This window comes from Streptomyces sp. NBC_00386 (assembly GCF_036063235.1).
Lineage (GTDB): Bacteria > Actinomycetota > Actinomycetes > Streptomycetales > Streptomycetaceae > Streptomyces.
In genome coordinates this window covers 4661210-4717222 of sequence record NZ_CP107950.1, presented here as the reverse complement: position 1 = coordinate 4717222, position 56013 = coordinate 4661210, and the positions used below count along the sequence as shown (strand labels likewise).

Here is a 56013-nt window from a genome sequence, read left to right as displayed (position 1 = left end):
GGGACATCGCCGAGACGACCCGGCGTACCGTGCTGCGCCCGATGCCCCCGGGCTGGGGCGGCCTCGACCACGCGGCCGTCTACCTCGCCGCCGACAGCGAGGCCCGGGTCGGCGGCGACTTCTACGACATCCAGCCCGGCCGGCACGGCACCCGCGTGCTGCTCGGGGACGTCCAGGGCAAGGGACTCGCGGCGGTCGAGGCGGCGGCCGCGCTGCTCAGCACCTTCCGCGAGGCTGCGTACCACGAGCCGGACCTCGCCACGGTCGCCGGCCGGCTGGAGGTCAGGATGCTGCGGCACAACCGCTACCGCGTGGCGCTCGGCCGCAGCGACAGCGACCGGTTCGCGACGGGCGTCCTGGTCGCCTTCCCCGAGGACGCTCCGGTCACCGTGGAGGTCGTCAACTTCGGCCACGAACCGCCGCTCGTGGTCACCGCCGACGGCGTGCGGAGTCTGCCGGCCGGGGACGGACTCCCGCTCGGCATGGGCGAGTTGGCACCCGCACCGCCATCGGTGCTCCGGGTCCCGCTCGCCCCCGGCGAGACCCTGCTCCTGGTCACCGACGGGGTGACCGAGGCCCGCGACACGGCGGGCGACTTCTTCCCGCTCCGTGACACCCTCACGAAGGCGCTGCCACGGGACCCGCGCATCGCCGACCCGCAGCGCCTCGTCCGGTTCGTGCGCGACGGCACCCTGGACCACTGCAGCGGCAGGCTCGCCGACGACACGACGATCTTCGCCGTACGGCGTCGGGCGGGCGGCGGACGGGGGACGTAGCCGCGGTGGCGGACGCGGACTTCGCGGTTCTCGGCCGGGTGGGGGGTTCGTCCCCCTTCACGTCCCCTCTTTGCATGCGCAGCCGTTACGGTGCTGATGTGTCCGATCGATGGGGGAGGCAACCTGTGCCCGGAACCGTGCTGCTCCTCGCGGCTTCGCCGGTGGGCAGGGGGTGTCTGGTGGACGCGGCCTCCGTGCTCCCCGTGCTCGCGGCCGTCGCCCCGCCGGTGCTGTCGGGCACCGAGACGGCCAACGTCGTCGAACTGGCCGACCCGCTGGAGCCGCAGGCCGTCCTGACCCGGCTGCGCGGGGCGGCGACGGCGCCCGGACCGCTGACCATGTTCGTGACGGGACAGCTCCAACTGGACCGCCGCCAGCGGCTTCCGCACCTCGCGCTGGCCCGCACCACCCCGGCGACGGTCCGCTACACGGCCTTCCCCTGGCGCTGGGTCGCCGACGAACTCCGGCTGCGTCCACCGGGTTCGACGACCGTCTTCGTCGACCTGCACGCGGACACGGACACCTGGGAGTTCCTCGCCGGGCGCCCCCTCACGGCGGGCCCGTCGACCGAGCTGTACGGCCGGGTCGCCCCGCCGCCGTCGCGCCGGACGGTGGCACAGCCGGCGTACATGAGAGCCGTCGCCACCCTGCTCCGCAGTGGTCACCGCCCTTCCCCCGCCCAGCTTCACCAGCAGGCCCTGACGAGGATCTCGGGCGAGGAGAACGCCCGGCCGGGAGCGGCGGACCTGGTGCTCGCGCCCGGGCGGGCGTGGGCCGGGCAACCCTGGCCCCCGGCGCCGGAGTTCACGACTGTCACGGCTCCGCCGCACGCGCCCGCGCATCCGCCGCACCCGCCGGTTCCACCATCCGTGCCGTCCGTGCCGTCCGTGCCGTCCGTGCAGCTTCCCGGTCAGGCCGGCCGGCGAGGCGGTTCGGTCTCCCCCGATCCCCACGAGGAGATCACCGCGGCGGTCCGCGACGGACGCCACGACGACGCGTTCGCGCTGGCGGCGCGGTGGGAGCGGGAGGCGCTGCGGACGCACGGGTCCGGGTCCGAGCCGGTGCTGCACTGGATGGAGGTACGGGCCGACCTGGCGATGTTCGCGGGGGACGCCGAGCGCAGCTGCCGTGGCTGGCTGGCCCTCGCGGCGAACCGGCTGGACGCGGGACAGGCACCGGGCGCCCCGGAGGTGGAGTCCGCCGTGGACCGCGCGCACCACCAGTGGGGCCGTATCGACGATCCGGCGCGGGCCCGTGAACTCGGGCCGGAACTGGCCCGGTTGAGACAGCGGGTGCCCGGACGCCGGGAGGGCGCGCTGGACCATGTCAGGCGCCAGCTCAGCCAGTTGCAGACGCAGGCCTGAGCGAACACGGACCGGGAGGGTTCACTTCCCGGCCGACAGCGAGGCCAGCGCCCCCGACACCAGGGTCCGCACCCCCGGCGCGACCGTGGACAGGTCGGGGGCGAAGTGCGGGCTGTGGTTGCTGGGCACGGCCGCGAGCCTGGTCATGAGGTCGTCGCTGCCCGGGGCGGCGTTCCAGACGTCGGCCGGGGTGCCGGTCACGAACCAGTAGGAGTAGGGGATCCGGCCGACCGCGAGCCGCGGGAAGTCCTCGCTGGCCATGGCGGGACCGGGATCGAGGACCGTCCCGGCGCCGAAGACCTCGCCGTGCACGGCGGCGATCCGGCGGTCGGTCCCGGCGTCGTTGACGGTCACCGGGAAGTCGTCGCCGACGGTGACCGTGGGCTCGGCCGGGCAGCCGGCCGCCGCGCACTCGCCCGCCGCGACGCGCCGCACGGCGGCGATCATCCGTTCCCGTACGTCCTGCGACTGCGTCCGCAGGTTCAGGGCGATCCGGGCCTCGGACGGGATGATGTTGTGCCGGGTGCCGGCCTCGATCCGTCCCACCGTCAGCACGGCGGACTCCCGGGCCGCGATCTCCCGGCTGACGACCGTCTGGAGCCGCGTCACGATGTACGCGGCCGTCACCACCGGGTCGACGGTCGTCTCGGGTCGCGAACCGTGCCCGCCCCGCCCGTGCACGACGATGTCCAGGTCGGTCGAGGCGGACATGATCAGACCCGGGGAGTGCGGGTACAGCCCGGCGGGGCCGGGCACCACGTGCTGGGCGAGCAGGACGTCGGCCACCGGGAAGCGTTCGTGGAGGCCGTCCGCGACCATGCGGGCCGCGCCCCCGCCGGTCTCCTCGGCGGGCTGTCCGACCAGCACCAGCGTGCCGGACCAGGTGTCCCTCCCGGCGGCGAGTGCGTCCGCCGCACCGGTCAGCCAGGTGACGTGCAGATCGTGGCCGCAGGCGTGCATGACTCCGTCGGTCTCCGAGGCGTACGGCAGCCCGGTCTCCTCGGCGACGGGCAGCGCGTCCATGTCGGCGCGCAGCAGGACGGTGGGCCCGTCCCCGTTCCGCAGAACGCCGACGACACCCGTGCCGCCCACGCCCTCGGTCGTGTCGTACCCGGCTTTCCGCAGCCGTTCCGCGAGGGCGGCGGCCGTACGGTGTTCGCGCAGCGACAGTTCGGGATGCCGGTGCAGATCCCGGTAGAAGTCCTCCAGGGCGGGGACCGGGAGGTCGGCGGTGAGGTCCAGCGCGGTACGGGCGGCGGTAGAGGTCACCGGTTCACTGTAGGCGCCATGGTTTCCCCGCACGGGGGATTCGCCGCTCTCGTACGACTCGGGGAGCGTGCGTCGACGGCCCGCGGGGAGTTACCGCTGACCGGTCGTGTGCGCGGTGGTGTGTGCCGCGGGGGCCGCTTCGGCCGCTCTCGCCGGGCCGACGTTCGCCGCCGTGACCAGCGCGGCGACCGCGATGACGGCGGCGAGAAACCCTCTGGAGTAGCGTGCGGAAATACGTCGGAGCACGGTGACCTCGCAACAACAGCGGCGTATTAAGCATGCTTAATCCGCCGCTTAACGTAGAGGCTCCCGGGCTCCTGTCGCAAGAGGCTCCGAGGCCGGACAGTAGTCAAAAGCCGGACCGGTTCAACTCGGCTTGATGGCATGCTTGGTTCATGGCGGAGCGGGACGACCCTGAGATCATCGGGCGCAGGGTGCAACAGCTGCGCACAGAACGAGGCCTGACGCAGAAACAGCTCGCGGAGCCCGTGTACACGCCCGCGTACATCTCCACTCTGGAGGCCGGCCGGGTGCGGGCCTCCGAGCCCGCGCTGCGGCACATAGCCGGGCGTCTCGGGATCGCGTACGAGGAGCTGGCGACCGGGCGGCCCGCCCATCTCGCCACCGGCCTGCGGCTGCGGCTGACGGACGCGCAGCGCACGCTCTCCACCGGAGAGGCGGAGGTGGCCGCCGAGGTCTACGCGGTTCTGCTCGCGGAGGCGGAGGCCCACGGACTGGTCGCCGAGCAGGCGGCGGCGCTTCTCGGACTCGGCGAATGCGCTCTGGACACCGGGGACCTGGAGACGGCGCAGCGGCGCTTCGAGGAGTCGGAGCAGCGGATGGGGGACGCGCCGCTGCCGCAGCGGGTGCCCGCCGTGCGCGGCCGGGCGGTCTCCCACTACCTCGCCGGTGAACTCCGTTACGCCTGCTACCTGTTCGAGTCCACCATCGACGAGCTCAACCGGACGGGCCTGCACGATCCCGAGGCGCTGCTTCTCCTCTACACGGGAGTCATCGGGCCCTACATGGACATGGGCGTGCACGCCCGTGCCGCCCAGGCCGCAGAGTTCGCGCTCGCCCTCGCGCCGCAGGTCCAGGACCCGGCGCTGGTGGCGCGGATGCACCGGTCGGTGGCGCGGACGATGATCGCCGAAGGGCGGATCACCGAGGCCGACGCCTCCCTCGCCAAGGCCGCCGAGCTCTACCGGCAGCTCCAGATCCGCACCGAGCTCGCCAACTGCCACTGGATGCGCGGCTATCTGTACGCCCAGAACGGTGAACTGGAGCGTGCGGAGGGCGAGTTGCGTGAGGCGCAGGCCATGCTCTCTGCCAAGCGGGCCGCGCTGTACACCAGCCAGGTCGCGGTGGAACTGGCCGACGTGCTGCACCGGCGCGGCAAGTCCGACGAGGCGGACGGACTGCTGCGGCAGGTGCTCGGTGACCTGAGTTCCGAGCGGGGCGCCATCCACGCCGCCGCCGCGCACCGCCTGCTCGGGATCATCGCGGAGGACAGCCGCGACACCGAGGCGGCGGAGGAGCACTATGTGCGGGCGATGAGCCTGCTGGAGCGGGCGGGCGCGGCGGGCGACCTGGCGGACCTGTGCCGGCTGCTGGGCGACCTGCTGCGGCGCACCGGCCGGGTGGAAGCGGCTCTGGACGCCTACCGCACCGGCCTCGGCCACCGCACCGCCCCGGGCACGACGACCCTCGGCCCTGCTCCGGCCCAGCCGCCCCTCTGAGGACACGCGGGCGCCGGTCGTTCCGGTGAGGGCTGAGGGCTGAGGGCTTCGGGGTGCGAGTGCCGCTGGTGCTGTCGGACTCCGGGGCGTGGGCCAGCCCGGCCGCGAAGGCCGTGCTAGCCGCCCGAGGTTCCCCCGGTTCCCGTTCCTGAGCCGGCCGCCGTGCCGGTGGCCGCGCCCGAGCCCGCCGTCGCCCTGCCCCGGTGCGCCGCCGAGGAGGCCGAGGCGTTGGCCGACGGGCGGATCTCGACCACGGCGCCCGGTTCGAGCCGGTCGTACAGCAGCTTGGCATCGGTCATGTCCAGGATGATCCAGCCGTGGTCAGGGTCGGAGATGGCCTGGTCACCGGTCCCCAGGGAGCCCACGTAGTCCATTCCGCCGTCGGGCCCGGTGAGCTCGACCACCCAGGAGGCCTCGAAGGAGTAGTCGCCGCCGAAGCGGGCCGTCTCGCTGGAGACCCTCATGCCGGCCTCCTTCTCTGTGACCGTCATCCGGACCGTCGGGGTGTCCCCGGTCAGACTGTCGCCGTGGAGCGTCAGCCGGTGGCCGGCGACGGAGATCACGCGCCTGCCCAGATCGATCGTGGCGTCCGGCGACGCCGTCGGCAGGCTCGGGACGGCGGTGGGGCTCGCGGCCGGCGGGGACTTCCGCTGTGCCCCTCCTCCCAGGCCCACCACGAGGACCAGGGCGAGCGCGCCCGCGACGCAGATGCCGCCCGCGGCCAGAGCCGTACGGCGGCGGCGCCGTCGGCCCGACGCCCGGCCGCGGATCTCCGCACCGCTCAGCACCGGAGGCCTCTCCGCCTCGTTCGCCAACTCGCGCAGGGCGGAGGCGAGTTCATCGGACACGGTCGTCCTCCCTCTCGCCCTTGCCGGACGCGGCCGCGAACCCCGACGGACGCGCGGAGCCGGCCAGGTCCGCCGGATCCTCGGAGAGCACCCGCGCCAGCGCCGTCCGGCCACGCGAGAGCCGGGCCTTGACCGTGCCGACGGGGGCACCGGTTTCGGAGGCTACCTGCTCGATGCTCAAGTCGCACAGATGGTGCAGAACGATCGCCATCCGCTGGGCCTCGGGCAGCGTTCGCAGCGCGGTGACGAGCGCGGTGCGCTCGGGGCCCGGGCCCGGTGTGTGGTCGGCCGGAGGTGTGCGCCGCACCAGCTCCAGCCAGCGGCGGGCCCGGCGCCAGCGGCTCACCGCGAGCCGCGTCGCCACGGTCCGTATCCACGCCTCGGGAGCACCGTCGGCGAGGAACTCGTGCCGCTTGTCCCAGGCGCGGACGAACGCCTCCTGGACGACGTCCTGCGCCTCGCCGTGATCCCCCGTGAACGCGTAGAGCTGACCGGTCAGCCGGGGGAAGGCGGTCGCGTAGAACGCGTCGAACTCTTCCTCGGTCATGCCCCCCGCCCGAATGTCCGAAGTCTCGCCGGCCGTGTGCAACCCGACCGCCCCCGCCGTGCGTACAAGTCCCGTACGTCACACATCGAAACACACCACAGGGGGATCACCATGACCACGGGACGGAGAGGCGGCCGGGGCCGTATGGCCCGCGCCTGGAGCGCGGCGGCCGTATGCGTGCTCGCGCTCGCCGGATGTTCGGCGCAGGCGCTGGCCGACGGCGGGGGCAAGGGAGTCGAACAGGGCGGTAAGCCGGTCGCCGGTGCCACGGGCAAGGAACGGCCGAAGCCCTCCGCCCCGCCGCTCAAGTCCCTGACGGGCGCGCACATCAACATCGCCGACGGGCAGACCGTGGGGGTCGGCATGCCCGTCTCCGTGACCTTCGACCACCCGATACCCGTGGCCGAACGAGCGGATGTGGAAAGGCAGTTGAAGGTGACCGCCGAGGCCGAGGGCTCCTGGGGGTGGGTCAAGGACCTCAACCTCGCCGACGGACAGCGCGTCGACTTCCGGCCCCGCACGTACTGGAAGCCCGGCACAGCGGTCACCGTCCGGGCCGGGGCCGGAATCACCAGGCATTTCACGGTGGGCCGCTCCTTCGTCGCCACAGTGGATGTCCGTACACACTTCATGACGCTCGAAACGGCCGGATCGTCGCGCCGCGTCCCGATCACCGCGGGCGCGCCGGGCATGGACACCTGGAACGGCACGATGGTCGTCTCCGACAAGGGGTCCAGGGTCTTCATGGACTCGCGGTCGGTCGGCTACGGCGACGCGTACGCGGATTACTACTACTACGCCGTCCACCTCACCACCTCGGGCACCTACCTCCACCAGAACCCGAAGGCGAACATCTACGGCGGCCGTCAGAACGTCACGCACGGCTGTGTCGGACTCGCCACCGGCGGTCCCGCGAAGAAGTTCTTCGACGAGGTCGTCCCCGGCGACGTCGTCAAGGTCGTCGGCTCCCGGGACACGGTCGCCGTCGGCAACGGCTACGGCGACTGGAACCTGACCTGGGACCAGTGGCGGGCCACGAGCGCGCTCGGCTGACGCCCGCGCGGAAGATCTCCGGCCGGTGTCGTCCGGCCGGTGTCGTCCGGCCGGTGGGCGCCGTAGGTCCGCACGGGGGAGCGGCGCCCCGCACCATCCGAACATCGTCCCCATCACGAGGAGTTGTCCGTTCATGGCAGGTATGAAGAGGTACGCGGCGGCGGCCGTGGTCGCCGTCGCGCTCGTCACGGCGCCCACGGCCGCGTACGGCGTCTCGCCCGCGAAGCCGGCGCGCGGCACCGTGCTCGCGGCTCCCGCTCCCGCCCTCCCGGCGAGGACCGCGCCCACGGCCCGGATCGTCGCGCCCGACGAGCACGTCACGGAGCCCGGCGGCGCCGAGTTCTGGCTGACGCCGGAGGGCAAGCACTGGACCACGCTCGACAACCCCGACCCTCAGTTCACGAACATGGTCAACGGCAACATCGACCTCCACACGCCCGGTGTCTCGGCATTCGTCGAGGTCAGCGCCGAGGGCCACGCCACGCTCTCCGGCGAGTACCACGGCGGCACGGGCACCGCCTCGCGGGTCACGGTGCGGACCACGGCAGGGACCCTGCACGCCAAGCTCCTGGAGCTCGCGGGCAACCCCGGCTGGGGCGTCTGGTACGTCAGCACCGACCTGCCCGCCTCCGACAAGGACTTCGGCGTCAAGCACATCGTCGTCCGCGACACCGAGGGCGAGGTCTACTCCCGGCTGGACCTGAGCTGAGCACTCGGGCGCGGGAGCCGGTCCTTCCCGGCCGGCTCCCGCGCCCCGCCGCTTCCCCCGGTACCGGCCGGCTCCGGCCGCCGGTCCGACATCCGGGAGGACGGCCGGCCTCCCGCGGGCCTGCTGGAATCGTGTCGTCCGTGGGGTGGGCCGGCCGGGCGTGCGCCCCCTTCGTCGCCGCTGTGCCGACGGCCCGCGGCGCCGGGGCCCGGCCGGCCCGGGACGCGCCGTCGCGGGTTGTCCGGTCCGCGACAGGCTCGCCCGGCGGACGGCTCCGCGCACCGGAAAGATCGTGGAGCCGGCGCCCCGGCGGATGACCTCACGGAACGCGCGACCGGCCGGGCAGGGAACGTGCGAGGGGATGCCCGCCCGCCGTGGCCCGTAGTCCGCGGGGACGCCGAGTCGGAGCGGGATCGAGACCATCAAGCCCTACCGCCCGCCGGAATAGGGCCCATACTGGAATCACGATGAGTAAATCCTCCGCGCCCCGGCGCCACCTGCCCACCAGCCCCTTCGCTGCACCCGTCGTCCCCGTGGCCAAGGAGTTCAGCCTCGGAGACCGCGTCTCCCACGACCAGTACGGCCTGGGCACGATCGTCGGCGTCGAAGAGGGCATCGCGATGCTCGTCGACTTCGGCGCCCGCCAGGTCCGCGTCCTGAGCCCCTACACACGGATGGACCGGCTCTGACGCGCACCTTCTGAACACCTCCGGCCCGCGGCAACCCCGTAACAGGTTGCCCGGGCTGTGGTGTGCCCGGGAGCCTGCCGTGTCTCAGCCCTGGGTCGGGGCGGGCGACTTTCCGGCCAGTACGTCCTTCAGACGGTTCGTGCCCGCTTCGACCGCCTGCTCGGTGGACTGGTGTTCGGTACCCGAGAGGCCGCCGTTGGTGAGGGACAGGGCGCTGTCGCCGACCCGCACCGCCGCGAAGTCGAGCGTCAGTGTCTCGGGGTCGCCCTCCAGCTCGCCGCTCATCGTCATCCGGAAGCCCTGGCGGGCGTCCCCCACATCGGGCAGATGGGTCGAGACGACCTGGACCGTCTGCCGGTCGCCCTTGCCGTTGACCGCCGTGAACTCGTCACAGATGTCCGGCAGCGTCTTCAGCCACTTCAGCTGCGTGTCCAGGGCGCTCTTCCCGTACGAGGCGACCTCGTAGCGCATCTGGGCGTCGTTGTCGCTGTCGTCGAAGCCGGTGACGGCACCGGCCCCCTGCGGCTTGCCCAGCAGGTCCTCCGCGTACAGGCCGTCCAGCAGCTTCTGGCACTCCTTGGCGTTGCCCTTGTCGGTGACGAAGGCCGACGCGTCGACCTTGCTCTTGAGCAGCGCGTCGTGCCAGGCCGCCACGCCCTTCGACTCGTCCCACTGCGACCCCAGGTCGGAGTTGGTGATCAGCGCCGCCTGCGCCTCGGCCTTCGTGAGCGTACGCACGGAAGGGGAGGGCGAGGCCGACGCGGCGCCGGGCTCCTCGGCGACGGGAGAGGCCGGGACCGTGGAGGCGGGGGACGCGGGGGAGTCCGTACGGCCGGAGCCGCCGCCGTCACCTCCGCCGCTCGAGCAGGCAGCCGTCGAGAGCAGCATCCCCGCGGTCAGGGCGGAGGCGAGGAGACGGGGCGGACGGATCATGCGAGGGCCTCCCGAGGACGGTCCCGAGGACGGGCTGTGTCCTTCCACGCCACCACCGGCCACGGTCCCCCACCAGCGCACCGGGCCGTCCGGGTGAGTGCGGCGCGCGGATGTCACCGGGCAGGTGCCGGGTGCCCGGGCCGGCACCGGCAGGGATCTGCCAGAGTGGAAGGTGATGCACGCGCCCCAGGGAAGCACCATGAGCCCCACTCACCGGTTCGAAGACGACGACTACCCCGCCCACACGATGGGACGTGCGGCCGAGCTGATCGGCGCCACCCCCGCGTTCCTGCGGGCCGTCGGGGAGGCCGGGCTGATCACACCGCTCCGTTCCGAGGGCGGCCACCGGCGGTACTCCCGCAACCAGCTCAGGATCGCCGCCCGGGCCCGGGACCTCGTCGACCAGGGCACGCCCGTCGAGGCCGCCTGCAGAATCGTCACGCTGGAGGACAGCCTCGACGAGGCTCTGCGGATCAACGAGGAGCTGCGCGGCTCCACACCGCAGGGCGCGTGAACGGGACGGCAGAGGCCCTCTGGCGGCGTTTTCCCGACGGGGCCCGGATATCTGCTCCGGCCGGTACAGAATTTGGTGCACGGGCCCGCGAGGTTTTGATATTCCCCACGCCGGAGTGAGATAGTGCGCCCGCTTCGGGACGGTCGACGTGCTACTGTCGATTTCAGTTGCAGTTGTGGTTCCCAAAGGTTTTACCGGTGCATTCCGGTTGGGGCAATCATTGCGGCGACGCAGGTCCACACAGTGTGGACCTTCGAGCTTTGCCCCAAGGAGATTTGACATGGCTACTGGCACCGTGAAGTGGTTCAACGCGGAAAAGGGCTTCGGCTTCATCGAGCAGGATGGCGGCGGCGCCGACGTCTTCGCTCACTACTCGAACATCGCCACCTCTGGCTTCCGTGAGCTCCAGGAAGGCCAGAAGGTTACCTTCGACGTCACGCAGGGCCAGAAGGGCCCGCAGGCGGAGAACATCGTCCCCGCCTAGTCAGGGACACCGGACGGCCGGCGTCCGCACCTCAGGGTGCGGGCACCGGCCGTTCGTTTTTTTGCGGTCATGGAAATTGCGATGAACTTTCGGTGCCCGTTCCCGTTTTCGGCGGCGTCAAACCCGGATCGCCGGTTTGATCACCGTGAAGGAATCACCGGGCACGCGCCGCTACCGCACGGCCAGGACCGCGCGTACGGTCTTGCCGCCGAAGCCCGTACTGACGATCTCCAGGCTGTGGGCGAGCTGCTGGACCATGGCCAGGCCCCGGCCGTTTTCCGATTCCGTGTCCAGCGCGCCGATCCGCGGTCGTCCGGGACTGTCGTCGTGCACCTCGACGGTCACCCGCCCGTGCCCCAGTTGAAGCCGCAGCCGGCAGCCGCTGCGGCCGTGCCGCACGGCGTTGGCGACGAGCTCCGAGGCGATCAGTGTGGCGTCGTCCACCTGGTCCGCGGTCGGCGACGCGAGCCGTGGCCGTGGCCGGGTCAGAAACGCCGTCGTCAGCTTGCGGGCCCTGCCCGCCGAGACGGCCGTACGCGGCAGTGTGTACTCCACGCGGGCGGTCGGCCGGACGGTGCGCTGGTGCGCACGCATGACTGACACCTCTCTTCCCCCTCCAGGACAACCAGCACCCGGCCGACGGCTCCGTCCCCGTCGACCGGGACCCCGCGCGAAACGGTGCGCGGCCGGTCCTGCCCTCGGGTGATGCCCCACCCGGACGGCCCGCAACCAACGACCTGCGTCACAAAGCCGCCACGGGAGGTTCCGAGGGCGCTCAACGGCCGTTTCAGCGACCGGAGTCCAGCAGGTGGAAGTCGTCGTAGTCGAAGCCGGGCGCCACCACGCAGCTGACCAGAACCTCCTCGTCGCCGGCCGGCCGGGCGGACTGCCAGACGCCGCCGGGGACGAGGGCCTGAGGGCGCTCCCCCGCCTCGACACGCGGACCGAGCCGGACGACCTGCGGGGTGGACTGGGGGCTGGTCCCGTCGCCGCCGAGCAGCACGTCGAGGGGGCCGCCCCGGTGCCACAGCCAGAGTTCGTCCGAACGGACGGTGTGCCAGGCGGAGGTGTCACCGGGCGTGAGAAGGAAGTAGATGGCGGAGGCGGCGGCGCGCGGTCCGGGGTAGCCGTCGGGCAGGAAGGCCTGCGGCGCCGTCCAGGTCTCGACGAACCAGCCACCCTCCGGGTGGGGGCGCATGCCCAGGGCGGCGGCCAGGTCCGGGATTCCGGTCTCAGGAGAGGTCACCCCCTGCCTCTATCACGTGTCCGAAAGGGGGTTCAACCAACTCCCGGTGGACACGCGTGGATGTCTGGCAGGGTGTGGTCCATGGCGACCCTTCACAGAAAGCTGCTCGGTCTGCTTCCCCGCGTAGGGGTGCAGGTGCTGGATCTCGGATCGGGATCCGCGGTGGTCTACCGGCGCGGAGTGCGCAGACGCGTCGCCCTGGGCAAGGGCGCCGATCTGGTGCTGCGGGGGCGGACGGCGGCCTGGAAGCAGGTGCCGCTCGGTGGCACCGGCGCCCGTCTCCTGCTCGACGAGAAGGAGACGGCGGCCGACGAACGCAAGTTCCAGCTCTCGGCCGCGTCCTATCTCTGCGGGCAGCACGTCACGGCGCTGCTGGACAGGTACGAGGTGAACTGCGTCTTCGACGTGGGCGCCAACTCCGGCCAGTACGGACGCCAGTTGCGCCGCCTCGGCTACGCCGGCCGCATCGTCTCGTTCGAGCCGACGGCGGAGGCTTTCGGAAAGCTCCGGCAGGCGGCCGAGGGGGACCCCGACTGGCAGGTGCACCAGATCGGCCTCGGCCGCGAGGACACCACCCAGTCCATCCATGTGGGTTGGAACACCATGAACTCCCTTCTTCCACCCAGCGATTACGGCAAGGACCGCTACAAGCGCTTCGCCAAGACCCGTACCGAGGACATCGAAGTCCGGCGTCTCGACGGGATGATGGACACGGCCCTCGCCGGGATCGAGGACCCCCGCCCCTATCTGAAGATGGACACCCAGGGCTACGACCTGGAGGTGTTCGCGGGCGCCGGGGAACGTGCGGAGGACTTCGTCGGAATGCAGTCGGAGGTCGCGACCCTGCGGCTGTACGAGGGCAGTCCCCGCATGGGCGAGGCCATCGCCGTGTACGAGGAGCGCGGCTTCGAGATCACCGGCATGTACCCGGTGTCACGGGAGGAGGCGACCGGCCGGGTGGTGGAGTTCGACTGCGTGATGGTCCGCGCGACGGCGGTCCCGGCGGGCAAGTAGGCGACCCGGGGCCTGTCCCGCGTCTCCGGCCCGGTCCGCCGAACACGCTTGGTCCGCCGGAGGCGCTAAGCCGGATAGGCGTGCGTCTGGGCCGCCTTCACCGTGGCCCAGACGGCGGAGCCGGCATGCAGGCCGAGTTCCGCCGCGGCGACCGTCGTCAGGTCGGCGGCGAGCGGGAGTTCGCCGGACAGGGCCACACGGATCTGGTCGCCGTGCGTCTCCAGTCCCGCGACGCGGCACTGCCACAGGTTGCGGGCGCTGGAGCTGGTGGGGCGGTCGCGGTGGAGGGTCACGGCGCCCGGCGGGAACGCCACGAACACAGGCCCGTCGAGCCGCTCGGTCGTGGTGATCGCCGGGCCCGCCTCCAGCCGTACGGTGTGTCCCTCGGCCTCGCCCCGGTAGAGGTTGAGCCCGACCAGCCGGGCGATGTAGTCGGTGCGCGGCCTGCGGGCGATGTCCGACGGCCCGCCCTCCTGGACCACCCGGCCGTCCTCGACGACCACGAGCCGGTCGGCCAGCACCATCGCGTCCAGCGGATCGTGCGTCACGAGGACGGCGACGGCCTCGAAGTCGGCCAGATGGTGGCGGAGTTGAGCCCGCACATCGAGTCGCGTACGGGCGTCGAGCGCGGCGAGCGGTTCGTCGAGCAGCAGCAGCCGGGGGCGGGTGGCGAGGGCGCGGGCTACGGCGACGCGCTGGGCCTGTCCGCCGGAGAGCAGGCGCGGCTTGGTTCCGGCGAAGCCGGCGAGGCCCATGCGCTCCAGCCACGCGGCGGCCTGGGTCCGGGCCTCCGCCTTGGGCACGCCCTGGCAGCGCGGTCCGAAGGCGACGTTGTCGAGCGCGGACAGATGCGGGAAGAGCAGGTAGTCCTGGAAGACCACGCCGACCGGGCGGGACTCCGGCGGCGTACGGTCCAGACGGGCGCCGTCCAGCCACAGCCGGCCGCCCTCGGACAGCGGGGTGAGCCCGGCCAGCGCGCGCAGCGCGGTCGTCTTGCCCGCGCCGTTCGGACCGAGCAGCGCGACGACGTCACCGGGGGCGGCGGACAGTTCGATGTCGAGGTGGAACGAGCCGCGCCGGACGACGAGACGGGCGTCGAGGCCCTTGCCGGACCGCGCGGCCGCCGCTTTCGGGTTCGCCTCGGTCATGACGCGATCACCTCACCCTCGTACGGTCGCGGGGCGCCGGGTGTCGTTCTCGTACCCGTGTACGTCATCGGGTTCGTCCTCGTGTCCGTCATGAGGCAGCCGTCATCCAGCGGTCGCGCAGTCCGGCGAGAACCGCGATCGACACCAGGAGCAGGACCAGACTCAGGGCGATCGCGGCGTCGGGGTCGCTCTGCAGGGCCAGATAGACGGCCAGCGGCATGGTCTGGGTACGGCCCGGGAAATTGCCCGCGAAGGTGATCGTCGCGCCGAACTCGCCGAGGGCGCGGGCCCAGGCCAGCACCGAGCCGGCGGCGATGCCCGGCGCGATGAGGGGCAGGGTGACCCGGCGGAACGCGGTGAAGCGGGAGGCGCCCAGGGTCATGGCGGCCTCCTCGTACCGAGGGTCGGCCGCCCGCAGGGTGCCTTCCACGCTGATCACCAGGAAGGGCATCGCCACGAAGGCCTCGGCCACGACCACCCCGGCCGTCGTGAACGGCAGCGTGATCCCGAACCAGGAGTCGAGCAGTTTCCCGACGACGCCGTTGCGGCCGAGGGCCAGCAGCAGCGCGACACCGCCGACCACCGGAGGCAGCACGAGGGGCAGGGTGACCAGGGCCCGGACGAGTCCGCGGCCGGGGAACTCCGTGCGCGCCAGCAGCCAGGCGAGCGGCACCCCGAGCACCAGGCTCACCGCGGTGGCCGCCGTGGCCGAGAACAGGGACAGCTGGAGGGCCTGCCACACCTCGGGCTTGGACAGCTGTTCCGGCATGCTGCGCCAGGGCGCCCGTACGAGAAGCGCGACCAGCGGGAGGAGCAGGAACGCGAGCCCGACGAGGGCGGGCAGCAGCAGGGGAAGCGGCGCCCCGCCCCGCATCCGGCCCGGTGTCCGGCCGCGCCCGCGCCGCGGCCCACCGGCGAGGGTGTCGGCCGGGGCGCCGGACGGGTCGGACGGGGTCACGGGATCACTCACGGCTTCAGGAGACGGGGTGCGGCGCGTCCGTTTCAAGGGGCGCGCCGCACGGGAGAGGTGCCGTGCGGCGGGCGCCGGGACACGGTCGGCCGGGGACGGCCGGGGAGTCAGGACGTGGGCTGGAGGAAGCCGGCCGCCGTCAGCACCTTCTGGCCCTCCGCGGACCGCACCAGGTCGATGAACGCCTTGCCGGCCGCCGCGTTGTGCGCGTCCTTGAGCAGGGTGATCGGGTAGTCGTTGACGGCCTCGGCGGACTCGGGGAACTCCACGCCCTCCACCTTGTCACCCGCGGCCTTCACGTCGGTCTTGTACACGACCGCCGCGTCGGCCTCCTTCAGCTCCACCTTGGTCAGCGCGCTCTTGACGTCCTGCTCGTAGGAGACGGGGGTGAGCTTCAGGCCGCTCGCCTCCAGCGCCTTCTGCGCGGCGGCGCCGCACGGCACGGTCTTGTCGCACAGGACGACCTTGAGGCCGGACTTGGTGAGGTCCTTCAGGGAGGAGATCTTGTCCGGGTTGCCGGGGAGGGTGGCGATCTCCAGCTGGTTGCGCACGAAGGTGGCGGGGGTGGTCGCCGTGTCGCCCTTGTCGGTCACGATGGCCATCGTCTTCGGGCTGGCCGCGGCGAAGACGTCCGCCGGGGCGCCGCCCGTGATGCTCGCGGCGAGGCTGTCGCTGCCGCCGAAGCTGAAGGTGACCTCGGTGCCCGGGTGGGCCTTCTCGAACTGCTCGCCGAGGGCCGTGAAGCTCTCCTTCAGGGAGGCCGCGGCGAACACGGTCACCGTGCCGGAGAGCTTCGGCGAGGAGGACGACGAGGCCGAGCCCTTCGCCTTGTCCGGCGAGTCGGACGTGTCGGAGGAGGAGCAGGCGCTCAGGGCCAGCAGCGCGGCGGCGCCGACGCCGGCCACCCGCAGGGTCCGGGCGGTGCGGCGGGTCCGGCGCGTGGATCGGGTCGTCACGGATCTACTCCCTCGAAGACTCTGAGGCTCGCTGAAGCCTCCGTCGTGATCCCAGGTCCTGAGCTCACGTTCTGCCATGGCCTGATCATACTTCCGCATATGCGAGGCGTAAGTCTCCTGTCGCATCGCATGAGCTGTGCCCAATGGCTTCGGATGTACGCATGTGCGTTTGCTGCGGGCCGCCCGCGGGGTAGCGTCCACCGGGAGGTGCTGTCCAGTGAGTCAGTCCCTGACACAGCCGACGCCGCCGGCTCCCCCGCTCGCGGAACTCGCTCTGACCGGTGACCTCGCCCGGCCCGCGCTGCTGACCGTCCCCGACCTGTTGGCCTGGCCCCAGCACCGGGTGCGGGTCGCCTTCGAGTGCGCCACCAGCGGGGTGCGGCACCACGGATTCGAGGGCCCGCTGCTGCACGACGTGCTGCGGGACGCCGGTCCCCGCTTCGATCCGTCCCGCCGCAAGGACCGGCTGCGCTTCCTCATCGCGGTGGCGGGCGCGGACGGCCACCACGCACTGCTCACCTGGGCCGAGATCGACCCCGACTTCGCGGACGCTCCGGTGCTGCTCGCGGTCGGCATCGACGGCACCCCGCTGGACCGGGCGGGACCGCAGCTGGTCCTGCCGCAGGATCGGTGCGGGGCCCGGCACATCAGCGGTATCAACGGCATCCGGGTGGACGGCCGTTATCCGTCCTGGCCGGCCGGTGTCCCCGGCTGATCCTGGTGCCCCCGGCTGACGACCGGCGACCGGCGACCGGCAACCGGCAACCGGCGGTCGACGATCGGCGGCTGACGGTCGGTCAGGCGCGGTCGATGTGCACGTTGGTCGACTTGACCCTGGCCGTGGCCTCCACGCCGACCTCCAGGCCCAGTTCCTCGACGGCCTCCCGGGTCAGCAGGGAGACCAGCCGGTGGGGTCCCGCCTGGATCTCCACCTGGGCCGCGACATCGCCGAGCTTGACGGCGGTGACGATGCCGGGGAAGGCGTTGCGGACGGACGTGTAGGACGTGACGCCCTCCTCGCCACCGGCTCCGGCCAGTTCCACCGAGAACGCGGCGAGGTCACGGCCCTCGATGAGGCGCCGTCCGCCCTCGTCCCGGTGGGTGGCCACCCGCCCGGCGTCCGCCCAGCGACGGGCGGTGTCGGGGCTCACGCCGAGGAGCCGGGCGGCCTGGCCGATGGTGTAGGACTGCATACGCGCGACGATAGGCAGCCGGTCCTCGCACCTGCAAGCCGGACGCCCGGAGGGCGCCGGCCGTCCCGGGCAGGGCGAAGGGCCCCGCCCGGACCGTCGCCCTCGTCAGTCGAGCGTCGGCTGTCCCGTGTGCCGGACCAGGATGTGCCTCGCCCAGAACTTCCCGAAGGCCTTCTTGAGTATCGGCTCGGCCGTCGCCCGGTCGTCGACGCCGAAGACCACGTGGCCACTGCCGTCGAGGCCCACCGTGTACAGCGCGAACCGGCCGTCCCAGCGGTCCATGTCGTCGCCGACCCGGTCGACCATGGCGATGAGCTGCCGCCGGGTGACGTCCGAGTCGTGGATCCGCACCTCCACCCCCTTCTCCGCGTGACCGCAGATGTCCGCGTCGAACGCCTTGGACGGGACGCGGTACACGGTCACGGTGTTCCTGCGCTCGTCGACCGACACGCTGGTGAAGACGCTCCTGTAGCGGGACGCGCCCTGCTTGTCGATGTAGATCGTCACCCTGAGCAGGGAGGATTCCCTGCCGGGCAGACTGTGCGTCGCCCGGGTGCCGACGCACACGGTCGTGCGCTCCGCGACGGGCGTCTCCTTGCCTCCCGCGCCGCCGCTCGACCCCTGAACCGCCACGAGCGCCACGGCACTTGCCGCCACGACGCCGCCGGTCGCCCTGATCCTGCTCCGCCTGTTCATGTGATCCTCCCCGTCCGCCGTCCGGTGGTACGGGGACGCAATGGACGCCGCATACGTTCGGCGGGAACCGCACGGCCGATCCGCCCCTCCTACCAGTCGTACGCCCCGGACGGCTCGGAGAGGAGCCTCTGTTGGCCCGTCAGCTGTCCCGCCGCAGGTTCATCGTCCACACCCTGGCCGCGTCCACCCTGACCGTCGCCGCGCCGCTCGGCTGCGACACCTCCCCGGCGGAGGGCGCCGAGCCCACCGCGGGACCTTCCGACGTGCTGGTGACCGGCACCGACGACGAGATGCTGGTCCTGGAGGTCACCGCGGCCAACAAGGTCGTCGTCCGGCTGCCACGGGTCGAGGTCGGCCAGGGCATCACCACCGCGGTCGCCATGATGATCGCCGAGGAACTGGACGCCCGGCTCGCCGACGTCGAGATCCCGCTCGCCGAGGCCCGGAGCAGCGGCAACCAGTTCACCGGCGGCTCGAACTCCGTCGGTTCGCTGTACGGGCCCGCCCGCGCGCTGGCCGCCACCGCGCGCGCCAAGCTGGTGACCGCCGCGTCCCGGCGCTGGCACGTGCCCCCGAAGGCGCTGCGCACGCGGGACACCATGGTCGTGGCGCCCGACGGCCGCACGGCCACCTTCGGATCGCTGACCGCGGCCGCCGCCCGGATCCACCGGCCCGCCGTGTCCACCGACCCCAAGCCGGCCTCCCGGCACCGGGTGATCGGGCGGCCGACGTCCCGGATCGACGCGCGGGACATCGTGACCGGCAGGGCGAAGTACACCGGCGACCTGACGGTGGCCGGGGCGAAGCCGACCGTGGTGGCCCGGCCGCCGACGCTCGGCGGGAAGGTCCGTTCGCTCGACGACCGGGCGGCCCGCGCGCTGCCCGGCGTCCACGCGGTCGTCAGGATCGAGGGCGGTGTCGCCGTCGTGGCGGACACCTTCCACCACGCCTTCGAGGCCCGGGACGCCCTGCGGATCACCTGGTCGCCGGGCCCGCTCGCCGCACTGTCCGACGCGGCCGTACGGGCCCGGCTGCGGGCTGCCGTCCCGCCGCTCGGCACCCCGCTGCTCGGCACCCGGCAGGTGGGCGGCGAGTTCGAGTTCGCCTTCGTCGGGCACGCCCCGATGGAGGTGCTGACCGCGGTCGCGGACGTACGGGAGCACAGCGCCGAGATCTGGTTCTCCTCCCAGACGCCGATGGACGCGCGTGACACGATCGCCTCGGTGACCGGGCTGCCCGCGTCGAAGGTCCGGGTCCATGTCCTGCGCGGCGGAGGGTCGTTCGGGCGGCGGCTCACCTACGACGCGGCCGTCGAGGCCGCCCTCGTGTCCAAGGCGGCCCGCCGTCCGGTGAAGCTGATGTGGAGCCGCGCAGACGACATGCGGCACGGCCGGATGCGCCCGGCCAGTCACCACCGCATCCGGGCCAGCCACGCGGGCGGCCGGGTGGTGGAGTTCACGCACATGACGGCGTCGGTGAGCGAGTCGTACGAGAAGCCGGGCGCCACCGCGCAGGGCGGTGTCACCACCACGGGCGCGCGGGCCGGCGGTCCGCTGCCCAGCGACAGCGGTCTCTACAACTTCGGCCGTGTCTCCGGGGATTCGGGATCGGTGGGGCTGGCCATGCCGCTGGGCGCCTGGCGGTCGGTGGACTCCGGGACCATGCGGACCGCGGAGGAGATCGTCGTCGACGACATCGCGCGGAGCCTCGGACAGGACCCGGTCGCCTTCCGGCGTACGACGCTGCGCGGCAAGGCGGTCAGGGCCGTGCTCGACCGGGCGGCGGAAGCCGGACACTGGGGCCGGAGCATGCCGGCCGGACAGGCTCAGGGCATGGCCGTGCACGAGGAGTACGGCTCCTGCGTGGCCTGTCTCGTCGAGATCGACGCCCGCGACCCGAAGAACCCGCGGGTCACCAAGGTCGTGATGGCCGCCGACGTCGGAACGGCCGTCAACCCGCGCGGACTGGAGGCCCAGCTCATGGGCACCGCGGTCGACGGCATCTCCACCGTGCTCACGGCCGGCCTGCACCTCGACGCGGGCGCCGTCCGCGAGGGCAGCTTCGCCGACTTCCGCTGGGCCCGTCAGCGGAACGCCCCGCTGCGTTTCGAGGCGCACATCATGCCCTCCGGAGGGGAGCCCGGAGGGGCCGGCGAACTCGGTGTCCCCGCGGCGGCCGGAGCGGTGGCCAACGCCTACGCCCGTGCGACGGGGACCCGTCCCCGCCGTTTCCCGATCGATTTCTGAGACCTCGTTCCGGGGCCTCTTCCCGACCTGCTTCCGAGACCCGTTAGAGGTGCGAGTACCGATGCCGCTCCGGAGAGAGTGCTGATGCCGTCCTACTCCTTCGTCCTCAACGGGAGACAGGTCACCGTCGAGGCACCGGCGGACATGCCGCTGCTGTGGGTGCTGCGCGACCTGCTGGATGTGACCGGGCCCAAGTACGGCTGCGGTGTCGGGGTCTGCCGGGCCTGCACCAGTCATCTCGACGGTGCGGAGATCCAGCCCTGTGTCGTCCCGGTCGCGGACTGCGCGGACCGCGAGGTCACCACCATCGAGGGCCTCGCCGACGGCGACCGCCTGCACCCCGTGCAGCAGGCCTGGCTCGACTGCGACGTCTCCCAGTGCGGTTTCTGCCAGCCCGGCCAGATCATGGCCGCCGCGGCCCTGCTCGAGAAGACGGCGCACCCCACGGACGCCGAGATCGACCGTATCGAGAACGTGTGCCGCTGCGGCACCTACTCCCGCATCCGTGAGGCGATCAAGAAGGCTTCCGTGCACGGCGGCCGAGGTCCTTCCGCGCAGGCCGGGGAAGGCTAGGGCCGGGGAACACGTCCGGTCCGGAGCGAGGGCGGGATCGCGACCGTGCGGGGACGGCCGTGATCCCACCGGGAGTGACCGCGCGGGGGCAGCCTGATCCCGCGGGCGGCCACCGTGCCGGGAGTCAGCGGCCGCGGCCCCCGGTTGCCGCGTAGGCGTGGAGGAAGAGCGCCTCGACATGGGCCATGTGCTCGATCTCGGCCGGGTCGACGCTCTCGTTGGGTGCGTGGATGAGGCACTTGGGTTCCTCCACGCCCATGAGGATGATCTCGGCGCGGGGGTAGGTCTCGGCGAGGACGTTGCACAGCGGGATGGAGCCGCCCTGGCCGAGGAAGGCCATGGGCCTGCCGTAGACCTCGTTCATGGCGCGGCCGAGCGCCGCGTAGGCGGGGCCGTCGGTGGCCGCCTTGAAGGGGGCGCCGGCGCTCTCGTCCTCGATCCCGACCCGGACTCCCCAGGGCGCGGCCTCGGTGAGGTGCCGGGTGAGGGCCGCGCGGGCCGCCGCCGGGTCCGTGCCGGGCGGGATCCGCAGGCTCACCCGGGCGCGTGCGGTGGGCGGTACGGCGGCGGCGGAGCCGACCACCGGAGGGCAGTCGATGCCGAGGACGGTGACGGCGGGGCGGGCCCACAGCCGGTCGGCGACCGTGCCGGTCCCGGTGAGACGGACGCCGTCCAGGACGCCGGCGTCGGCGCGGAACCGCTCCTCGTCGTAGCCGGCACCCTCCCACTCGCCCTCGCAGTCGAGTCCGTCCACGCGAGTGGCGCCGGTGGCCGGGTCGCGCAGGGTGGAGAGCATCTGGATCAGAGCGGCGAGTGCGTCCGGGGCGGGCCCGCCGAACATGCCCGAGTGCACCTCCCCGGCGAGCGTGCCGACGGTGACGACGATGTTGGCGAGGCCGCGCAGGGTGACGGTGGCGGTGCCCGTGCCGACCTCCGCGTTGCCGGTGTCGCACACCAGCAGCGCGTCGGCGAGGAACTGCTCCGGGTGCTGGGCCACGTAGCTCTCCAGCCCGCCCGTGCCCTGCTCCTCCGATCCCTCGGCGACGAACTTCAGGCCGACCGGGACGTCGTCGCCGAGTGCGCGCAGGGCGGTCAGGTGCATCACGATGTTGCCCTTGCAGTCCGCGGTGCCGCGCCCGTACCAGCGGCCGTCGCGTTCGGTGAGGGCGAAGGGCGGTGTGGTCCAGGCGTCGTCGTCCAGCGGTGGCTGCACGTCGTAGTGGCAGTACAGCAGGACGGTGGGGGCGCCGGGGGGCGGCGGGCGGTGGCCGATGACCGCGTGGCTCCCGTCGGGCGTCTCGGCGAGATGGACGTCGCGGAGCCCCGCCTCGGTGAAGGCGTCCGCCACCCACCGCGCGGCCCGGTGGCATTCCTCGGGCGGGTACTGGCGCGGGTCGGCGACGGACGGGATCGCGACCAGCTCGGCCAGGTCCGCCCTGGCCCGCTCCATCAACCCGGTGATCTTCTCGGCGAGTTCGGACACGGTCACCGCCTCACCGTGTCGTCGGTCTTCAGGTCGTCGAGCTTGTCCTGGATCTTGTCCAGCTTCTCGGGGCAGTAGATCTCGATGATCGTGGCCTCCGCCCGGAGGGCCCTGCCGTCTCCGATGACGGGCCGCTGCCCGACGAACGCGGCTCCGTTGGACACGTTGATCTTCCACAGCGCCGACTTGAGGTCACTGGCCGGATCGTCGCAGACCAGACCGCCGTCGGTGCCCAGGACGCTGGCGATCAGCTCGGTGTCGGGCCGGGGAAGGCCGGCTGCCACGGCCGCGTCGGCGAGCTCGTTGGCCTTGGTCGTGGCCTTGTTGTTCGTCGTGATGGCCGAGTAGCGCACGAGCCCGGCCACGACGAGACCGAGCAGCACGACGATCGCGCCGTAGTAGATCCATTTGTGCTCGGATGCGAACCGGGTGGGACTCATGCCCCCGCCTCCTCCTCGCGAGCGGTGTCCAACTGCCAGCCGGGCTTGCGGAACTTCAGGAACGCCCAGGGGATCAGCAGACCGAGGACGCCGAGACCGGAGCCGATGATGACGACGTACAGCAGGACGCTGTTGCTGCCGAACTGCGAGGGGGGCACGAAACCGATGACCATGGCCGAGGCCGAGGCCAGGAAACCGACGACGCACACCAGTCTGAGCGCCGGGACGCGGTAGCCGCGCGGGTGGTCGGCCTGGTTCTTCCGCAGCCGGATCGCCGCGACGAACATCAGCAGATAGACGATGAGGTACACCTGCGTGGTGATCGTCGAGAAGATCCAGTACACGTTGGAGACGTTCGGGATGAACGCGTAGCCCAGCGCGATCACCGTGGTCACGACGCCCTGGGTCACCAGGATGTTCTGCTGGATGCCGAACCGGTTCAACTGCTGGAGGTACGGCGGCAGATAGCCCTCGCTGCGGGAGATCTCCAGAAGGCCCTTGGAGGGTCCGGCGAGCCAGGTCAGCATGCCGGCCAGCGACGCGGAGATCAGCATCACCGCCGCGATCGGGGTCATCCAGCCGATGTCGAAGTACGAGAAGAACGCGTCGAACGCCTGCATGACACCGGCGGTGAGGCTGGTCTGGTCGGCGGGCACCACCCAGCTGATGGCCAGCGCGGGCAGGATGAAGATCAGCAGCACCAGGCCCATCGCCAGGAACATCGACTTCGGGTATTCCTTCGCCGGGTTCTTCAGCGACGACACATGGACGGCGTTCATCTCCATGCCGGAGTACGAGAGGAAGTTGTTGACGATCAGCACGAGACTGGCGAGGCCCGTCCAGGCCGGCAGCAGATGGCTGGCCGTCATGGGGGCGGCCGAGGGGTTGCCCTGGGCCAGGAAGACCATGCCGAGCACGACGAGGATCGTGCCGGGTACCAGGGTGCCGATGACCAGGCCCCAACTGGACAGTCCGGCCAGGGCCTTGGTGCCGCGCGAGGAGACCCAGACGCCGGTCCAGTACAGGACCACGATGACGATCGCCGTGTAGAGGCCGCTGGAGGCCAGGGCCGGGTCGATGATGTACGCGATGGTGCTCGCCACGAAGGCCAGCAGGCTCGGGTAGTAGAAGATCGTCATTGCGAACTGGCACCACACGGCGAGGAATCCGAGCGGCTTGGACAGTCCCTCGCTCACCCAGCGGTAGACACCGCCGTTCCAGCCCGAGGCCAGTTCCGCCGAGACCAGGGCGGTCGGCAGCAGGAACACGATCGCCGGGACCAGGTAGAGGAACACGCAGGCCAGGCCGTACACCGCCATCGTCGGGGCGGCCCGCAGACTCGCGACCGAGGCGGTCGTCATGAGCGCCAGCGTCAGCCAGGTGAGTCTCGGCGCCGCCGGAGCCGTGGCCCGGGCGGCCCGCGCCGTCTCCCGTGGTGCGTCCGCGGGCATGTCCATCGAGCTCATCGGACGCCTCCTTGTTCCCGTGTCGAAGCGATGGGGCCAGCCTCCGTGCGGGTGACCGGCACTGCGCGGCGGGTGACCCGTACGGGTGAGCGGCGCCGCGCGGCGGTGGCCCGTACGGGTGAGCGGCGGTGCCGACCGGGGGCCGGCGTCGTACGACCGCCCGGGCGGGTGCTGGTCCCGCACCGGTTTTGGCACCGTCCCGCCCGTCCGGGGCAACGGGTGTTCCTCCGGCGACGGCGCTCTCCTGCCCCGGTCGGGGCGGGGCCCGGTTCCCGCCGGGCAAGGCTTCCTCACTCGTTCGGGCCGCTCGGCTCGACGGGTGTCATGGGTGCTCCGCACGCTGGTGGCGGGGTCCGCGCGCGCATCCCGGCGGCCTGCGGCCCGTGGTGGCTCAAGCTGCTCGGCATCGTCCTGTTCACGCTGGGCTTCGCGCCGCTGATGCAGGCCACGTGGTACGAGATCGGCGCCACCGCCGTCCTCGGCACCGTCGCCGCCGTGCTGGCCGTCACGGCGGACCGGATCCCCCGGTACGCCACCGTGCTCCCGCTGGTCGTCTCGACCGCCGTCTCCGTGATCACGATCGAGGTGTTCGCCCGCGACACCTCGCACGGCGGCCCCGTGCTGCTGATGCTGCCCGCGCTCTTCTTCTTCGTCCCCGGCGACTATCTGAGCGCCGCCGCGGCCGAACTCGCCGCCGGCTACATCACCACCGGCGCGATCCGGCTCGTCTACTCCGCCTTCCTCCTCGTACAGCTCTACGTCGGTGTCCTGCTGGGCCTGTTCCTCACCGGCACCTCCACCCGCGCCCTCTTCGACATCGCGGCCGCGTCCGATCTGCCGCGCTGGGCCCTCTTCCTGAGCTGGATCGTCTTCACGACCGGCACGCTGCTGGCCTTCGCCATCCCCTTCCGGCTGCTGCCGCCCCTGCTCCTGCTGGTGTACGTCACCGTGGCCGTGCAGTCCCTGGCCACCAAGGCGATCGGCGAGACGGCCGGAACGTTCGTCGCGGCGGCCGTCCTGGCCGCCGCCGCGACCCGGCTCGCCCTGCGCCCGGACCGGCCGCCCCGGCTCGTGCTGCTCCTGCCCGGCTTCTTCACCCTCACCGTCGGCTCCCTCGGCATGCGGGGGCTGACCACCCTGGCGGGCGGCTACGTCATCGAGGGTTTCCGTGACCTGCTGAAACTCGTCACGATCGTCACCGCCATCGCGGTCGGCCTGGTCCTCGGAGCGGTCCTCGCCCAGCCGGCGGTCACCAGCCCGTCAGCAGAAGGTGGTTGAGGAGCAGGGCCGACGTGGCCTGGGCGACGAGCCAGGCACGGGGGCGGGGGAGGAACGCGCCCGCCGCCAGCATCCACAGCGCGAACGGCAGCCAGATGCGTTCGGTCTCCGCCTTGCTCATCCCGGAGAGGTCGGCGACGAGCAGGGCCAGCAGCGCCCCGATGACGAGGACGGCGAGCCGCGGGGCGGTGCCCGGGGCGGGGCGAAGGGCGGGGCGAACGCCCGTGTCGGCCACGCCGGACACCGGTTCCTCGCCCCGCGCGGTGCCGGGGAGGTGTTCCCGCTCGGTCCCGGGAAGGTGTTCCCGCGCGGTGCGGCCCCGGGGGACGAGGCCCGCCCCGATGCGCAGGGCCGCCGCTCCGGCCCTGCGCAGTCCCGCCGCGGTCGCCGGTCCCGTGATGAGCACCGTGCAGGCGAGATTCGCCCAGACCCAGTAGCCGTACGGCCGTACGCCGCCCGCCCCTTCGTAGTAGCGGGTGACCAACAGGCGGTAGGCCTCCCACCAGTTGAAGCCGAGCAGTGTGAACACCAGCGGTACGACGGTGAGTCCGGCCAGGACGTACGGCAGCGGGCGGAGCCGGGACCGGCGCCCGAGCAGCAGAACGGCGCCGGCGATCACGGCGATCAGGGTCAGGCCGTACGAGAGATACGCGGTGAGGCCGAGGAGGAGACCGGAGGCGAGGCCGGTCGTCCGCGGCCGGTGCCCCGTGACCGCGAGGGCCAGCAGGGCGAGGGCCCAGGCCGCGACGGCCGCGAAGTACCCGTCCGCCGATGTGCCCATCCACACGGCCGCCGGGGCGAGGGCGAGGAAGGGCGCGGCGCGTCGCGCGAGCGCCTCCCCGGCCAGGGCGCGCACGGTGACGAGCACCGCGACCCCGGCCGTCGCGCCGACGGTGATGCACCAGACGCCCGCCCAGGCCCCGCCGCCCAGCCCGACGCGGTCGAGGAGGACGAAGGTGAGGGTGGCGGCCGGCGGATGCCCGGCGATGTGCGCGGGCCAGTGGTCGGGGGAGTGCAACAGGATGTGGTGGGTGAAGTCCCGCAGGGCGGCCGGGATGTCGTGGAAGCGGTTCACCGGGGAGATGACCTGGAGGTACTCGTACCGCGTGGTGAGGCGCCGGGCCACGCCCCGCTCCCAGCCGTCGATCAGCGCGAGGGAGAACGTCCACACCGTCGTCGTGGCCCACACGGCCGCGAGCAGCTTCCGCCAGGCCAGCCGGGCGGCGAGGAGAGGACCGTACGCCACGACCGCGACGGCCACGGCGACCGAGGCCGCGGTGCCGGGTCCGGCATGCGGTCCCCAGTGCCCGTACAACGGCGCGGCGCTGACGAACAGTGTGCCGTCGCGGTGCTCGATGACGTAGCCGACGACGGCCGCCGTCAGCACGAGCAGGGCCGCGGCCAGAGCGGCGGCCAGGTCGCTCTGGACGGCCCGGGGCCGGTCGCTCAGCAGGGCCCGGGAGAGCCTGGGGTCCCGGGCTCTGTCCCGGGCCCGGGACAGAGCCGGTGACAGGCGCCGGGGAACGGCCCGGGAAGGGGCCGTGGGAAGAACTCCGGAAGGGTCTTCGGGGCGGGCGCGGGACAGATCGCGCGGGAGGTCGCGGGGGAGGTCGCGGTTCACCCTCGCACGCTAGGCCGGGAGGCCCCGGTGACAGGGGCCACTGAGGTGGACGTCAGAGTTTCGTCATGGTTTGAGAACCCGTTCGGGGGGTGCCCCAGGCCTACGGTCGGGGCATGCCACGGTCTCCCTCGTCCCCCGCGTTCTGGCGCAGCCCGCTGCGCGGCCCCTGGTTCACCTCCGTGCTGGGTGTGGTGCTGCTCGTCGGGATCACGGTGCTGTTCGTGACCGGACTCCTGTCGTACGCGGCCTACAACCCGAACCTCTCGCCGGTGAACGACAAGACCCCCGACAAGGGGATCCTCGGGTTCTACCTCTTCTCCTGGCCGACCGGCCCGGTCTGGCTGTACCGCCTCACCCAGGGCGTCCACGTCACGCTCGGCATCGCGCTGATCCCCGTCCTGCTGGCGAAGCTGTGGTCGGTCGTGCCGAAACTGTTCGCGCTGCCCCCGGCCCGCTCGCTCGCGCACGCCCTGGAACGGCTCTCGCTGCTCCTCCTGGTCGGCGGCGCGCTCTTCGAGTTCACCACCGGCGTGCTCAACATCCAGCTCGACTACGTCTTCCCCGGCTCCTTCTACACCCTGCACTTCTACGGGGCCTGGGTGTTCATCGCGGCCTTCGTCGCGCACGCGGTCCTGCGGGTGCCTGCGGCTCTGCGCAATCTGCGCCGCATGCGCACTCCCGGCCCGCTGCCCGAGCCGCCGGGCTCGGTGCCCGGCACGGGTGAACCGGCGCGTCCCGAGGACGAGCCGGTGTCACCGGACCCGCTGCCGCCCACGGTCTCGCGGCGCGGTGCCCTCGGATTCGTCGGAGGCGGAGCTCTGCTGCTGACCGCCACCACGGCGGGCCACGGCTTCGACGGGCCGCTGCGCGACACGGCGCTGCTGGCCCCGCACGGCGGCGCCGAACCGGGCTCGGGACCGGGCGGCTTCCAGATCAACAAGACCGCCGCGTCCCGCGGTGTCACCGCCGCCGAGACCAGTGAGGAGGCCTGGCGCCTGGTCGTCACGGGGAAGGGCCGGACGGTCCGGCTGAGCCGCGCCGACCTCCGGCGGCTCCCCCTGCACAGTGCCGCGTTGCCCATCGCCTGCGTGGAGGGCTGGTCGACGTCCGACCAGTGGTGGCGGGGTGTGCGGCTGCGGGACCTGGCGGCGCTCGTCGGCTACGAGGCGGACGCGGCCCCCGACGTGCTCGTGGAGTCGCTCCAGCGGCACGGAGCGTTCCGGGTGGCCGCCCTGCGGGACAACCAGGTGCGTGATCCGCGTTCCCTGCTCGCGCTGTTCGTCAACGGCGAGGACCTGACCCCCGATCACGGCTACCCGGCGCGGGTCATCGTTCCGGCCGCGCCCGGCGTGCTGAACACCAAGTGGGTGGCCCGGATGACGTTCGGAGACCTGTGATGCGAAGCCCTGAACCGGGAAGTCCTGAACCGGAAAGCTCTGAGCCGGGAAGTCCTGAACCCGGAAGCCCAGAACCGCGACGGCCCGCGCCGCGTCGGCGGTTCGAGGCGCTGCTCGCGGCGGTGCGTCGGCGCGCCGGCCGTGACCTGATCGGCAGCCCCTTCCAACTGCTGCTTTTCGCTTGCTCGTTCGCGCTGGCGGGCTACGCCGGGGTGCGGCTCCTCGCGGCCGACTGGTCCCGGGTGGCCCTCTGGTTCGTGGGCGCGGCGGTGCTGCACGACCTGGTGCTCGTGCCGTTGTACGCCGTCGCGGACCGGGCCGTCTCGAAGACGCTGGACGCGAGGGGCCACCGGGACCTGACGATGTACGTCCGTGTTCCGGCGGCTCTCTCCGGTCTCCTGCTGCTGGTGTGGTTCCCGCTGATCAGCGGGCAGGTCGACGACCGCTACCGGTCGGCGACCGCCCTGCCCGCCGACGGGTTCACGGCCCGCTGGCTGCTGATCACGGCGGCGCTGTTCGCCGGGTCCGCGCTGCTGCTCGCCCTGCGGTCCCTGCGGGCCTCGCGCCGCGGCCCGTTGCGCAGGGCCACGAAGGACCGTCCGCCCGCCGCCCACTGAGCGTCGGCGCGCCATCCGGCACGCGCCGCGTGCCGGAGCAGGGCCGGGGTGCCGAGCCGGGCCCACGGGAAGGCGGCCCGGTCGCCGGCCGTGCCCCGGCCGCCGGCCTCGCCCGCCTGCCCGCTCCCGGCCGCCCTGCTGTCGGTGTCATCGGGGTCGTCGGGGTCGTCGGGGTCGTCGGGGTGCGCGGCGCGGACGATGCGGACGTCGACGCGTTCGTCGATGTCCGCGCCCGCCACGGTCTCGGCGATCAGCAGGCCGCCCGGGGCGAGGAGTTCGGCCGTACGGCGCAGGAGGGCGGCCGGGTCGCCGCCGATGCCGATGTTGCCGTCGACGAGGAGGACGGTGCCCCAGCGGCCCTCCGAGGGCAACGGCTCGAAGACCGACCGGTGCAGCGCCCGGCCGCCGAGTCGTACCGTGCGGGCCACGGCGGCCTCGCTGACGTCGATGCCGAGCGAGGGCCTTCCGCGTGCCGCGAGTTCCGCGACCAGACGTCCGGGACCGCATCCCACGTCGAGTACGGCGCCCTCGCAGTACGCGAGCACCTGGAGGTCCACCGCGTCGGCGCGAGCGCACCAGCGCTCCACCTCCAGCGGAAGGAGCCAGCCGTCCGTCCGCCGCAGGAACAGCGGCCCCCGGCCGGCGCCCAGCGCCTCCGCGTAGGGATCGGCGGCCCATGAGCGCGCGGCCCGCCCGGACAGGGCCCCTGTTCCGGGTCCCCCTCCGCTTCTGTTCCCGGTTCCGTTCCCGGTCAGTGTTCCCGTCCCCGCCGCGGCCCCTGTCTCGACCCGCACGCCCGTCCGGGCTCCCGTCCCGGTACCCGGGACGGGTACGGAACTCCGTGCGGCGCCGGCACCCCGAGCGGCCGTTCTCCCCGTGCCGCTCATCGCCCGGCACCCCGCCGCCCGGAGACGGAGCCGGTGTCCCGGCCGCCGGTGCCCGTTCCGGCGGCCCGTACGGCCTTGAGCCCGGCGACGAACCCCTCGGTCCATCCGGTCGCCGGCCCCGTGGCCCGGTCCGGGGTCCGGTCCGCGGTCGGTCCGGGGGCCTGTCCGGGGACCGGGGCGGTCGCCGTCCTGAGCCTGTCCAGCTCCGCCGCGAAGACCCCCGCGGGCGCGGCCGCCGCGACCGCCGTCGCGTCCGCGGCCGTGTCGACGTCCCGCAGACGGGGCAGATCCCGCACCCGCAGCCCGGCTCCGACGAGACGTGACCGTTGCGCGGCCCCCGTCGTGCTCGTCGACATCGGTACGCCCCGCAGGAGCTCCGGGCAGGGTTCGGCGAGACCCAGCGCCCAGAAGCCGCCGTCGTCGGCCGGCCCGAAGTACGCGTCGCAGTCCGCGAAGTCCACCGTGAGGAGGGTGGGTGTCACCTGGGGCGTGTCCATGCCGATGAGCAGCGCGGGCCCGTCGCAGCCCGCGAACGCCGCGGCCAGCCGCTCGTCCAGACCGCCCGCGCACTGTCGTACGACGTCGAAGCCGGCCGGAAGCCAGGGGCCGGGCTCCCCGTCGAGCACGAGGACCCGGCGCCGCGCGGGAGTCGCCGCCACCGCTCGCAGGGTGTCCACGAGGGCCGCCTCGGCCAGCGCGGCCGCTTCCCCGGGGGTGAAGGGCGGGGTGAGCCGGGTCTTCACCCGTCCGGGACGCGGTTCCTTGGCGATGACGAGCAGGGTGACGCTCACTGGACGGTTCCTCCTCGGGACGGTGCGGGAGCGGACGCCGAAGGCGGCGCCGTGACCTGGGCTCCGGCCGGTACTCCGGGCCGCGCCGAGATCCGGGCCCCGCCGGAGGGCGGGACCAGGTCGTGCGCCCGGGCGGGCGGGGGCGGTTCGGCCAGGACGCGGCGCATGTCCCGTACCGCCTGCCAGGTGCCGCGCCAGGTGCCGGTGACCTTGGAGACGCCGGTGCGCGCCAGATACGGCACGTCGTGCTCGGCGACGCGCCAGCCGGCGTCGGCGGCGCGGACGACCATCTGGAGCGGGTAGCCGCTGCGTCGGTCGGTGAGCCCGAGGCCGAGCAGCGCCTCGCGGTGGGCCGCGCGCAGCGGCCCGAGGTCGTGCAGGCGCAGGCCGGTGCGGCGCCGGAGCATCCGGGCCAGCGCGATGTTGCCCGCACGGGCGTGCACGGGCCAGGCGCCGCGCTCCTGGGGCCGGCGCCGGCCGAGCACGAGGTCGGACTCCGCGGCCCGTACCTCGGCGACGAACGGCAGGAGCAGGGCCGGGTCGAGGGAACCGTCGCAGTCGCAGAAGCAGACGATGTCGGCGGTCGCGGCGGTCAGCCCGGCGTGGCAGGCGGCACCGAAGCCCCGGCGCTCCTCGCGCACGACGGTGGCGCCCAGCGCGCGGGCCAGCTCCGCGGAGCCGTCCGTGGAACCGTTGTCCACGACCAGCGCGCGCCAGCCGGGCGGGATCCGGGAGAGCACCCAGGGCAGGGCGCCGGCCTCGTTCAGACAGGGAAGGACCACGTCGACGTCCGGGTCCGGTACGGGAAAGGTCGTCACGGCCTTCACCTTACGAACGCGAAAGGGATATACCGGACTTCATGTCCTTACGAAACTCGGACGTCGGCGCCGACGAGCCACGCCGGACCCGGCCGGGTGCGACGCTGGAGCCATGCATCGAGCGCACGAATCCCCAGGTGCCGGACCTGCCCCGAGCGTGAACGGGGGCCCGGGGACGGCTCCGGACCCTGATCCGGGGACGGCTTCGGACCCGCACCCGGGCTCCGGCGCGCTTCCTTCTCCGGAACCCGCCCCGCGTCCCCTTCCGGCGTCCGCGCCTGACTCCCCTCCGGCCTCCGTTCCGGCCCCCGTTCCGGTCTCCGCGGCGGCCACCCGTGTGCTCGTCGTGGACGACGACCCGACCGTGGCCGAGGTCGTGTCCGGGTACCTCGAACGCGCCGGGTATCTCGTGGACCGGGCGGCGGACGGCACCGTCGCGCTCGCCCGTGCCGCCGCGCACCGGCCCGACCTGGTGGTGCTCGACCTGATGCTGCCGGGCATCGACGGCCTGGAGGTGTGCCGCCGGCTGCGCGCCCAGGGGCCTGTGCCGGTCATCATGCTCACCGCGCGCGGCGACGAGGACGACCGGATCCTCGGGCTGGAGGTCGGCGCCGACGACTACGTGACCAAGCCGTTCAGCCCGCGGGAACTGGTCCTGCGGGTCGAGTCCGTGCTCCGCAGGACCCGGCCGGCGCCCACCGCGCGCCCGCTGCACGCCGCCGGTCTCGCCGTCGATCCTTCGGCCCGCCGCGCCACCAAGAACGGCACCGAACTCGCCCTCACCCTGCGTGAGTTCGATCTCCTGGCGTTCTTCCTGAAGCACCCCGGCCGCGCGTACGCCCGCGAGGACCTGATGCGCGAGGTGTGGGGCTGGGACTTCGGTGACCTGTCGACGGTCACCGTCCACGTCCGCAGGCTGCGCGGCAAGGTCGAGGACGATCCCGCGCGGCCCCGCCTGATCCAGACGGTGTGGGGCGTGGGCTACCGCTTCGACGGCACGGAGGCGATGGCCGGGTCGACCGGGGCGACCGGGGCGGCCGGACGAGAACATCCCGCGACCGACAAGGAGACCGGCGCGTGAACGACATACTGGTCATGGCCCTGTTCGCCTTCCTGGGCGCCGCCGCGGCGGGCCTGCTCGGCGCGGGCGCGCTCCGGCTCCTGCGGCGCCGTTCGCTCACCGCGTCCCTCACGGTCGTCGCCGCCGTCGCCGTCTGCGCCATGCTCGCGGGAACGCTGGCGGTGGCGTGGGCGATGTTCCTGTCCCCGCACGACCTGAGCGTGGTCACGACGGTCATCACCATGGCGGCCGTCGTCTCGCTGGCCACCGCGTTGCTCCTGGGCCGCTGGGTCGTGGCCGGCAGCAGGGCGCTGACCCTCGCCGCCCGCTCCTTCGGCGACGGCGGCGACTTCGCGGCTCCCGAGGGACCGACGACCGCCGAACTCTCCGCGCTCAGCCGTGAGCTGGCGGACACCAGCCGCAAACTGGCCGAGTCCCGCGACCGCGAAAGGGCGCTCGAGACCTCGCGCCGCGAACTCGTCGCCTGGATCTCGCACGACCTGCGCACCCCGCTCGCCGGGCTGCGCGCGATGTCCGAGGCCCTGGAGGACGGCGTGGCGGCGGACCCGAACCGCTATCTGCGCCAGATGCGTACGGAGGTGGAACGCCTCAACGGCATGGTCGGAGACCTCTTCGAACTCTCCCGGATCCACGCGGGCGCCCTCGCCCTCTCCCCCTCCCGTGTCTCCGTGTACGACCTCGTCGGTGACGCCCTCGCCGGAGCGGACCCGCTGGCACGCGAGTACGGGGTGCGCCTGGTCGGGAACCGTATCGAGCAGGTACCGGTCGAGGTGGACGGCAAGGAGATGAGCCGGGTGCTCGGCAACCTCCTCGTCAACGCGATCCGCCGTACGCCCGCCGACGGCACGGTCGCGGTCGCCGCCGAACGCTCGGCCGCGGGCGTCGTCCTGTCCGTCACCGATGGCTGCGGAGGCATCCCGGAGGAGGACATCCCACGGGTCTTCGACACCGGCTGGCGCGGGACCCACGCCCGTACACCACCCGCCGGAGCCGGCCTCGGCCTCGCCATCGTCCGCGGCATCGTGGAGGCGCACCGGGGCATGGCCGCCGTCCACAACGTCCCCGGCGGCTGCCGTTTCGAGGTCACCCTCCCGATGGCGGGGGTGTGAGAGACGCCCCGGCCTTCCGGCCGGGGCGTTCACCCTGCGAGATCCCGGGCCTTCCGGCCGTCGAAAGCCCTAGGCCGTGTCCGCAAAGTCGCCGCGCAACGGCGCCGTCGCGAACTCCCGCATCCCCTCGGTGAATCCGGTCTCCGCCTTCCAGCCGAGATCGGCCCGCAGCCGGGCCGAGTCCGCGGTGATGTGCCGTACGTCCCCCAGCCGGTACTCCCCGGTCACGACCGGTTCGGGGCCCCCGTACGCGTCCGACAGCGCCCGTGCCATCTCGCCGACCGTACGAGGCTCGCCGCTGCCGGTGTTGTAGACGGCGAGCGAGCCGTTCGGCGAACCCGCCTCCAGGGCGGCCATGTTGGCGGCGGCCACGTCCCGCACGTGGACGAAGTCCCGCCGCTGTCCGCCGTCCTCGAAGACGCGCGGGGCCTCACCGCGGGCGAGCGCGGAACGGAAGAAGGAGGCGACGCCCGCGTACGGGGTGTCGCGGGGCATCCCGGGTCCGTAGACGTTGTGATAGCGCAGGGACACCGCGGTGCCGCCCGTGGAACGGGCCCACGCCGCCGCGAGGTGCTCCTGGGCCAGCTTGGTCGTCGCGTACACATTGCGCGGGTCCACCGGCGCGTCCTCACCCACCAGGCCCGGAGTCAACTCCTCACCGCAGCGCGGGCAGAGCGGCTCGAAGCGCCCCGCGTCCAGATCGGCGACGGCACGCGGCCCCGGCCGGACCACCCCGTGCCGCTCACACGCGTACCGCCCCTCCCCGTACACGACCATCGACCCGGCGAGCACGAGCCGCCGTACCCCCGCGTCCGCCATCCCGGTGAGCAGCACGGCCGTGCCGAGGTCGTTGCGCGACACGTACTCGACGGCGTCGCCGAAACCGGTGCCGAGACCCACCATCGCGGCCTGGTGGCACACCGCGTCCACGCCGTCCAGCGCCCCCGCGACGGCCTCGGCGTCCCGCACGTCGAGGCCGTCCCGCAGGTCGAACACGACCGCCTCGTGGCCTCGCGCACGCAGGGTCGCGACGATCCGACCTCCGATGAACCCGGCCCCGCCGGTAACCAGTACACGCATGGAACGCACGCTAGGACCGCCGCCGTGTCCGGCGACAGCACCACGCCCACCACGTCACCGCACCGTAAGACCCGGGGCACCGTCGCGTGTGCTCACATGCGCAGCAGCCGCTGGGTGATCTCGCGGTACTGCCGCAGCGCGTGGCGCAGTTCCTCGCCCTGGGTCTCGGGGTCCTGGCCGTGCCAGGCCGCGTGGAGGTCGCTCCGTCGTTCCGTGAGGGCGCTCATGAGCTGGGCGGCGGCCTCGCCGAACGCGGTCTCGGCCTCTTCCAGGGCTTCCAGCGGGCTGTGCGCGAACGTGTTGAGCGCGTGGTTCAGCCGCTGGGTGATGTCGGCCCGCTCGTCCGCCCCGAGCAGCGGTTCCGGGCCGGGCGTACGACGTCCGGCGGAACCGGGCCGCCCCTCCGGAGGCTGTTGGGCGCGTGTCTGGTCGTACATGGTCGGCCGCTTCCTGTACGTCGTACCGGCGCAGGGCGCGTCGGGGAGTTCGGGGGGCGGCGACCGGGCCGGACGTTCCGGGAGGTCACCGCCGGGACGTGTTCAGCCGGCGCTGGATCCCTCCCGTTCCGCCTGGGTGGCGCGCCGGTACTCGGCGTTGATGCGCTGGGCGTCCTCGAGCTGGTCCTCGAGGATGACGATGCGACAAGCGGCCTCGATCGGGGTCCCCCGGTCGACGAGTTCCCGCGCGCGGGCGGCGATCCTCAGCTGGTAGCGGGAGTAGCGGCGGTGGCCGCCCTCCGAGCGGAGCGGAGTGATCAGCCGGGCCTCACCGATGGCCCGGAGGAATCCGGGCGTCGTGCCGAGCATCTCGGCGGCCCTGCCCATCGTGTACGCGGGATAGTCGTCGTCGTCGAGACGACCACTGAGTGGAGTGTCCGCTGTCATTTCACCTCGTCGTGGCACGCGTCGAGGGGCCCCGTTGCCGTACGGCACCAGGGCCCCGAAGGAAATTGAACACCATCTGCCGGCTCCGCTGCGAAGCCGACCTTCTGTTTCCGCTACCGGGCCCGTCTGCGGGGCGGATGAGCGGGGATCGTGTATGCCGTGACCGGAAACCACCGTCCATTCCGGGTTCTTGCGGTACCGGCTGTGCTGCTCCGGGGCCGCGCGATCCTGATGGCGTCTGCTTCCTCCGTCCTTGGCTCGGTGTGGATCACTCGCCGGACCGGGAGCGTTCTCCTCCGGACCGACGCTGTCTGTACAAGAAACCCTAATCACGCCACAGCTCGATGTCTACCGTGACAAAGACAGGTTTCGCGACGCACGGGGATCAGGTTTTCCGTGGTGCACGGCGATCGCCGTGCACCACGGTCCGTATACGGAATCGAGACCATCCCGCATCCTTCTCACTGCAACTTCGGGGCGGTCCCGTGCGTGTCCTGGGGGACAGAATCCGCGGCCGGGCGAGCGACGGCCGTATGCCGTGGTCACGCATGTCGTGACCATGACTTCGCCGGTCGGGAGGACCGGGACGGCCGGTGGGAGCCGGCCGGGCGAAGTCGTCGAGAACGAGGATGGGACATGTCGGGTCTCAGACGTACGTCGGCGCTGGCGCTGGCGGGCGGGATCATGCTGCTGACGGGGTGCCAGGACTCGGCGGGCACGAGCTCCGCCGCGGACACCCCCACTTCCTCCGCGGCCGCCTCGGCCGCGGCGGCCGTCCGGAAGGACAGCCCGGCCCCGGCCGCCTCACCCGCGTCGAGTCCCGCCGGCACGAGCGCCCCGTCGCGCGGCTCGGCCACCGGTTCCCCGGAGCGGGCCACCGCCACCCCGGCCGGCCACACGGCCACCGCCGTCGCGGGCTGCCGCAACCTGGCCGTGGGTGACGCGGTGAAGACCGAGGTCACCCGGATGTACCGGCACGACGTCACTCACTTCCAGCACATCGAGCCGGTGCCGCACACGTTCTTCTACGGTCAGTGCGGAACCGTCCGCTACGCCGCCACCCGTTTCCAGCCGTTCGCGGGTGCCACACAGGCGGAACTCGTGGGCATGCAGGACGAGGGAAGCGTCACCAAGTACTTCCGCGACTCGGGTGGCGGCTGGGCCTACATCGCGAGCGACGGCCTCCCCGCGGGTCCGCACGGCTGCGGCGACATCCCGGCGATTCCCGACGCCCTGGCCACCGCGTGGGGAAACTGCTCGTTCGCACGCTGAACCGCCCGCCCTCTCCGCCCCCGGATCCCGGCGCGCCCCGCCCGTGCGGGGCCGCCGGTATGCCCCGCCGGTGCCGGGGCGCCGGTGCTCACGGCGACGACGGCACCGGAAGCACGGTCGGGATCGCGGCCGGAGAGGCCGTCGCCCCGTGCGCGACGGCGTCGAAGTCGACGTATCCGGTCCTCTCCAGCGCGGAGATGTGGCCGAGCTCGGTCCGGTTGGCGACCGTGGCCAGATCCCGTACCAGCGTGTTGCGGGTGCTGCTGCGCACCTGGGCGAGCTGCTGGAAGATCCTGCCGTGCTCCTCGCGCAGCAGATTCGCGAACAGCGTCCGGTACTCGCCGTCCTGAGCCGCCGTCAGCTGCGCGAGCCAGCCCTGCTGCTCGGCGGTCGGCTGGGTCGGCAGGACGATGGCGAGGTCGCCGGCCAGGGTGCGGACACGCTTGTCGAGGTCGGTGTGGCCGGCCACCAGCTGGTCGCCCGCCTCCTCGACGTCCTTCGTGGGGGCCCTGTCGATCGCCTGCCGGCCCGCGGATATCTCCCACAGGCCGTCCAGCTCCACCTGCACCACGAGGTCGCGGTCGGCGCTGCTCAGCGGTCCCCAGGGCGTGCTCACCACGGGGCCGGGGTCGGCGATGGCGGCCTTCACCGCGTCGAAACGGTGGGGGTACGAGTAGAACACCGGGTACGCGAGTGAGCCGATCGTGCCGCCGATCGCCAGCACCATGAAGATCGTGACGAAGCTGCGCCGCAACTGAGCCTCCCTGCGGACCGGCTGTTCTTCGGCAACCCTCACTCGTCCGGTGCGGTCCGTACCGGCCGAAGCCGTTCTCGGCGCGTACCGAGTGCTCCAGCCCACTCCCGTACGGGGGAACGGGAGTCGCGTGGGCTGGGGCACCCGGCCGCCGTGCCAGAAGATCACTTCGCCGCCCGGGGCCGATAGGGCCGAACGGCCCAGGGCGCCAGGGCCGTACGGACACCGGGCCACGCCCCCGGACCGGGCGCACCCGTCTCCCGCCCGCGCGCCTCACTTTCGTTCACCCGCCCGGCAGTTAGCGGGCCGACGGCGGCGGAAGCGGGCGTCCGGGCTCGTCGGCGAGGCCCGCACGAGAGGACCGGCTCCGGGCCCGTCAGCTGTCGCCCATCGGGACCGGAGGGGCCGTTGGGCCCTCCGGCCAGGGCCTTCGCAGGGGCTGTTCGGCCCTATCCGGCCCCCGTGTCCCGGAGCCGATCATGAGGCGGCGGCCGGGAGGCGGCACCGCGTCCACCCCCGTGCGCGGCACTTCCCGGCCCGCCGACGCCCTGAGCGGGACGTGTGCCACGAACAGGACACGCCTCAGGGGGCGGGACATGTGGAGAAGGGGAGGGAGTCGTCCGGTGGACGAGGCACAGACGCACCCGGAGGAGGCGGTGAGACCGCGCACCGCGGTCTCCGCGGCCGGCAGGGCCGGGGCGGCGAACGCGGTCGGCGCGGCACGCACGGCCGATGAGACGGACGGGGTCGCCGCGGCGGCCACGGCCGACGGGACGGACGCGGTCGCCGGGACGGACACGGTCCCCGCGGCACGCGCGGCCGGCGAGGTGTCCGGGAGGCCCGGCGGAACGTCCGCCGAGGCGCCCGTCCGCGCGTCGTGGGTGGACTGGCTGACGACCACCGACCACAAGAGGATCGGGACGCTGTACCTGGTCACGGCGTTCGTGTTCTTCGGTGTCGGCGGTGTCATGGCGCTGCTGATGCGCGCCGAACTGGCCCGGCCAGGACTGCAGATCATGTCGAACGAGCAGTTCAACCAGGCGTTCACGATGCACGGTTCGATCATGCTGCTCATGTTCGCGATGCCGCTGTTCACCGGCTTCGCCAACTGGATCATGCCGCTTCAGATCGGCGCGCCCGACGTGGCCTTTCCCCGGCTGAACATGCTGGCCTACTGGCTGTTCCTGTTCGGCTCCTCGATCGCGGCCTTCGGCTTCCTGACCCCGGACGGCGCCGCCGACTTCGGGTGGTTCCTGTACGCGCCGCTGTCCGACGCCGTCCACTCGCCGGGGCTCGGCGCCGACATGTGGATCATGGGCGTCGCGCTGTCGGGCTTCGGCAGCATCCTCGGCGCGGTCAACTTCATCACCACCATCGTCTGCATGCGGGCCCCCGGTCTGACCATGTTCCGCATGCCGATCTTCACCTGGAACGTGCTGCTGACCGCCTTGCTGGTCCTGATCGTCTTCCCGGTGCTGGCGGCGGCCCTGTTCGCGCTGGAGTGCGACCGCAAGTTCGGCAGCCATGTCTTCGACCCCGCGAACGGCGGCGCGCTGCTCTGGCAGCACCTGTTCTGGTTCTTCGGCCATCCCGAGGTCTACATCCTGGCGCTGCCGTTCTTCGGCATCGTCTCCGAGGTGATCCCGGTCTTCTCCCGCAAGCCGATGTTCGGCTACATGGGCCTGGTCGGCGCCACCATCGCCATCGCGGGCCTGTCGGTGACGGTGTGGGCGCACCACATGTATGTCACCGGTGGTGTGCTGCTGCCCTTCTTCTCCTTCATGACCATGCTGATCGCGGTGCCGACGGGGGTGAAGTTCTTCAACTGGATCGGCACCATGTGGAAGGGCAGTCTGTCCTTCGAGACACCGATGCTGTGGACCACGGGCTTCCTGGTCACGTTCGTCTTCGGCGGTCTGACCGGGGTCATCCTGGCGGCACCGCCGCTGGACTTCCATGTCTCCGACTCGTACTTCGTCGTGGCGCACTTCCACTACACGGTCTTCGGCACGGTCGTGTACGCGATGTTCGCCGGGTTCCACTTCTGGTGGCCGAAGATGACGGGCAAGATGCTCGACGAGCGTCTCGGCAAGATCACCTTCTGGACCCTGACCGTCGGCTTCCACCTCACCTTCCTCGTCCAGCACTGGCTGGGTGTCGAGGGCATGCCGCGCCGCTACGCCGACTACCTCGCCTCCGACGGCTTCACCGTCCTCAACACCCTTTCCACGATCGGGTCGTTCCTGCTGGGCCTGTCGATCCTGCCGTTCCTCTACAACGTGTGGAAGACGGCCAGGTACGGCGAGAAGGTCGAGGTCGACGACCCGTGGGGCTACGGCCGTTCGCTGGAGTGGGCGACCTCCTGTCCGCCACCGCGGCACAACTTCGCCTCGCTGCCGCGGATCCGGTCCGAGTCCCCGGCCTTCGACCTGCACCACCCGGAGATCGCCGCGGCCGAGGCGGTGGACTGAGCCATGGCGCAGCCCGTTCTGGCGCTGGGCGCCGCACTGCTGACGGTGTCCGGCAGCGTCTGGTACGTCCCGGCCCTCGCCGATCTGCGCGCGGGCGCCGACCGTCCCCGCTCCCGCCGGAGCGCGGCCGCGGCCTGCGTGAGCGCCTGGAGCACGGCCGGAACGACAGCCGCCCTGTTCCTGGTGACCGGGGCATGGTGGATCCCCGCCCTCGCCGCCGCGGCGGGTACGGCGGTCACCCTCGGCCTCCGGGCCCGCGCGGTGGTACGACGCCGGCGCGAGGCCGCGGAGGCGGCCCGCCACTGGGCACAGCTCGGGAGCGGGTCCACGGCCGCCGAGGACCGCTCCGGGAACGGCCGTACCGTCTTCGCCGCCTTGACCGCCACCGGCCTCGCCACCGCCGCGGCCACGGCGGGCCTTCTCCTGACCACCGGCCCCACCGGCGGCCACTGGCTGACGGCCGCCGTCCCCGCCGCCCTGGTCGGCGTGTTCCTCCTGATCGCGGCCACGGTGGCCCGTCCGTCCCCGCGCACCGGCCCGCATCCGCGCGATGTCCGGGGCCGTACCGGCTGACCTGCCGTGGGCCCGTGACAGCGATCGGGCCCGGACGACATGTGTCGTCCGGGCCCGATCGGTGGTGGCGGAGGCCGGTCAGAACAGGCCCTTGTACCCCTGCCAGCCGGTGGCGGTCTTCGTACGGCCGCCGAAGGAGCCCTTGCCGTTGCCGTCGTTGCGCCAGACGGTGCCGGCGGTGTCGCGGGAGACGAGGTCGGCTCTGCCGTCGCCGGTGACGTCGCCGACGCCCACGACCACGTTGTACGACGAACCCCAGTCGTTGAAGACCTTCACGCGGGCCTTGAACGTGCCGGCCGCCGTGCCGTCGTAGCGCCACAGCTCGTTCGACTTGTCCTGGGCCAGCAGGTCACCGTGACCGTCGCCGTTGAGGTCACCGGCACCCACGACCTTCTTGTACCCCGTCCACTTGGAGGCGATCTTCACCCTGGCGGAGAAGGCGCCCGTGCTCGTCGCCTTGTAGAGGTAGACGTCGCCGGTCGAGGACTGGCGGGCGATCAGGTCGGCCCGGCCGTCGCCGCTGACGTCCCCGGGCGAGGTCAGCACGTCGTACTGGTTCCAGCCCGTGCCCAGCGAGGTGTACGCGGTGGACGGAGTCACCGCCGCTCCGCACGCGGGCCGGTAGGCGCGCAGCGAGCCGCTGCTGAACCGTACGAGCACGTCGTTGCAGCGGTCACCGCTCAGGTCGCCGAAGGGCACCGCCTTCACCGTGGTCGGCCACCCGGAGCCCGACACCTTGCCGGTGAACGTTCCCTTGCCCGTCCCGTACTGGTACGTCAGCCCGCCCGAGCTGTTGAGCGTCACCAGTTCGCCGAAGCCGTCCGACCCGACGAAGTCGCGGCGGACCGCGGCGGCTCCGGTGACCTTGACCGAACCCGTCCTCGTCAGCGCCGCGCCCTGCCCGTCCGCGGGGGTGACGGTCAGCTTCCAGGTGTAGGCGCCGTTGGGCACCAGCCGGCCGGAGCCGTCCTTGCCGTTCCAGGCCGGGTCCACCACACCGCGGGCCGGACCGCCGGAAAGCGCCCGCACGGCCGCACCGGCCTTGTCGCCGATCTCGAGCTTCCAGGAGGCCGCGGGCTTGTTCAGCCACCACTTCGGGCTCCACTGCGTGGCGCCGCCCTTGACGTCGACCGAGGCGGCGACGGTGGCGTCGCGCTGGACGAGCGCCGAGACGGGGACGTCACTGGCGGTCAGACGGATGCTGTTGTCGGAGCGGAGCTGGGCGATCACACCGGTGTACGGGTCGACGTCCCAGGCGTTGCCCTCGAACGCCCCGGCGGTGTGCGCCACGGGTGTCCCGCCGCGCACGTCGATCACCTTGAGCTGTCCGGACGCGACCGTCGCGACGAAGCCGTCGCCGAGCTGCGCCTGCTCCCAGCCGCCGCCCGACACCAGCGTCAGATTCCGCTCGGTGACGGTGTCGTAGACGCCCTGGCCCTCCGAGTCGAGCACGCAGTTCCACAGCAGCCACCGGCCGACCGCCTGGAAGTCGTTCAGCAGGCAGCCGCGGCCGAACCACACCGGCTCGCCCTGCTTTCCGGTCAGCAGGTCGTAGGGGACCACGCTGTCGTTGCCGGACATCACCCACACGGTGGTGCCCCAGATCGCCCGCACGCTCTCCGTCGTCGTGAACACCGTGCGTCCGGAGTCGACGTCGACGATCCGGGTCTCCGTCACTCCGTTGCTGTCGTACGGCCTGCTCAGGGCGGCGAAGCGGCCGTTCGCGGCGGCCGCGGTCCGATAGCTGCGGGAGCTGTCGATCCGGGTGCCGGGCAGCGACTGGCCGGCCCCGAGGAGCTGGGGCTGCTGGGCGGTGTCCGTGCCGAAGCCGGCGAGGACCGTCCGGCCGTCGCCGGTGTCGAGGAGACGAGGGCGGCCCTCCGCGTAGTTCTCCATGGTGATCCGGCCACGGGTGGTGCGCGTTCCCGCCGTGGGGGAGCCGGCCACCCCCGTCTCACGGGTGTGGAGATACGTCCAGTCGCCCACGGGGTCCAGCTCCACGGTGGTCAGCCGCCCCTGGGAGAGGGTCAGCTGGGAGACCGTGTGGGCGGCCTTGCGGGGGTACGCGTCCGCGATCCGGCGCACGGTGACCCCGCCGCCCGGGGCGGCCTCGACGAGGGAGACGCCCCAGTGGTCCGTGTCGGCGCCGCCCGGTACGAGGAGCCCGCCGTCCGGAGTCGCCATGGCCCGCACCGACGTCCTGGCCATCAGCGTCCGCGGCGCGGAGCCGTCGAGGGGGACGGCCTCGACCCGCGAGACCGCGCGGTCGGTGCCGGACCTGCCCAGGGAGGAGTCGTACCGGGCCACGATCACGGTGTCGCCGACCAGGCCCAGCACCTGCGAGATGTCGCCGACGCGCACGGTCCGCACGATGGCGTCCGGGTTCTGGCGGGAGGCGACGTGCAGGACACCGTCGTAGCACCACACCAGGTGGGTGGGGCTGAGCGCGACCATGTCGTACCACGGCAGCACCTCGTACGGCAGGGCGGTGAAGCGTGCCTGCGCGACGTCGAGCCACCCGGTGACCTCGTCGTCGCCCTTGCGGTACCGCACGACCTGTCCGTGCGCGTCGCCCAGACCGGCGGCGGACTGCGTGTAGACACCGGAGGGGACGCCCTCCACCGTGCGGTCGGAGACGGAGCCGTCGTCGCGGGCGTCCAGCAGATGCCACCGGGAGTCGCCCGGGGTTCCCGTCGTCGTGACGACCGTCGACCCGAGCGTGCTGAAGTAGAAGTGTCCGTCGGGCAGCGCGACCGTGCCGACCTGACCCGACGTCATGTTCCGCAGTGTCACGGTCCGGGCGGAGCTGTCGAAGCGGGCGACGACGTCCGAACCCGCGCCGGCACTCGTGACGCCGTACGCGTCCGTGCCCGAGGCGTCGACGACGGTGTCGACACCGTCGTACGTCGTCCACAGCTGACCGCGTCCCTCCTCGTACCGGAGGAATCCCGAGGGTCCCGCGCTCAGCAGGCCCGTCCGGGGAACCAGGGACGTGGTGGCCGGCACGACCACCTCTCCGGTGACCGGTTCACCCTGCGCGACGCCGGCCGTCAGTGGGCTCAGTCCGAGAGCGAGCGTGAAGGAAACAGCGGCGGCGGTTGCGCATCGTACGAGCGCGCGTCTGCCCATGCGGGACCTCTCCGGGAACGGTGGCTGAAAGCGTGGAGAGGCATGTGCGTGGGCCGTCGCACCGCAGGTCACAGACGTGCGGGCATATGACGTTCGGACACCCCCCAGGCGAGTGGCGGGATCATAGCATTTTACTTGCGCATGACCATTGGCTCGGCCGGGGAGCGGGCGGTGGTCTGCCGTGGCACCGGGGCCCGTTGAGCGCGTCCGTGAATCGACCGGTGCCTGCCCGAACCGGTCCGCGCTTCCTCGAATCCGGTCGGGGTTTTCGTGAACCGATCGGAGGGGTCCGTCCGATGAGGGGGTGAAGGCCGCTCCCGCGGAGCCCGAGCCCGAGTCCGAACCGAGTCCGAGCAAGGAGAAGACGGATGCTGCACATGGTGGACCTGACGTCCCTCGCGCTGATCGCCCTCGCGGGCTCCATCTGGCTGTGGGGTCTGATCGACTGCGCCCGCACGCCCCGTGACCGCGTCCGCTTCCTGCCGAAGCTGCTGTGGCTGCTCTTCCTGCTCAACGGCTCGGTCCTCGCCACCCTGGTCTGGGTCTACTTCGGCAGAAAGCCGGCAGCGGACGCGGCGGAGGTCCCGGCCGGGCGGACCGGGTCCCTCGCCCAGGCGCGGTAGCGGAGAGGCGTGCGTACGAGACCGGCCGACCGCGCCCGACAGTGATCCCGCCGCCCGGCGGAAGGCCCTACTGGTAGAACCGCACGCCGCCGTGCGACCCGAGGGCGTTGAGTTCCAGCACGCTGCCGTCCGAGGTGACGTACACCGTGCCGGAGGTGAAGCCCCACTTGCCGGTCCCCACCGGCAGGCCCGCGACCGGGGTGGTGCGACCGGTGCGTGCGTCGATGGTGACGAGCTGCGGGGAGCCGGACGTGGTGATGGCGTACACCTTGTCGTCCGCGCCGGACGCGGGGACGGCGAGCACGGCGGAGCGCTGGGTCCAGAGTTTGGCGCCGGTGGTGGTGTCGAAGCCGTCGATCACCGGGCTGCCGGCGGCCGTGGCCGGGGTGACCAGGACCTTGCCGTAGAGCCGGGCGGAGTGGTCGGCGCCGGTCTCGTTGCCGGTCGTGAGTTCGTCGTTGCCCACGGCCAGTTTGCGGCCGGTCCCCTTGGTGTCGAAGACCCGCACGGCGTCCTGGCGCGCCGTGTGGACGGCGGCGACCAGCGGGGAGCCGGACAGGATGTGCGTCACATCCGAGTGGGCGCGCTCGGCCTTCCGCCAGATCACCTTCCCGGTCTTGCCGTCGAACGCGGTGAGGATGAACCTGGTCTTCTTGTCGAGGCAGTAGTCGTCCACCATCACGACGCCGTCGGCGCCCCAGCCGTAGGCGTTGCAGTAGTGACCGCGGGCCTGGTAGCCCCAGACGCGGCTGCCGGTGCGGAGGTCCACACCGCCGAGGAAGTTCACGCCGACGACGGTGGCGACATTGCCCTGCAGATAGGTCGTGGCGGTCGCCGCCACGGGGTGCTTCTTGCTGGTCAGCGGCAGGGACCAGAGAATCTTGCCGGTGGACGCCTTGACGCCGGCCAGCCAGGTGCAGGTGCTGCCGTCCTTGCCGAAGGCGACCGTGCCGATGCCCTGGGCGCTGACCGTCGGCGACATCCCGCAAGGGACGGTGCCGCGCCCGGCGGCGGTGGCGGGGGACGCGGCGCGCCACACCTGCTTGCCGTCGGTGAGGTCGTAGGCCCGCAGGCCGCCTCGGCTGCTGGCCCGGACGAGCAGCTTGTCGGTGAGCCAGCTGCCGATGAGCGCGTCGTCGGCGGCCGGCGCCGGTATCTGCCACACCCGCGTCAGCTTCTCCGAGGCGACGGCAGCGGCCTCCTCCTGCTTGAGCATGACGGTGGCGGCCCCGCCGGCGGCGGCGAGGACGGCGAGGGTGAGCACGATCCTGCCCACCCGCCTGGTCTTCCCGGCTCGTTCGCCGCCCGCAGGGGGCCCCGGCTGCGCGGCGCCGGGCCCGGGGTGGCGAAGGGCCTCCCGGTCGAGGACGGCGGTGGCCGCCGACGGGTATCCGGACTCCTGGTCCGCCCACCCGCTGTCGCGCAGGATGTGCGGGGATGTCCGGTGCCCCGGCTCGCGCACGGCCTCGTGGGCGTCGGCGCGCAACTCGGAAACCCCCAGCGGCATGGTGCCGTCCCACCGCGTGTCGGACGACCTGCCGTCCCGCTCGGCCGGAGACCTGCCGTCCCACGACGGGACGGTCGGCTCCGGCTGCCGCTGCTCCCGGTACGGCTGCGGCCGGTCGGCCGAGTCCGCCGGCGTTCCCGGGTACGGCTGCGGGCCGGCAGCCGACTTACGGGGCCGGAAGGCCCAGCCGAGGTCCTCCTGCGGCGCACCCTGGCCCGGCGACGGTTCCGTCGACATCTCCGTGATCTCCCCTGGTCGGGCATCCGCATGCGTCAGCCGCATTGATGCGCCATGAAAAACGTCGTCCCTCGCGGGCTCGCGCCCGGCTTCCCCAGCCCGCCCTGGATCAGCCGTTCTTGAACGAATGACCGAAGCCGTTCCGGGCCGTCTCCACCTGGAACGCGGCCAGCGCACCCACCGAGGTGCTGATCCGCCAGTCCATCAGCTGCTTGCCGCCCGGCCAGTCCTTGCGCTGGTCGTACCAGACGAGCCCGATGACGCCGGCTTTCGCGGCACCCTGGAACAGGTCACGGATGTGCTCTTCCTTGCGGTCGCTCTGCGCCACCCCGGTCTCCGCGATCAGCACCGGCTTGCCGGAGAAGCCAGCGATCTGACGCAGTGTGGGGGTGAACAGGCTGGAGAAGGCGGCGCCGTCGATCGGCCCGTAGTAGCCGATGAGGCCGACCCAGTCGACGTAGGCGCCGCCCGGATAGTACGGGCGCAGTTTCGCGGTCGTGCCCGAGTCGACCACGTGCGGAGTCCACACCCAGATCACGTTGGTGACGCCCTGTGCGGCAAAAGTGTCGTGTACGTGCTTCCATGCCGCGACGAAGTCGGCGGGCTTGGCGTGCCCGGGGCCCCAGGAGTTCCACGGGCCGTTCATCTCGCCGGCGAAGGAGAGGGCCAGCGGGCCGTCGTAGGCGGCGATCTGGTCCGCCAGCCGGCGGATGTAGGCGTCGTCCTCGCCCTGGGCGATGTGGGCGAGCGAGGTGTCGGAGGGCACCAGAGCCATCATGGGCAACTGGCCGCGCTTCCACAGGAAGGCGTTGCCCTCGGTGTCGAAGTCGTCGCCCCAGGAGCTGTAGTACTCGCGGATGTCGGGCGTCCGCCCGGCCTCTTCGGCGAAGGCGTCGACGATGTCGTACTGCCAGGGCGTCTTGTCGTCGACGACGCCCAGCGCGCGGCCGGACGGCTTGAGCATGGACGAGACCTGGAAGTGCGCGGCGGGGGCGCCGGCTCCACCCGTCTTGACACCGGCCTCGCTTCCCGCGCCACCGCAGGCGTCCACCAGGAACGAGACGGCGACCATCAGGATCGCGGCGACCGAGAGGCGGCTGCGGCGGCGGGTCATGGCCATGCGGGAAGGTCCGATCGGGCAGGAGGCAAGCGACGTCACCGGAACTCTACGAGACCCTCGTGACATTCACCGATTCTTCATATGTAATCTTGTACACGATCGGGAGTGGTCGGATAATCTCCCCTTCCTTGCATATGCATCACTTTTTCGCGCTACTCACAGCTTTCGGCGTCGTCGAACCGGCAGTGGTAACACGTGTAACACGACGCAGGAAGGCTCGAGGCCGTCGATGACCAGTACCTCCACGGAGGTCGAGCCCGCTCCCGTCTTTGTGGACCAGACCGGTGCCCGTGGCCGCCGTCTGCGCGGTCTCGGCTGGCTGGTGGGCGTCCTCTGCGCCGGGTGCGTGGTGGCGATGGTCTCCGGCCTGGTCGGAACCCAGTCGCAGGCGCCCGCGCTCACCGTCCCCGCCACCGCTGACACCACGCCGCCGAGCCAGTACCTGAACGCGCCGCTGCCCGCGGCTCCCGGCGCCGCCGAACCCGGACAGAGCGCCACCGCCACAGCGACCACCACCGATGCCGCCGCGTCAGCCACCGCGACGACGGCGGCCGGTACCACGGAGTCGGCCACCGTCACCGGCACCGGGCCGTCGGCCACCGCGACGACGGCCGCCGGTACCACGGAGTCGACCACCGTCATCGACACCGAGCCGTCGGCCACCGCGACGACGACGGCCGGCACGGCGGCGTCAACCCCCGCCACCGCCACCGTGCCATAGCCAGACGCGACCACCAGGAAATCCATGTCCCGCTCCCGCCGTCAACGCTCACGGCAGTCCATAGCGCGGCCGCGCCGACTCGCCGCGCCTCCCCTGCGTTTCTTTCTGCCGGTGACCGTACTGGCGACCCTGCTGGCGCTGATGGTGCTCCGGGGCATGGCGAACAACGAGGTCTTCCACGACGAGGCCATCGCCACCTCGGTGGACAAGACCACCGTCCCGACCAGCGTTCTGGAGGGCGGCCCGGTCGTCGACGCGCGCGGCGCCAAGAAGAACAAGCCGGTCAGCTACACGATCCCGGACAGGACCGTCGTCCTCTCCTTCGATGACGGACCGTCCGCCCAGTGGACGCCGAAGATCCTCAAGGTGCTGGAGGAGAAGAACGTCCGCGCCGACTTCTTCGTCACCGGCTCGATGGTCACCCGCAACCCGGCGCTGATCCGCCAGATCGTGGCCGAAGGCCATGAGATCGGTCTGCACACCTTCACCCACCCCGACCTCGCGATGCACTCCGGCACCCGGCTCACCTGGGAGCTGGGCGAGACCCAGCTCGCGTTGGCCGGTGTCGCCGGCATCCACTCCAGCCTGTTCCGCCCGCCCTACTCCTCCACCGTGGACGCGCTGGACGACTGGTCGTGGCCGGTGACCAAGCAGGCCGGGTCCGAGGGGTACCTGACCGCCTTCATCGACAAGGACACCGACGACTGGAAGCGCCCCGGCGTCGACTCCATCGTCAAGGCCGCCATGCCCGACCTCCCCGGCCAGGGCGAGATGATCCTGCTGCACGACGCGGGCGGCAACCGGGCGCAGACGCTGGCCGCGCTGCCGATCATCATCGACAAGCTCAAGGCCCAGGGCTACGCCTTCAAGACCACCGGCGAGGCGCTCGGTACCGGCTCCGCCAACGCCGAGGTCACCAGCTACAACCTGTGGGTCGGCAAGGCGTTCCTGTGGTGCACCACCTTCTCGGTGCGGCTGCTGCCCTGGCTGGTCGGCCTCCTCGCGGTCGTCGGCGTGCTGGTCATGGTGCGGTTCGCGCTGATGCTGGTGCTCTCGGCCATCCACGTGCGGCGCATCCGCAAACCGGGCTTCACCTGGGGCGACCCGGTCACCGAACCGGTCACCGTGGTGGTGCCCGCGTACAACGAGCAGGAGTGCATCACCAACACCCTGCTCTCCCTGACCAGAAGCGACCACCCCATCGAAGTGATCGTGGTCGACGACGGGTCGACCGACGACACGTCCGCCATCGTGGAGGAACTCGACCTGCCGATGGTCCGGCTGATCCGGCAGCCGAACAGCGGCAAGCCGACCGCCCTCAACACCGGTGTGGCCGCCGCCTCGTACGACCTGATCGTCATGATGGACGGCGACACGGTCTTCGAACCCGCCACCGTCGGTGAGCTCGTGCAGCCCTTCGCCGACCCGCGCGTCGGCGCGGTGGCCGGCAACGCGAAGGTCGGCAACCGCGACACGCTGATCGGCGCCTGGCAGCACATCGAGTACGTGATGGGCTTCAACCTCGACCGCCGGATGTACGACGTCCTCAACTGCATGCCGACCATCCCCGGCGCCGTGGGCGGCTTCCGCCGCTCGGCGCTGGAGCAGGCGGGCGGCATGAGCGACGACACGCTCGCCGAGGACACCGACGTGACCATGGCCCTGCACCGGGCCGGCTGGAAGGTCGTCTACGCCGAGAACGCCCGGGCCTGGACCGAGGCGCCCGTCAGCATGAAGCAGCTGTGGTCGCAGCGCTACCGCTGGAGCTACGGCACCATGCAGGCGATGTGGAAGCACCGGCACGCGGTGCTGGAGCGCGGCGCGGCCGGCCGCTTCGGCCGGGTGGGCCTGCCGTTCGTCGCCCTGTTCATGGTGGTCACCCCGCTGCTCGCACCCGCCATCGACATCGGCATGGTCTACGGCGTGGTCTTCGTCGACGCGTACAGGACCCTGGCCGCCTGGTTCGCGGTGATGACCCTTCAGGCCGTCTGCGCCTGGTGGTCCTTCCACCTCGACAAGGAGAAGGCGTGGCACCTGATCACGCTGCCGGCCCAGCAGGTGGTCTACCGGGTGCTCATGTACATGGTGCTGCTGCAGTCCACCATCACCGCGCTGACCGGGGGCCGGTTGCGCTGGCAGAAGCTGAAGCGCACCGGTGAGGTCGGGCTTGAGCACACAACGGGGGCGACGTCTTCATGAGTACCGCGGATCGAGGTGCCTTCGGCACCCGGAACTCTTCCGACACCGTCGCCCTGCGGGTGACGGACCCTGCCGTGCTTGCCGCGCACTTCGACCCGCAGCCCGAGGAAGCCGCCCCCGCGCCCGCGCACAAGCCCGGCCGTGACCGCTACCTCGACCTGCTGCGGGCGCTCGCCCTGGTCCGCGTGGTGATCTACCACAACTTCGGCTGGACCTGGCTGCCGATCGTCTTCCCCTCCATGGGCGTCATGTTCGCGCTGGCGGGGTCGCTGATGGTGCGGTCCCTCAACCGGCCGGCGCTGGGCGTGATCCGCGGCCGGCTGCGCCGTCTGCTGCCGCCGATGTGGCTGTTCGGCGCGGTCGTGGTGCCGCTGATGCTCCTGGAAGGCTGGAGGCCCGACGCCCTTCACGTCAACTGGTGGTGGGGCGACCTGGCCTACTGGATCCTGCCGTTCAGCGAGCCGCCGTTCGGGGCCTCGCTGCACACCTTCGGCGGGCACCTGCCGAGTTCCTGGGCCGAACAGATCTGTGTGCCGCTGTGGTACCTGCGTGCCTACCTCTGGTACGTCCTGCTGTCGCCGCTCATGCTCAAGGCGATGCGGAAGCTGCCCTGGGTCACCCTGCTGGTGCCGCTGGCGCTCGCGTTCTTCATCAACTCCGGCCTGGTCGACCAGTCCGGCCGGCTGATGGAAGCCGTCACCGACTTCACCACCTTCGGCTCCTGCTGGCTGCTCGGCATGGCCCACCAGGAGGGGCTGCTCCGCAGGATCCCGCAGTACATCGTGCCGTCCGTCGCACCGCTGGTGCTCATGTTCGGCTACTGGTGGCTGATGCAGTCGCCGGTGGAGAACCCGCGGTTCGGGCACGATCTGGAAGCGGTACCGGTCGCCCAGGCGATCTGGTCGTTCGGCGCGGTATTGCTGCTGCTTCACCTGAGCCCGTCCTGGGAGCGGTGGCCCAAGCCGCTGGAGCGGTTCAACGGCGTGATCACCCTGCTCAACTCCCGCGCGGTCACGGTCTACCTGTGGCACGCCGTCGCGCTGGTGGTGACCGAGCCGCTGATCGACCCGCTGTGGAGCAACAGCTTCCTTTACCACCACGCCCAGTGGCTGCTGTCGAGCCAGTGGACCCCGCTGGTGCTCGCCGTTCCGCTGATCTGCCTGGCGATCCTGCTCTTCGGCTGGATCGAGGACGTGGCCGCCAAGCGCCGCCCGCGGCTCTTCCCCTATCCCCGCCGCTCCAAGGGCCGCCGCCGCAGTCGCTAGTGCCCCGACACCTGCGACGATCTTCCCGCACCCCGCGCTTATCTGGTTCTTATGTCTCGTGTAGCGTGCGCGCGTTCGATATCCCTGCAAGATCCAGGAAGACCGCAGATGAGCGCTCAGACGCCCCCCGCCGCCCCGCAGGACCCGCAGTTCTCCCAGAACCCGGGGCAGCCCGTACCCGGGGCCGCGCCCGCGGCTGCCGCCCCCGCCAGGGAGGGCAAGCTGAAGAAGGTTCTCGGTGTCGTCGTCCTGATCGTCGTCGCGGTGGTGGTGAAGCTCGGTATCGGCTACGTCTTCGACTCCCCGGTACGCGCCGAGGTCGGGGACTGCGTCAAGGTCACCGGCTCCGAGAACAACCCCGACGTGGAGACCAAGAGCTGCGACGACAAGGACGCCAACTACAAGGTCCTCAAGGTCGTCGAGAACACCTTCGACATCAACGCGTGCACGGTCGGCGAGGCCGCGCTCGCGCAGCAGTGGGACGCTGACAAGTTCGTCCTCTGCCTGGACCCCGTGAAGAAGTAGGACCCCTCGGCGGCCCGGCCCGAGCCGGCTAGGCGGTTTCGTCCGGATCGCCGTGCGCGGCAGGAGGAGATGTCTGCCGGACCGGTACGGGTGGCGCTGCCCAGCCGTGCCGGACGGCGTGACCGCCGAGCTGCATCCGGGTACGGATTCCGGCCATGTCCATGAGGTGGCGCAGGCGTCGGTGCAGTGTGCGTGGTGACAGGCCCAGCTGTGCGGCGATCGTCTGGTCGGTCAGGCCGGCCAGCAGGAGCGCGAGGATCCTGCGGTCGAGGTCGCTCGGGCCTTCCACACCGAGCTCCACGGTGGTTTCGGCCTCTGTGCCGGTGCCCGACAGTTCGAGCGGGTGGGCGGTGCGCCATACCGTCTCGAACAGCGCGTCCAACGCGTCCAGCAGGCCGCTGCGGTGCAGCAGCACGGCGCCGGGCTCTCCCGCCGGTGTGACCGTGAGCGGGACCAGGCCGAGGTCGGCGTCGGCCAGCACGAGTTTCATCGGCAGCTGGTCGGCGACACGCAGTTGCACGCCGTTGCGCAGTGAGGCGATCGCATCGGTGATGATGCCCGGCTCTGCCAGTACGGCCCGGTCCAGCACCGCCCGGAAGTGCACGCCGCGGTCGATGGCCATGGGTTCGGCCGTGTTCTCTTCGGGCGGGACGGCGAGGAACGGCGCGGTGATGAAGCTGCGGACCTGCGTACGGGCCGCCTGCTGCACCTGGAGGAAGCGATGGCGGATGGCGTCGCGGCCCGTGACGACTTCGATCAGATCGTTGATGCTGTTCCCGGTCATCGCGGCCCGGTGCTCCTCGGCGAGGGTCACCAGTGCCTGCTCGGCCATCCGCAGCCCGTCCCGGCGCTGACTGATGAGAGCGCCGAACGCCATGGCCGGCGGCGCGGCGGTGAACTGCTCGTCCGCCGACCTGATCACCAGTTCCCACTCGACCAGCCGGGACAAGGCCTTGTCGACGTGGGCCTGCGGTACGGCGAGCAGATCCGACAGCAGCGTCGCGGTGGAGTTCGGCCGTCCGACCAGCGCCCGGTAGACCATCTCGTCATCGGGTTCGAGGCCCAGAACGTCCAGCATCGGCGACCGACCTTCTTCCACTTGCCGCAGCGGGGAGAGTATGTGCCAAGTCGGCAGACCCTGAACAGTCCCTGCTGGGAGCAGGTGTGACGGGAAGGGCCCCGAGGAGGTGACTCCCCGGGGCCCGCCAGTGCGGTTCATCGCAGGCCGTACGCCCGGACGATCTCGTTCTTGACGCTGTAGCCGCGGTCCGTCCCGGCGCTCGCGCGGACCGAGATGAAGCCGCCGGGCTTCTTCGCCGTCCTGAACGAGCCCTTCCAGTAACCGCCGTCGCCCTTGGTCAAGGTCACCTTCTGCCAGGTGGCACCGTCGTCGTACGAGACGTCCAGCTTCACCGTGGTGACCTTGCCCGGCACGGTGCCGAGGTCCATCGACACCGGCTTGAGCGCGATCCGCTGGTTCGCACCCGCCTTCACGTCGCCGTGCAGGTCCGACTCCAGCTTGTAGTCCAGGTTCAGCACCGAGAACGGCTCGAAGTCGTCCGAGTCGACCGTGCCGGACCTGAACGTCCACTCGGAGTGGGTGCGCGTCGACAGCCGGAAGACGTCGCCGGGCCGCTCCGCGTCGAGGACGGCGCGGTAGGGCAGGTCGCCCGCCGGCACCTCCTGCCACTGCATGTCCCCGCTGACCGGGTTGTCGTGGATGAGCGTGTCGCCCTGGAAGATCTTCAGGTGGGACGGCGTCTCACCCCACGGCAGGTAGCCGCCCAGCCGCATGGTGTCGCTGGCGGAGGCCCACGCCTGCACGTTCCAGGTCATGTAGTTCTGCCAACGGGAGTTGTACACGCCGAAGGACTCGCTCTGGGCGGGCCGGGTCGCCGGAGCGAACCAGTCCAGACGGGTGGTGCTGCCCTTGGCGTACGTGTTGTCGCCCGACACCATCGTCCACGGCAGGGCTCCGTCGACGCCCTGCGCGTGGAACTCTCTCCAGTTCTGGCCCGGGGTCACCCATTCCGTGCGGGTGCCCGGGTGCCACTCGGCCTCGGGGAAGTTGAACGACGGGCTGAGGGTGAAGTCGGACCGGTAGCCCTCCGCCGACGTGCCGCCCGCGGCCGAGTAGTAGCGGGCGTCGATCCGGGCGAGGTCACGCTTGGCCGGCTCGTAGACCAGGGGCCGGTCCGGCACCTGGCCGGGGTAGTCCCGGGTCAGGTCGTAGACGAACGGCGTGTACTCGGTCTGCTTCGCGGTCAGCTTGAAGTGGCCGGTCCTGGCCATCGCGACCAGGGCCTTGCCCTCGTCGCGGTGCACGGTGGCGACCGGGACGGCCGATTCACCGACGTACTCCATCAGGGCACCGACACCGTCGTTGACCACGATCAGCGCCTTCGCACCGGCCGCCACCGCCGCCTCGGCGCGCTCCTGCGGCGAGACCCCGTCGCTGCGCTCGACGACGACGAGCTTGCCCTTGGCCCTGATCTTCTCGTACGCGGCCGCCGAGCCGTCGCCCGCGTAGACGGTGTCCAGCCTGTCCGTGACGGTGCCCAGCGCGCTGCCCGCCTGCACCAGGGCGTCGAAGCTGCGGTGACCACCCGCCGTGCTCAGGCTGAGCTGCGGTTCCCCCTTGCGCCAGCGGGTGGTCAGCATGAACTCGCCCTGCTTCATCCGCTGTGTCGGCGCGACGTAGACGTCGTCGTACGTCGTCGGCAGCACGTACGCGCTGCGGTAGTCCAGGTACGGGTCGAGGCCCTTGTAGTGGACGTTGAAGTCGACCTTGCGCTGGCGGTCCTCGGTGCGCTGGGGCGCCTCGGTCCGCAGCAGGTGTGCCCTGCTCGCGTCCAGCACCACGTCCGCGGAGCCGTTCTCGAGCACGGTCTCCGGGTCGACCAGCACGGCCATGCCCGAGCGGTCCGCCTTCTCTCCCGCCACGTCGAGGTACCCCGCGACGGTGTAGGTGCCGGGTGCCATGCGCATGGTGGTCGAGCCGTCGACGTAGACGTTCCACGGCCAGACGTCGCCGGCCAGGTTGATGCCCACCCAGCCGGCGGCGGGCTTGCCGTCCCGGCCGACCAGCTTGATGCTCAGGTCGTAGCGCTCCTCCTCCTTGAGCAGCGCCACGGAGGTGCGGGTCACCGGCTTCCCGGTGGCCGCGTCGGTGCCGATCACGTAGCCGACGTGCCGACCTGCCGAGGCGGCTCGCGGGTCACCGGTCACCGGGACGGTGGCGGTGCCGCCCGCCGGGACGGTCACCTCGGTGTCTCCCAGCGCGAACGGACCGCCGTCGTCGGTCAGCGTCAGGTTCAGCGTGACGTCGGCGGAACCGGTGTTGGTGAAAGTCAGGTCCTTCGTGACGGCGGCGTCGCTCGGCTCGTGCGGCCATGTGTAGTTGCCGAAGAAGAGCGATCCGGTGCCGCGGACCGTGGTGCGCACGGCGGCGGCCACGTCGACACGGCCGGTGCCGACCTCGTACGGCGAGTACCCGCCGTCCAGGCCCTTCGCGGTGCTCATCAGGTGTTCCTTGAGCTGCGCGCCGGTCCAGTCCGGGTGACGCTGGGCCAGGATCGCCGCCGCGCCGACCACGTGCGGGGTGGCCATGGAGGTGCCGCTGAGGGTGCGGTACAGGCCCTCACCACCGTCGGTCATGTCCTGCGAGCGGGCCGCGGTGATGTCGACGCCGGGCGCCG

51 protein-coding genes and 1 pseudogene (2 of these 52 only partly in view) are annotated in these 56013 nt (G+C 72.0%); 24 read left to right on the top strand and 28 right to left on the bottom strand.

Features of this window, described 5'->3' with window-relative positions; all coding sequences use genetic code 11:
* Together OG780_RS20730 and OG780_RS20725 are read left to right on the top strand one after the other, a co-directional pair.
* Positions 1-776: the 3' portion of a PP2C family protein-serine/threonine phosphatase gene (locus tag OG780_RS20730; RefSeq protein ID WP_443062323.1), read on the top strand. Its footprint begins 376 nt before the window's first position; only the last 776 of its 1152 coding nucleotides appear in the window; the start codon falls outside the window, past its left edge; it ends in the stop codon at positions 774-776.
* A gap of 125 nt (positions 777-901) precedes the next feature.
* Positions 902-2140, top strand: coding sequence for a hypothetical protein (locus tag OG780_RS20725; protein ID WP_328450321.1), 1239 nt, complete (start codon positions 902-904; stop codon positions 2138-2140).
* 21 nt (positions 2141-2161) lie between these two features.
* Here the strand turns inward: OG780_RS20725 and OG780_RS20720 are convergent, their stop codons facing one another.
* Together OG780_RS20720 and OG780_RS20715 are read right to left on the bottom strand one after the other, a co-directional pair.
* Complete coding sequence (locus OG780_RS20720; RefSeq protein WP_328450319.1) at positions 2162-3409, bottom strand: amidohydrolase; 1248 nt, start codon at positions 3407-3409, stop codon at positions 2162-2164.
* A 90-nt stretch (positions 3410-3499) separates the two neighbouring features.
* Positions 3500-3655, bottom strand: coding sequence for a hypothetical protein (locus OG780_RS20715; RefSeq protein WP_326786650.1), 156 nt, complete (start codon positions 3653-3655; stop codon positions 3500-3502).
* 149 nt (positions 3656-3804) lie between these two features.
* On the opposite strand from OG780_RS20715, the gene OG780_RS20710 reads away from it, so the two are divergent.
* On the top strand, positions 3805-5148 hold the full coding sequence (locus OG780_RS20710) for a helix-turn-helix domain-containing protein (RefSeq protein WP_328450317.1): 1344 nt from the start codon (positions 3805-3807) through the stop codon (positions 5146-5148).
* A gap of 116 nt (positions 5149-5264) precedes the next feature.
* Here the strand turns inward: OG780_RS20710 and OG780_RS20705 are convergent, their stop codons facing one another.
* Together OG780_RS20705 and OG780_RS20700 are read right to left on the bottom strand one after the other, a co-directional pair.
* A complete protein-coding gene (locus tag OG780_RS20705) occupies positions 5265-5996 on the bottom strand; it encodes a L,D-transpeptidase (protein WP_328450315.1) in 732 nt (243 codons plus the stop codon).
* On the bottom strand, positions 5986-6543 hold the full coding sequence (locus tag OG780_RS20700; protein ID WP_328450313.1) for a SigE family RNA polymerase sigma factor: 558 nt from the start codon (positions 6541-6543) through the stop codon (positions 5986-5988). Before OG780_RS20700 ends, OG780_RS20705 begins: the two co-directional genes overlap by 11 nt.
* A gap of 111 nt (positions 6544-6654) precedes the next feature.
* On the opposite strand from OG780_RS20700, the gene OG780_RS20695 reads away from it, so the two are divergent.
* The 3 genes from OG780_RS20695 to OG780_RS20685 all read left to right on the top strand — a co-directional run bounded on the left by OG780_RS20695 (position 6655) and on the right by OG780_RS20685 (position 8994).
* Positions 6655-7596 carry a L,D-transpeptidase gene (locus tag OG780_RS20695; RefSeq protein WP_328450311.1) on the top strand — a complete coding sequence of 314 codons (942 nt, stop codon included), beginning with the start codon at positions 6655-6657 and terminating at the stop codon, positions 7594-7596.
* Between the two features lie 133 nt (positions 7597-7729).
* Positions 7730-8305 (top strand): hypothetical protein, encoded by a 576-nt coding sequence (locus tag OG780_RS20690; protein ID WP_328450309.1) that lies wholly within the window; start codon positions 7730-7732, stop codon positions 8303-8305.
* Positions 8306-8772: 467 nt separating this feature from the next.
* A complete protein-coding gene (locus OG780_RS20685; RefSeq protein ID WP_037614735.1) occupies positions 8773-8994 on the top strand; it encodes a hypothetical protein in 222 nt (73 codons plus the stop codon).
* A gap of 84 nt (positions 8995-9078) precedes the next feature.
* On the opposite strand, the gene OG780_RS20680 is transcribed toward OG780_RS20685, so the two are convergent.
* Complete coding sequence (locus tag OG780_RS20680; RefSeq protein WP_328450305.1) at positions 9079-9927, bottom strand: hypothetical protein; 849 nt, start codon at positions 9925-9927, stop codon at positions 9079-9081.
* A 199-nt stretch (positions 9928-10126) separates the two neighbouring features.
* On the opposite strand from OG780_RS20680, the gene OG780_RS20675 reads away from it, so the two are divergent.
* Positions 10127-10441: a helix-turn-helix domain-containing protein gene (locus OG780_RS20675; RefSeq protein ID WP_328450303.1), complete on the top strand. Its 315-nt coding sequence runs from the start codon at positions 10127-10129 to the stop codon at positions 10439-10441.
* A gap of 280 nt (positions 10442-10721) precedes the next feature.
* Positions 10722-10925, top strand: coding sequence for a cold-shock protein (locus tag OG780_RS20670; RefSeq protein WP_020871138.1), 204 nt, complete (start codon positions 10722-10724; stop codon positions 10923-10925).
* A gap of 171 nt (positions 10926-11096) precedes the next feature.
* Here the strand turns inward: OG780_RS20670 and OG780_RS20665 are convergent, their stop codons facing one another.
* Together OG780_RS20665 and OG780_RS20660 are read right to left on the bottom strand one after the other, a co-directional pair.
* Positions 11097-11519, bottom strand: a complete 423-nt coding sequence (locus OG780_RS20665) for an ATP-binding protein (RefSeq protein ID WP_326786642.1) — start codon at positions 11517-11519, stop codon at positions 11097-11099.
* Between the two features lie 193 nt (positions 11520-11712).
* Complete coding sequence (locus tag OG780_RS20660; RefSeq protein ID WP_328450301.1) at positions 11713-12171, bottom strand: cupin domain-containing protein; 459 nt, start codon at positions 12169-12171, stop codon at positions 11713-11715.
* An 81-nt stretch (positions 12172-12252) separates the two neighbouring features.
* On the opposite strand from OG780_RS20660, the gene OG780_RS20655 reads away from it, so the two are divergent.
* The gene (locus OG780_RS20655; RefSeq protein WP_328450299.1) at positions 12253-13185 is read left to right on the top strand and encodes an FkbM family methyltransferase; all 933 of its coding nucleotides are present in this window, start codon (positions 12253-12255) and stop codon (positions 13183-13185) included.
* A 65-nt stretch (positions 13186-13250) separates the two neighbouring features.
* Here OG780_RS20655 and OG780_RS20650 read toward each other — a convergent pair whose 3' ends face one another.
* From OG780_RS20650 to modA, 3 genes are all read right to left on the bottom strand, one after another.
* Entirely contained in the window at positions 13251-14333 is a 1083-nt protein-coding gene (locus tag OG780_RS20650) for an ABC transporter ATP-binding protein (RefSeq protein WP_328450298.1), read from the bottom strand.
* 88 nt (positions 14334-14421) lie between these two features.
* Positions 14422-15291 (bottom strand): molybdate ABC transporter permease subunit, encoded by an 870-nt coding sequence (modB, locus tag OG780_RS20645; RefSeq protein WP_443062322.1) that lies wholly within the window; start codon positions 15289-15291, stop codon positions 14422-14424.
* 119 nt (positions 15292-15410) lie between these two features.
* Complete coding sequence (gene modA, locus OG780_RS20640) at positions 15411-16259, bottom strand: molybdate ABC transporter substrate-binding protein (protein ID WP_328450294.1); 849 nt, start codon at positions 16257-16259, stop codon at positions 15411-15413.
* A gap of 217 nt (positions 16260-16476) precedes the next feature.
* Here modA and OG780_RS20635 point away from each other — a divergent pair, with 217 nt between their 5' ends.
* A complete protein-coding gene (locus tag OG780_RS20635; protein ID WP_328450292.1) occupies positions 16477-16974 on the top strand; it encodes a molybdopterin-dependent oxidoreductase in 498 nt (165 codons plus the stop codon).
* An 82-nt stretch (positions 16975-17056) separates the two neighbouring features.
* On the opposite strand, the gene OG780_RS20630 is transcribed toward OG780_RS20635, so the two are convergent.
* Both OG780_RS20630 and OG780_RS20625 read right to left on the bottom strand, forming a co-directional pair.
* The gene (locus OG780_RS20630; protein WP_326786635.1) at positions 17057-17452 is read right to left on the bottom strand and encodes a TOBE domain-containing protein; all 396 of its coding nucleotides are present in this window, start codon (positions 17450-17452) and stop codon (positions 17057-17059) included.
* Between the two features lie 105 nt (positions 17453-17557).
* Positions 17558-18148, bottom strand: a complete 591-nt coding sequence (locus OG780_RS20625; protein WP_328450290.1) for a hypothetical protein — start codon at positions 18146-18148, stop codon at positions 17558-17560.
* Positions 18149-18309: 161 nt separating this feature from the next.
* On the opposite strand from OG780_RS20625, the gene OG780_RS20620 reads away from it, so the two are divergent.
* A complete protein-coding gene (locus OG780_RS20620) occupies positions 18310-20394 on the top strand; it encodes a xanthine dehydrogenase family protein molybdopterin-binding subunit (protein ID WP_328458268.1) in 2085 nt (694 codons plus the stop codon).
* Between the two features lie 84 nt (positions 20395-20478).
* Positions 20479-20967 (top strand): (2Fe-2S)-binding protein, encoded by a 489-nt coding sequence (locus OG780_RS20615; protein WP_328450288.1) that lies wholly within the window; start codon positions 20479-20481, stop codon positions 20965-20967.
* A gap of 124 nt (positions 20968-21091) precedes the next feature.
* Here the strand turns inward: OG780_RS20615 and OG780_RS20610 are convergent, their stop codons facing one another.
* The 3 genes from OG780_RS20610 to OG780_RS20600 are packed head-to-tail and all read right to left on the bottom strand — an operon-like array spanning position 21092 to position 24356.
* A complete protein-coding gene (locus OG780_RS20610; protein WP_328450286.1) occupies positions 21092-22456 on the bottom strand; it encodes a dipeptidase in 1365 nt (454 codons plus the stop codon).
* Positions 22453-22890, bottom strand: coding sequence for a hypothetical protein (locus tag OG780_RS20605; protein WP_328450284.1), 438 nt, complete (start codon positions 22888-22890; stop codon positions 22453-22455). The genes OG780_RS20610 and OG780_RS20605 overlap by 4 nt, the downstream gene beginning before the upstream one ends.
* Positions 22887-24356, bottom strand: a complete 1470-nt coding sequence (locus OG780_RS20600; protein WP_328450282.1) for an APC family permease — start codon at positions 24354-24356, stop codon at positions 22887-22889. Before OG780_RS20600 ends, OG780_RS20605 begins: the two co-directional genes overlap by 4 nt.
* 324 nt (positions 24357-24680) lie before the next feature.
* On the opposite strand from OG780_RS20600, the gene OG780_RS20595 reads away from it, so the two are divergent.
* Positions 24681-25634, top strand: a complete 954-nt coding sequence (locus OG780_RS20595; protein ID WP_328450280.1) for a threonine/serine exporter family protein — start codon at positions 24681-24683, stop codon at positions 25632-25634.
* On the opposite strand, the gene OG780_RS20590 is transcribed toward OG780_RS20595, so the two are convergent.
* Positions 25606-27087, bottom strand: a complete 1482-nt coding sequence (locus tag OG780_RS20590) for a hypothetical protein (protein ID WP_328458266.1) — start codon at positions 27085-27087, stop codon at positions 25606-25608. The two genes, OG780_RS20595 and OG780_RS20590, sit on opposite strands and share 29 nt — an antisense overlap.
* Positions 27088-27368: 281 nt before the next feature.
* Here OG780_RS20590 and OG780_RS20585 point away from each other — a divergent pair, with 281 nt between their 5' ends.
* Positions 27369-28652 (top strand): molybdopterin-dependent oxidoreductase, encoded by a 1284-nt coding sequence (locus OG780_RS20585; RefSeq protein ID WP_328450278.1) that lies wholly within the window; start codon positions 27369-27371, stop codon positions 28650-28652.
* A gap of 445 nt (positions 28653-29097) precedes the next feature.
* On the opposite strand, the gene OG780_RS20575 is transcribed toward OG780_RS20585, so the two are convergent.
* From OG780_RS20575 to OG780_RS20565, 3 genes and pseudogenes are all read right to left on the bottom strand, one after another.
* Entirely contained in the window at positions 29098-30063 is a 966-nt protein-coding gene (locus OG780_RS20575) for a class I SAM-dependent methyltransferase (RefSeq protein WP_443062184.1), read from the bottom strand.
* A 275-nt stretch (positions 30064-30338) separates the two neighbouring features.
* Positions 30339-30947, bottom strand: a pseudogene (locus OG780_RS20570) (TIGR04282 family arsenosugar biosynthesis glycosyltransferase); the annotation flags it as partial.
* Positions 30944-31774 carry a glycosyltransferase family 2 protein gene (locus OG780_RS20565; protein WP_328450276.1) on the bottom strand — a complete coding sequence of 277 codons (831 nt, stop codon included), beginning with the start codon at positions 31772-31774 and terminating at the stop codon, positions 30944-30946. The pseudogene OG780_RS20570 and the gene OG780_RS20565, both read right to left, overlap by 4 nt.
* Positions 31775-32102: 328 nt before the next feature.
* On the opposite strand from OG780_RS20565, the gene OG780_RS20560 reads away from it, so the two are divergent.
* Positions 32103-32846 (top strand): response regulator transcription factor, encoded by a 744-nt coding sequence (locus OG780_RS20560; RefSeq protein WP_328450274.1) that lies wholly within the window; start codon positions 32103-32105, stop codon positions 32844-32846.
* 14 nt (positions 32847-32860) lie between these two features.
* Positions 32861-33955: a sensor histidine kinase gene (locus tag OG780_RS20555; protein WP_392973323.1), complete on the top strand. Its 1095-nt coding sequence runs from the start codon at positions 32861-32863 to the stop codon at positions 33953-33955.
* A gap of 69 nt (positions 33956-34024) precedes the next feature.
* On the opposite strand, the gene OG780_RS20550 is transcribed toward OG780_RS20555, so the two are convergent.
* The 3 genes from OG780_RS20550 to OG780_RS20540 form a co-directional block, all read right to left on the bottom strand.
* On the bottom strand, positions 34025-35035 hold the full coding sequence (locus OG780_RS20550) for an NAD-dependent epimerase/dehydratase family protein (RefSeq protein ID WP_328450271.1): 1011 nt from the start codon (positions 35033-35035) through the stop codon (positions 34025-34027).
* A gap of 92 nt (positions 35036-35127) precedes the next feature.
* Positions 35128-35472 (bottom strand): hypothetical protein, encoded by a 345-nt coding sequence (locus OG780_RS20545; protein WP_328450269.1) that lies wholly within the window; start codon positions 35470-35472, stop codon positions 35128-35130.
* A 102-nt stretch (positions 35473-35574) separates the two neighbouring features.
* Positions 35575-35919, bottom strand: a complete 345-nt coding sequence (locus OG780_RS20540; RefSeq protein WP_328450267.1) for a MerR family transcriptional regulator — start codon at positions 35917-35919, stop codon at positions 35575-35577.
* A 636-nt stretch (positions 35920-36555) separates the two neighbouring features.
* Between OG780_RS20540 and OG780_RS20535 the strand changes: the two genes are divergently transcribed.
* The gene (locus tag OG780_RS20535) at positions 36556-37191 is read left to right on the top strand and encodes a hypothetical protein (RefSeq protein WP_328450265.1); all 636 of its coding nucleotides are present in this window, start codon (positions 36556-36558) and stop codon (positions 37189-37191) included.
* A gap of 88 nt (positions 37192-37279) precedes the next feature.
* Here the strand turns inward: OG780_RS20535 and OG780_RS20530 are convergent, their stop codons facing one another.
* Positions 37280-37945, bottom strand: coding sequence for a DUF4142 domain-containing protein (locus OG780_RS20530; protein WP_328450263.1), 666 nt, complete (start codon positions 37943-37945; stop codon positions 37280-37282).
* 827 nt (positions 37946-38772) lie between these two features.
* Between OG780_RS20530 and ctaD the strand changes: the two genes are divergently transcribed.
* Both ctaD and OG780_RS20520 read left to right on the top strand, forming a co-directional pair.
* Positions 38773-40416: an aa3-type cytochrome oxidase subunit I gene (ctaD, locus tag OG780_RS20525; RefSeq protein ID WP_328458262.1), complete on the top strand. Its 1644-nt coding sequence runs from the start codon at positions 38773-38775 to the stop codon at positions 40414-40416.
* A gap of 3 nt (positions 40417-40419) precedes the next feature.
* Complete coding sequence (locus OG780_RS20520; RefSeq protein ID WP_328450261.1) at positions 40420-40989, top strand: hypothetical protein; 570 nt, start codon at positions 40420-40422, stop codon at positions 40987-40989.
* Between the two features lie 78 nt (positions 40990-41067).
* Here OG780_RS20520 and OG780_RS20515 read toward each other — a convergent pair whose 3' ends face one another.
* On the bottom strand, positions 41068-44118 hold the full coding sequence (locus OG780_RS20515) for an FG-GAP-like repeat-containing protein (protein ID WP_328450260.1): 3051 nt from the start codon (positions 44116-44118) through the stop codon (positions 41068-41070).
* 368 nt (positions 44119-44486) lie between these two features.
* On the opposite strand from OG780_RS20515, the gene OG780_RS20510 reads away from it, so the two are divergent.
* Positions 44487-44741, top strand: coding sequence for a hypothetical protein (locus OG780_RS20510; RefSeq protein WP_328450258.1), 255 nt, complete (start codon positions 44487-44489; stop codon positions 44739-44741).
* 67 nt (positions 44742-44808) lie between these two features.
* On the opposite strand, the gene OG780_RS20505 is transcribed toward OG780_RS20510, so the two are convergent.
* Positions 44809-46485 (bottom strand): outer membrane protein assembly factor BamB family protein, encoded by a 1677-nt coding sequence (locus tag OG780_RS20505; RefSeq protein WP_328450256.1) that lies wholly within the window; start codon positions 46483-46485, stop codon positions 44809-44811.
* A gap of 109 nt (positions 46486-46594) precedes the next feature.
* Positions 46595-47605 carry a glycoside hydrolase family 26 protein gene (locus OG780_RS20500; RefSeq protein ID WP_328450254.1) on the bottom strand — a complete coding sequence of 337 codons (1011 nt, stop codon included), beginning with the start codon at positions 47603-47605 and terminating at the stop codon, positions 46595-46597.
* Between the two features lie 229 nt (positions 47606-47834).
* Here OG780_RS20500 and OG780_RS20495 point away from each other — a divergent pair, with 229 nt between their 5' ends.
* From OG780_RS20495 to OG780_RS20480, 4 genes are all read left to right on the top strand, one after another.
* Positions 47835-48326: a hypothetical protein gene (locus OG780_RS20495; protein WP_328450252.1), complete on the top strand. Its 492-nt coding sequence runs from the start codon at positions 47835-47837 to the stop codon at positions 48324-48326.
* Between the two features lie 24 nt (positions 48327-48350).
* A complete protein-coding gene (locus OG780_RS20490) occupies positions 48351-50525 on the top strand; it encodes a glycosyltransferase (protein ID WP_443062183.1) in 2175 nt (724 codons plus the stop codon).
* The gene (locus tag OG780_RS20485; RefSeq protein WP_328450250.1) at positions 50522-51790 is read left to right on the top strand and encodes an acyltransferase family protein; all 1269 of its coding nucleotides are present in this window, start codon (positions 50522-50524) and stop codon (positions 51788-51790) included. Before OG780_RS20490 ends, OG780_RS20485 begins: the two co-directional genes overlap by 4 nt.
* 108 nt (positions 51791-51898) lie before the next feature.
* Positions 51899-52315, top strand: a complete 417-nt coding sequence (locus OG780_RS20480) for an LppU/SCO3897 family protein (protein WP_328450248.1) — start codon at positions 51899-51901, stop codon at positions 52313-52315.
* 28 nt (positions 52316-52343) lie between these two features.
* On the opposite strand, the gene OG780_RS20475 is transcribed toward OG780_RS20480, so the two are convergent.
* Together OG780_RS20475 and OG780_RS20470 are read right to left on the bottom strand one after the other, a co-directional pair.
* Positions 52344-53393: a helix-turn-helix domain-containing protein gene (locus tag OG780_RS20475; protein ID WP_328450246.1), complete on the bottom strand. Its 1050-nt coding sequence runs from the start codon at positions 53391-53393 to the stop codon at positions 52344-52346.
* A 137-nt stretch (positions 53394-53530) separates the two neighbouring features.
* On the bottom strand, positions 53531-56013 hold the 3' portion of the coding sequence (locus tag OG780_RS20470) for a S8 family peptidase (RefSeq protein ID WP_328450244.1). Its footprint extends 1252 nt past the window's final position; only the last 2483 of its 3735 coding nucleotides appear in the window; its start codon lies beyond the right edge, outside the window; its stop codon occupies positions 53531-53533.

Excerpts from the sequence above, each read along its gene's own strand:
- OG780_RS20505 (WP_328450256.1), bottom strand. The coding sequence starts at position 46,485 with ATGTCGACGGAACCGTCGCCGGGCCAGGGTGCGCCGCAGGAGGACCTC.
- OG780_RS20605 (WP_328450284.1), bottom strand. The coding sequence starts at position 22,890 with ATGAGTCCCACCCGGTTCGCATCCGAGCACAAATGGATCTACTACGGC.
- OG780_RS20495 (WP_328450252.1), top strand. The coding sequence starts at position 47,835 with ATGACCAGTACCTCCACGGAGGTCGAGCCCGCTCCCGTCTTTGTGGAC.
- OG780_RS20490 (WP_443062183.1), top strand. The coding sequence starts at position 48,351 with ATGTCCCGCTCCCGCCGTCAACGCTCACGGCAGTCCATAGCGCGGCCG.
- OG780_RS20665 (WP_326786642.1), bottom strand. The coding sequence starts at position 11,519 with ATGCGTGCGCACCAGCGCACCGTCCGGCCGACCGCCCGCGTGGAGTAC.
- OG780_RS20520 (WP_328450261.1), top strand. The coding sequence starts at position 40,420 with ATGGCGCAGCCCGTTCTGGCGCTGGGCGCCGCACTGCTGACGGTGTCC.
- OG780_RS20500 (WP_328450254.1), bottom strand. The coding sequence starts at position 47,605 with ATGGCCATGACCCGCCGCCGCAGCCGCCTCTCGGTCGCCGCGATCCTG.
- OG780_RS20600 (WP_328450282.1), bottom strand. The coding sequence starts at position 24,356 with ATGAGCTCGATGGACATGCCCGCGGACGCACCACGGGAGACGGCGCGG.
- OG780_RS20655 (WP_328450299.1), top strand. The coding sequence starts at position 12,253 with ATGGCGACCCTTCACAGAAAGCTGCTCGGTCTGCTTCCCCGCGTAGGG.
- OG780_RS20585 (WP_328450278.1), top strand. The coding sequence starts at position 27,369 with ATGCCACGGTCTCCCTCGTCCCCCGCGTTCTGGCGCAGCCCGCTGCGC.
- OG780_RS20625 (WP_328450290.1), bottom strand. The coding sequence starts at position 18,148 with ATGAACAGGCGGAGCAGGATCAGGGCGACCGGCGGCGTCGTGGCGGCA.
- OG780_RS20695 (WP_328450311.1), top strand. The coding sequence starts at position 6,655 with ATGACCACGGGACGGAGAGGCGGCCGGGGCCGTATGGCCCGCGCCTGG.
- OG780_RS20630 (WP_326786635.1), bottom strand. The coding sequence starts at position 17,452 with ATGCAGTCCTACACCATCGGCCAGGCCGCCCGGCTCCTCGGCGTGAGC.
- OG780_RS20540 (WP_328450267.1), bottom strand. The coding sequence starts at position 35,919 with ATGACAGCGGACACTCCACTCAGTGGTCGTCTCGACGACGACGACTAT.
- OG780_RS20670 (WP_020871138.1), top strand. The coding sequence starts at position 10,722 with ATGGCTACTGGCACCGTGAAGTGGTTCAACGCGGAAAAGGGCTTCGGC.
- OG780_RS20535 (WP_328450265.1), top strand. The coding sequence starts at position 36,556 with ATGTCGGGTCTCAGACGTACGTCGGCGCTGGCGCTGGCGGGCGGGATC.
- OG780_RS20685 (WP_037614735.1), top strand. The coding sequence starts at position 8,773 with ATGAGTAAATCCTCCGCGCCCCGGCGCCACCTGCCCACCAGCCCCTTC.
- OG780_RS20615 (WP_328450288.1), top strand. The coding sequence starts at position 20,479 with ATGCCGTCCTACTCCTTCGTCCTCAACGGGAGACAGGTCACCGTCGAG.
- OG780_RS20675 (WP_328450303.1), top strand. The coding sequence starts at position 10,127 with ATGAGCCCCACTCACCGGTTCGAAGACGACGACTACCCCGCCCACACG.
- OG780_RS20595 (WP_328450280.1), top strand. The coding sequence starts at position 24,681 with ATGGGTGCTCCGCACGCTGGTGGCGGGGTCCGCGCGCGCATCCCGGCG.
- OG780_RS20515 (WP_328450260.1), bottom strand. The coding sequence starts at position 44,118 with ATGGGCAGACGCGCGCTCGTACGATGCGCAACCGCCGCCGCTGTTTCC.
- OG780_RS20475 (WP_328450246.1), bottom strand. The coding sequence starts at position 53,393 with ATGCTGGACGTTCTGGGCCTCGAACCCGATGACGAGATGGTCTACCGG.
- OG780_RS20550 (WP_328450271.1), bottom strand. The coding sequence starts at position 35,035 with ATGCGTGTACTGGTTACCGGCGGGGCCGGGTTCATCGGAGGTCGGATC.
- OG780_RS20555 (WP_392973323.1), top strand. The coding sequence starts at position 32,861 with ATGGCCCTGTTCGCCTTCCTGGGCGCCGCCGCGGCGGGCCTGCTCGGC.
- OG780_RS20700 (WP_328450313.1), bottom strand. The coding sequence starts at position 6,543 with ATGACCGAGGAAGAGTTCGACGCGTTCTACGCGACCGCCTTCCCCCGG.
- OG780_RS20690 (WP_328450309.1), top strand. The coding sequence starts at position 7,730 with ATGGCAGGTATGAAGAGGTACGCGGCGGCGGCCGTGGTCGCCGTCGCG.
- OG780_RS20545 (WP_328450269.1), bottom strand. The coding sequence starts at position 35,472 with ATGTACGACCAGACACGCGCCCAACAGCCTCCGGAGGGGCGGCCCGGT.
- OG780_RS20710 (WP_328450317.1), top strand. The coding sequence starts at position 3,805 with ATGGCGGAGCGGGACGACCCTGAGATCATCGGGCGCAGGGTGCAACAG.
- OG780_RS20650 (WP_328450298.1), bottom strand. The coding sequence starts at position 14,333 with ATGACCGAGGCGAACCCGAAAGCGGCGGCCGCGCGGTCCGGCAAGGGC.
- OG780_RS20510 (WP_328450258.1), top strand. The coding sequence starts at position 44,487 with ATGCTGCACATGGTGGACCTGACGTCCCTCGCGCTGATCGCCCTCGCG.
- OG780_RS20480 (WP_328450248.1), top strand. The coding sequence starts at position 51,899 with ATGAGCGCTCAGACGCCCCCCGCCGCCCCGCAGGACCCGCAGTTCTCC.
- OG780_RS20680 (WP_328450305.1), bottom strand. The coding sequence starts at position 9,927 with ATGATCCGTCCGCCCCGTCTCCTCGCCTCCGCCCTGACCGCGGGGATG.
- OG780_RS20485 (WP_328450250.1), top strand. The coding sequence starts at position 50,522 with ATGAGTACCGCGGATCGAGGTGCCTTCGGCACCCGGAACTCTTCCGAC.